The sequence below is a fragment of the Rhizobium esperanzae genome, from assembly GCF_002204185.1.
GTDB lineage: Bacteria > Pseudomonadota > Alphaproteobacteria > Rhizobiales > Rhizobiaceae > Rhizobium > Rhizobium esperanzae.
The window spans coordinates 1-57,157 of the sequence record NZ_MXPU01000015.1 but is presented as its reverse complement, the minus strand read 5'-3'; the positions used below and the strand labels follow the sequence as shown (position 1 = coordinate 57,157).

The window sequence follows — 57,157 nt, the reverse complement described above, 5'->3', positions numbered from 1 at the left end:
GACGACCGCGCCCAGATCGAGCGCATCGTCAACGAGCTGATCGGCACGATCTCGAATGTCCGGACCGCTGCCTGACCCAGCGAGAACAAACAATCAAAAGGCCGGTGCGTGAGCGCCGGCTTTTTTTATTGCGCACGTCGGTGGTGTCTATCTCACCTCAAACCATTTCACGAGGCGGTCGATCTTCTGTTTCATGCGACTGAGATGCTTGAAATCAAAGTAAACAAGCGTGGTTAAGCAGCTTTTAACGTTTCCAATTCATTATCCATGCAAAGCGTATCAGATTGGCAGCGACTGAGCCTGCCGACGCAACGGGATTTTGGAGTGAAATCCATGAAAAGAAGCTTGTCCGGCATTTTCGCCGCATTCTTGATAGCGACAAATGCCTATTCTGCGGATCTCGCCCCTGCCGAGCCCATTCCGGAGCAGCCGCCGGAGGTGACCGTCAGCGAAGCGACCGGCTGGTATCTGCGCGGCGATGTCGGTTATGCCTTCACAGACCTGCGCGGCGCGCGTTATTTCCAGGGCAGCAATGCCACGGAGGTCGATTTCGACGACGCCGATCTCGACGACGCATGGACGGTTGGCGGCGGTGTCGGTTACCAGATCAACAGCTATCTGCGCACCGATCTGACCTTCGACTATCTCACCCAGGCGGATTTCAAGGGCTCGACATCCGGGCAGTGCGGCTTCCCGCTGGTGGATTGCACCTCGCGCGACCGCTCTTCGCTGACCGCCTATACGCTGCTGGCCAACGCCTATGTCGATCTCGGCACCTACGGCTATGTGACGCCGTATGTCGGCGCCGGTATCGGCGGTTCCTACGTCAAATGGAAAAACCTGCGCAACGTCGCCTGCGCCGATGACGGCAGCTTCTGCGACGATGAGGTCACCCATGGCGGCAGGGGCAACTGGCGCTTCACCTATGCACTTATGGCCGGCGCCTCGATCGACGTGACCTGCAACATCAAGGCCGATGTCGGCTACCGTTATCTGCATATCGACGGCGGCAACATGTTCGGCTATGCCGAAAACGGCGGCCCGGGCCGCGACAGGGGCCTCAGCGCCCATGAAGCCCGCGTCGGCGCCCGCTACCTCTTCGGTGGCTGCGCCCAGCCGGTCGCCTACGAGCCGGCGCCGGAAATCCCGCTGCAGCAGCCGGTCTACAAGTAGGACCGGTCAACCATCGCGTCAGAAAGCCGCCCTCGTTCCTGGCGGCTTTTTCATTTTCGCCACCTTGCCTGCGTCAAAATATCTACAGCTTGCGACACTTCGATCTTGACTATGACGCTTCCGATCCATACACACGGCGGCGGGACACCCTTCCCCAACGAAGGGCTTTCTATCTGAGAGGATAGCATCATGGCGAAGACCGCAAAGCCGGACATCCGTCCGCACAATACCCATTTTTCTTCTGGCCCCTGCTCGAAGCGCCCCGGTTGGTCGCTCGAAGCTCTTTCCGACGCGGCCCTTGGTCGTTCGCATCGCGCGAAAGTCGGCAAGGCCAAGCTCAAGCAGGCCATCGATCTTACCCGTGAAATTCTCGAAGTGCCGGCGGACTACCGCATCGGCATCGTGCCGGCTTCCGACACCGGCGCCGTCGAAATGGCGCTCTGGTCGCTGCTCGGCGAACGCGGTGTCGACATGCTCGCCTGGGAAAGCTTCGGCGCCGGCTGGGTCACCGATGTGGTCAAGCAGCTGAAGCTCAAGGATGTGCGCAAGCTCGAAGCCGGTTACGGCGAGCTTCCCGATCTTTCCGCCGTCGATTTCGATCGTGACGTCGTCTTCACCTGGAACGGCACGACCTCGGGCGTGCGCGTGCCGAATGCCGATTTCATTCCTGCCGACCGCAAGGGTCTGACGATCTGCGACGCCACCTCGGCCGCTTTTGCGCAGGAACTCGATTTCGCCAAGCTCGACGTCGTCACCTTTTCCTGGCAGAAGGTGCTGGGCGGCGAGGGCGCCCATGGTGTCATCATTCTCTCGCCGCGGGCCGTCGAGCGTCTCACCACTTACACGCCGGCCTGGCCGTTGCCGAAGATCTTCCGCATGACCTCGGGCGGCAAGCTGACGGAAGGTATCTTCCAGGGCGAGACGATCAACACGCCGTCGATGCTCTGCGTCGAGGACTATATCGATGCGCTGCTCTGGGCCAAGGAGCTCGGCGGTCTCCAGACGCTGATCGCGCGTGCCGATGCCAATGCCAAGGTCATCCACGATTTCGTCGCGGCAAACGACTGGATCGCTAATCTCGCCGTCAAGGCGGAAACGGCCTCCAACACCTCCGTCTGCCTGAAGATCGTCGACAAGGACATCACGGCTCTCGATGGCGATGGCCAGGCGAATTTCGCCAAGGGCCTCGTCGGCCTTCTGGAAAAGGAAGGTGTCGCCTATGACATCGGCCATTACCGCGACGCGCCGTCGGGCCTGCGCATCTGGGCCGGCGCCACGATCGAGGCATCCGACATGCAGAAGCTGATGCCTTGGCTTTCCTGGGCTTTCGAAACGCAGAAGGCGCAGCTCGCTCAGGCGGCCGCTTGATGTGATCGCATCCGGCTCCGCCACGTCCGGCGGAGCCCAGCATTCCATTTTCATTCATCGCTGAACACTTTTGAAGGAGGCCTCAATGGCACCTCGCGTTCTCGTATCCGACGAATTGTCGGAAACCGCCGTCCAGATCTTCCGCGACCGCGGCGTCGAAGTCGATTTCGAACCGCAGCTCGGCAAGGACAAGGACCGTCTGCTCGAAGTCATCGGCAAGTATGATGGTCTGGCCATCCGCTCCGCCACTAAAGTGACGGAAAAGATCATCGAAGGGGCGAAGAACCTCAAGGTTGTCGGCCGCGCCGGCATCGGCGTCGACAATGTCGATATCCCGGCCGCCTCGCGCCGCGGCATCATCGTCATGAACACGCCTTTCGGCAATTCGATCACGACCGCCGAACACGCAATCGCCCTGATGCTCGCCGTCGCCCGCCAGCTTCCGGCTGCCGATGCCTCGACGCAGGCCGGCAAATGGGAGAAGTCGAAATTCATGGGTGTCGAGATCACCGGCAAGACGCTCGGCGTCATTGGCGCCGGCAATATCGGCTCGATCGTCTGCTCCCGCGCCATCGGCCTGAAGATGCACGTCGTCGCCTATGACCCGTTTCTTTCCAAGGAGCGCGCCGAGGAGATGGGCGTCACCAAGGTTGAGCTCGACGAGCTTTTCGCCCGCGCCGATTTCATCACGCTGCACGTACCGATGACCGACAAGACGCGCGGCATCCTCAATAAGGAAGCTCTGGCAAAGACGAAGCCCGGCGTGCGCATCATCAACTGCGCCCGCGGTGGCCTGGTCGATGAAGCGGCGCTTGCCGAAGCCATCAAGTCCGGCCATGTCGCCGGTGCTGCCTTCGACGTCTTCGAAGTCGAGCCCGCGAGGGAAAGCCCGCTCTTTGGCCTGCCGAACGTCGTCTGCACGCCGCATCTCGGCGCTTCGACGACCGAGGCGCAGGAAAACGTCGCGCTGCAGGTCGCCGAACAGATGTCGGATTACCTCGTCAAGGGCGCGGTCTCCAACGCCATCAACATGCCGTCGATCACCGCGGAAGAGGCGCCGATCCTGAAGCCGTTCATTCGTCTTGCCGACGTTCTCGGCGCCTTTGTCGGCCAGGTCACCGAAGAGCCGATCAAGGAAATCGAAATCCTCTATGACGGTGTGACCGCCAGCATGAACACGCGGGCACTGACGAGCGCGGTTCTTGCGGGCTTGATCCGGCCGCAGGTCGCCGACGTCAACATGGTTTCCGCGCCGATCATGATCAAGGAAAAGGGCATCGTGCTTTCCGAGGTCAAGCGCGACAAAACGGGCGTCTTCGACGGCTATATCAAGCTGACGGTCACGACCGAAAGCATGACGCGCTCCGTCGCCGGCACGGTGTTTTCGGATGGCAAGCCGCGCTTCATCCAGATCAAGGGCATCAATCTCGATGCCGATGTCGGTTCGCACATGATCTACATCACCAATACCGACGTCCCCGGCATGATCGGCTTCATCGGCATGACGCTCGGCACTGCCGGCGTCAACATCGCCAACTTCCAGCTCGGCCGCGATAAGCAGGGTGGCGACGCCATTGCGCTGCTCTACGTCGACGGCGAGGTGGATGACGGCGTGCTCACGCAGCTGACGGCGCACCAGGCGATCCGCCAGGCAAAGCTGCTGACCTTCAACATAGACTGAGATTTCCTCCTCCCAAGGAAACAGGGAAAACCCGGCGCCAAAAACGGCGCCGGGTTTTCTGCCTCAGCGATGGGTATATTTCAGTAAGGCAAGTGCTTGCGGCGGACGATCTTGCCGAAACGGGCTCTATCGTCCTGAGCCTTGGTGCGATGTAGGAAGGCCCGCCTGCTGTCGTCGAGACCCTGGAAGAATTCGTCCCAGGAAATCTCCCCTTGCGTTTCCGAGGAAAAATCGACGCGGACGGTTTCGCTGTCCGTCGCGTCCTTGATACGGGCGGGATGGCCGCCGCGCGCTTCGATCCAGTGTCTGATCCTGTTGTAATCCGCCGTCGTGCCGAACCTGGCCATGAAAACCCTCCGCAGCATTCGATTGCGACATTGAAGCCAGGAAACGCATGATCGAGAGAATAGTTCCTTAGGGGCGATAATTGTTCACTCAACGACTTCCGGTTGAGCCAGTCGGTGCTCAAGCATTCGTTATTTTGAGAACGGCGGCCGGCGCGGCATAATGCATGGGCTGGAAGGAGGATGCATATGAAACGCTATTCATTCTCGATAATCGGACTGGCGCTCATCACTGCTGTCATCGCCAATCCAAGTATCGCATTCGCCTGCAACAAGCTGATCGGCACCTGAGCCGCACCCCCGCTTCCAAGGCGTGGCTTCGGCCGCGCCTTGTTTTCTCACACGATTGCGAAACGAGCAGCTGCCCGCCGCCGCCCCTTGCGTCGTGATACAATCCCTTCTATATCGGTCCCTTATCCGAGAAGGGCGGCCGATCCCGCCCGAGATCAGCAATCCGCCGCAATTGCAGCGCAAGGGCGGATGATGAGCGCGCAGAATTTGGCACCACCGTTGAACACACTGGATTTTGACAAGAAGCCGGAAGAGACCCGCGTCGTCGTTGCCATGTCGGGCGGCGTCGATTCCTCCGTCGTGGCCGGCCTTCTCAAGCAGCAGGGTTACGACGTGCTCGGCATTACGCTGCAGCTTTACGATCATGGCGCCGCCGTTCATCGCGCCGGGTCCTGCTGCGCCGGCCAGGACATCGACGATGCGCGCCGCGTCTGCGAGACGCTTGGCATTCCGCATTATGTGCTCGATTACGAGAAGCGCTTTCGCGAGACGGTGATCAATCCCTTCGCCGAAAGCTATGTGGCCGGTGAAACGCCGATCCCCTGCGTCTCCTGCAACCAGACCGTCAAATTCGCCGATCTCCTGGCGACTGCCAAAGAGCTCGGCGCCGATGCGCTGGCGACCGGCCATTATATCCGTTCGCGGCCGAACCCTTCGGCCGAACATCCCAGCCGCCGCGCGCTGTTCCGTCCGGCCGATGCCGACCGCGACCAGAGCTATTTCCTGTTCGCCACGACGCAGGAGCAGATCGACTATCTCCGCTTTCCGCTCGGCGGTCTGCCGAAGGCCGAGACCCGCCGGCTTGCCGAAGAGATGGGCCTCGTCGTCGCCAAGAAGGCCGACAGCCAGGACATCTGCTTCGTGCCGCAGGGCAAATATTCCGACATCATCACCAAGCTGAAGCCGAATGCGGCGCTCGCCGGCGAGATCGTTCATCTCGACGGCCGCGTATTGGGAAGCCATGAAGGCATCCTGCATTTCACCATCGGCCAGCGCCGCGGCATCGGCATAGCCACCGGCGAACCGCTCTACGTCGTCTATCTCGACGCCCGCTCGCGCCGCGTCATTGTCGGGCCGAAGGAGGCTTTGGAAACCCACCGCGTCTATCTGCGCGATGTCAACTGGCTGGGTGACGAGACGCTTGCGGAAGCAGCATCCGGCGAAGGCTTTTCCTGTTACGCCAAGGTCCGCTCGACCAGGGCGCCGGCACCGGCCGTGCTGCATGTCGATGCCACCGGCACCTATGTCGACCTGACGGTCGGCGAGGCTGGGATCGCCCCTGGCCAGGCCTGCGCGCTTTATTCCGCACCCGGCGACGAAGCCCGCGTCTTCGGCGGCGGTTTCATCGAGCGCTCCGAGCGTGAACCCTCGGCCGAGGCCTCGCTCAAGGCCCTCTTGGCCAGCCCCGTCGCCGCCTGAAACCGATAGTCGAGGGCGGGCGGCCAAGCCCGGCGTTTTTCTCTATCATGCGCTTGACACAAAGCCGAAGCGCACCTTATAAGCCGCTCATCCCACGAGCCCGCAGCGCTTCGCGAGCAGGTATCGTTTGACCAGTGGCGGAGTAGCTCAGTAGGTCAGAGCAGAGGAATCATAATCCTTGTGTCGGGGGTTCAAATCCCTCCTCCGCTACCATCTCTTCATTGCAGAGTTTCGGATTCTGGCGGCCGATTTTGAGTCGGTCCGACGGCCGCGCTAGCGCGTCCCTCCGCCAAAAAGCCGCGGCGACAGGACGAAATAACCTCGGGATTTCCCTGACGCCGAGGTCAGCACTATCTGTAGAGCATAAAATGCAAGATGGGCATTTTCATCGCCCAAAGATGGGATCCAGCGGCGATAATAATTGCCCATAAGGCCAGCGAGAACATGACCGCGGCTAACCTGATTCCCATTGATTGCATCAGTTCCTCCATCCCAGCATAATCGTCCCTCCTCGGACGATCTATTACTAGCAGGGCGCAGGTCGATCAGCTATCGCAAGAAATCGCTACTGGATCGTCGCTGCAGCGCGCGCTCGATCCAAGTAGAGGGATCGACGCCGGCGTCTATTCCCTTGGGAATGAAGATTTATGCGCTGTTTTACGCTGGTGCCGCTTTGGGAACTCGGTATTTCTGCCTGATCAAGCTTTCGACAATCCGGCCGTCAGAGATATTTCAGGCAGCGTAATAATGCCAGGCTCACGATGGCGTCATCATGACGATAACCGGCATTGATTGCTTCAATGCAGGCCGACCACTCCGAGCAAGCTTTCGACGGCTTCGTGGTCCTTGGAGAGGTCCGCCGGCGTTCCCGCCCAGGCCAGCCGCCCTCGTTCGAGAATGACGACCTGATCGGCGAAATCGAGCGCGCTCTGGATGCGCTGCTCGACAAGAAGGATGGTCATGTCGCCTGACTTGGCGAGTCCGGCGAAGGCTGCCATCAGTTCCTCGCAGATAACGGGGGCGAGACCCTCGAGCGGTTCATCGAGCAGCAGGACCGACGGGCGGCCGAGAATGGTGCGGGCCGTTGAAAGCATCTGCTGTTCGCCGCCGGAGAGCTGGTTGCCGAGATTGCGGCGGCGCTCCTTCAGGCGCGGGAACAGCGCATAGGCTTCCTCCAGCGCCGTCTTCGGCCGCGCCTTCAAGCCGACGAAAAGGTTCTCTTCGACGGTCAGCGTCGGGAAGACGCAACGTGTCTGCGGCACATAGCCGAGACCCTTGTGCGCGCGTGTTGCGCTTGGTGCTGTTGTGACGTCCGCATCGCCAAGGGTGATGCGGCCCTCGTAGCGTCTGGTCTGGCCGGCGAGCGTTGCCAGCAGCGTCGTCTTGCCCATGCCGTTGCGACCGAGCACGGCAAGCCTTGCGCCTGCCGGCACTGCGAAGGAAATGCCTTCCAACACCCGCGTCGGCCCGTATCCGGCCGACAGATTTTCGACCTCAAGCGACAGGGCTGGCATTGGCATAACTCCCGAGATAGGCCTCGCGCACACGCGCATCCCTGGTGACATCTTCAGGCCGGCCGTCAAAGATTATCGCGCCGGCGGCCAACACGATGACACGTTTGGCAAAACGAAAAACAAGATCCATGTCGTGCTCGATCATCAGCACGGCGAGATCGGCGGGCAGATCAGCCAGCGCTTGCTCGATGCGGCCGGTATCGCTTTGCGGCACGCCGGCTGCCGGCTCGTCGAGCAGCAGCACCTTCGGTTTCAGCGCCAGCGCGACGGCAAGTTCGAGAAGCCGCTGCTGTCCATAGGCAATCTCGCTGACCTTGCGATGCATCAGCGGCGTCAGTCCGAGCTTTCCCAGGAGGTCGTCGATCTCGGCCATGACGTCGGGCATCGAGAGGAAATTTCCGAACATGTTCCAGGTCTTTCCGTCCCGCTGAAGAACAGCGAGCCCGACATGTTCGGCCGGCGTCATGTCCGGGAAAAGCCGCGTCACCTGAAAGGAGCGGACGAGGCCGCGTTTGACCCTGCCGATCGCATTGACCGCCGTCACCGTTTGCCCGCCGAGGCGGACCTCGCCGGAATCGGGGGAGAGATTGCCGGTGACGAGGTTGACGAAGGTAGTCTTGCCGGCGCCGTTCGGGCCAATCAGCGCAACACGGTCGCCGGGCGCCATCGCCAGCGAAACGTCGTTGGTGACGGCAAGGCCGCCGAAGGCTTTCCTGAGATTGGCGACTTCGAAGACGGGGTTCATGAGTGGTCGTTTCTGCGATGGGCAATGAAGGTTGCGGCTGTTCCGTAAAGGCCCTTGGGCGCGAAGAGCACGACGGCGATCAGCAGCGCGCCGACCATGGTCAGCCAGTGAAAGGGATTGGCGGCCGAGACATAGTCCTCGAAAAGCATGAAGATGATCGTGCCGGAGAGCGCCCCGAAGAGAGAGCCGGTGCCGCCGAGCACGAGCATGACGAGCGCTTCTGCCGACTGCGTGAAGGACAGGCTGTCCAGACCGACGACCTGCGTCGAGATCGCGTTCAAGGCGCCGCCGACTCCGGCAACCGCGCCCGAGATGGCGTACATCCTGATGAGTGCGCCCTTCGGCGAACCACCCATGGCGCGGATACGCAATGGGTCCTGCTTGATGGCGCGGCACAGCATGCCGAAGGGTGAACGCACCAGCAATCTCAGCAGCACGAAGACAACAAGCAGCAGCGCCATTCCGAAAAAGAAGGCGGTGCGGCCATAAAGATCGAATTCAAAGAAGCCGAGGACCGGGTCGGGCGCGATGCCGGAAAGTCCATCACTGCCTCCTGTCCATGAGGAGGTCTTGTTGGCGAATTCGTGGAAGAGGTGGATGAGGGCAATCGACAGCACGAGCTGCGGCAGGCCATGCGCGCGCAGAATGATCGCGCCGCTGAGCAGCCCGGAAGCTACGCCGCCGGCAATGCCGGCAAGCAGCATGAGCAGCGGATTATTGATGCCGTAATGCGCCGACAGGATGCCGGCGGCATAGGCGCCGGAGCCGAACAGGGCGGCATGGCCGAGCGTTGCAACGCCGCAATAACCGGTCACCAGATCGAGCGAGAGCACGAGCAGCGCGATGGTGATCATCCGCGTCAGAAGCGCGAGATTATCAGGGAAGGCGAAATAGCCGATGGCGGCAACGGCGATGATCACGATAAGGCCGGCGAGATCGCGGCTGACATAGCCGCGCCGATGCTGGAGACGTCCGTTTTCGTTGTTCAACACAAGCGCCATCTCACTTCGCCCTCCCGGCTAGGCCGCGCGGGAAGACGCAGATGATCGCGATCACGGCAAGATAGAAGAAGAATTCCCCGAACTCCGGCATCAGATAGCGGCCCGTCGTATCGATCGCGCCGAGCAGCAGGCAGGCGATCAGCGCGCCGGGGATGGAGCCGGCGCCGCCGACGGAGACGACGACCAGGAAGGTCACCATGTAGCGCAGCGCATAATAGGGCTCGACCGGCAGGAGTTCGGCACCGACCACGCCGCCGAACGCTGCAAGCCCGACGGCGATGGCAAAGCTCACCGCATAGATGATTTCGGTGCGCACGCCGAGTGCCGCCGCCATCGCCGCATCGTCCACCGCGGCGCGCAGCTTGACGCCGAAGCTGGTCCTTTCGATCGCAAACCAGAGCGCCAGCGCCACGGCGAGGCCGCACAGGATGGCGAAAAGCCGGTGAACGGGGATGGTGCGAAAGCCGAGATCGGCCGAACCCTGCAGCGCAGCGGCAAGCGGTATGGTCTTCAGCGTTGGTCCCATCAGGTAATTGGCGATGCCGATGATGCAGAAGGTGATGCCGATCGTCATCAGCACCTGGGTCAGTTCCGGCGCGCCATAGATCCGGCGGTAGAGGAAGCGCTCGAGCGGGATTGCGATGATGATCGTGGCGACCACGGCGACGATGATTGCCACCGCATAACCAAGGCCGAGGTCACGTGCGGCATAGGAGGCGATGTAGCCCCCGATCATCGCGAAAGCGCCGTGAGCGAGGTTGACGACGCGCATCAGCCCCATGGTGACGGAAAGGCCGATCGATATCACGAAGAGCACCATGCCATAGGCAAGCGCGTCGACGGCTATGCTGAAGACTGTCTGCATGGAAATACCTGCTTGCCTGCGACGGGCTGCGATGACCAAACCCGCCGCACGTTCTGACGCTCGATGTTACTTTGCCGCCGCAAGGCCCGGGTCGCCCTGCTTCTCGAACGTCTGGATCTCCTTGTTGAAGTAGGTCCCGTCATCGGCCTTGGCGACTTCGCGCAGATAGATGTTTTGGGTAATGTGCCGGCTTTCCGGATCGATCGAGACCGGGCCGCGCGGGCTCACCCACGCAAGGCCCTTGACCGCGTCGACCGCTTTCTCGGCATCCTGCTTGCCGCCCGTCGCCTCGATCATCTTGTAGATGACATACATGCCGTCATAGGCGCTGACTGCGGGGAAGGAGAGTTCGGCCTTGTTGCCGATCGCCTTGGTGGCCGCCTCGACGAAAGCCTTGTTCTCGGGAGAATCGTGCGACACGGCATAGTGGAAGGTCGTCTGGATGCCGAGCGCGGCGTCACCCAGCGCCGGCAGATCGGATTCTTGGGTCAGATCGCCAGGGGCGAAGAACTTGATGCCGGCGGCTTTCAAGCCATTCTCGTTATAAGCCTTGACGAAGCCAAGCGTCGTCGGACCCGACGGCAGGAAGGCGAAGACGCCCTCGGCTCCGGAATCCTTGATGCGCTGCATGATCGGGCTGAAGTCGTTGGTCGCAAGCGGCATGCGGATTGCCTCGACCACCTGACCGCCCGCCTTTTCGAAGCCGGCCTTGAAGGCATTCTCGGCGTCGATGCCGGGGCCGTAATCGCTGACGACCGAGATCACTTTCTTGACGCCTGCGTCTGAGGCGACCTTGGCGATCGGCGTCGAGGTCTGCCAAGTTGTAAACGAGGTGCGCACGACGAGCGGGCTCTTGGTGACGATCGCCGAGGTGGCAGCGTTCATGATGACCATCGGCACGTTGCCCTGCTTCAAGATCGGCGTCACGGCCATGGCGTCAGGGGTGAAATAGAAGCCGGCGAGATACTGGACCTTTTCCTTGACGATCAGTTCCTGCGCCAGCGCCTTGGATTGGGCCGGATCGGCCTGCGGCACGTCGCGGTAGACGATCTCGACCGTGTCGCTGCCGACCTTGCTGCCGTTGACAGCCATATAGGCGTCGATGCCGGCCTTGAAGTTCTTGCCCTGGAGCGCGAAGGGACCAGAGAATGGCCCGATGACGCCGACCTTGATCGTGTCGGCATAGGCGCTGGTGCTCACAACGATTGCCGCAGCGGCGGCCAGAAACAGCTTCCTCATTCTTCTCTCTCCCTTTTCGGCGTACTCCAGCGCCGTATTGAATTTCAGATTAGCTTGTCATGCGAAATGGTGATGTAAAATGAAATAAATCCCCAAACACATGATTTGCCGGTTATGGTTCTGCGTCGTCGTGACTCGCTCTGTTCACCGGCGTATGCGCAGCTTTTATCCCTCGATCTTCGCGTCAGAACGGCAATCCCACGTAGTTTTCTGCGAGCACCGTGGAGGCCGCACGGGAATGTGTGAGATAGTCGAGTTCGGCTTCCTGGATCTTTTGATCGAAATCGCTGGTATCGGGAAACCGGTGCATTATCGTCGTCATCCACCAGGAAAACCGCACCGCTTTCCATACGCGGGCGAGCGCCGTCTGCGAATAGGCGTCGATGCCGCTCTCGGAGCCTTCACGGTAATGCTCGAGGAGCCCGCAGAACAAGTAATGGACATCGCTTGCTGCAAGGTTCAGCCCTTTGGCACCGGTCGGAGGCACGATATGGGCGGCGTCGCCGACGAGGAAGAGCCGGCCGAAACGCATGGGCTCGGCGACGAAGGAGCGCAAGGGAGCGATCGATTTCTCGAAGGACGGCGCGGTCGTCAACGCGTCGGCGTGATGGGCCGGCAGGCGCCGTCTCAACTCGTCCCAGAAGCGATCGTCGCTCCAGTCTTCGATCTTCGCGTCGAGCGGGCATTGGATATAGTATCGGCTGCGCGTGGCCGAGCGCATCGAACAGAGCGCGAAGCCCCTCGGGTGGTTGGCGTAGATCAGTTCATGGCTGACCGGCGCCACGTCGGCAAGCAGGCCCAGCCAGCCGAAGGGATAGACCTTCTCGAAACTTCGGATCGCCCGTTCGGGAACGGCTCTGCGGCTTGTTCCATGAAAGCCGTCGCAGCCGGCGATGAAATCGCAATCGATGCGGCAGCCGATACCATCCTTCGTGTAGGTGACGAAGGGCGAACCACCCTCAATACCATGTGGGGCCACATCGGCAGCGTCATAGATCGAAAGGGCGCCGCAAGCTTCCCGCCGCTCCATGAGATCGCGCGTCACCTCGGTTTGTCCGTAGACGGTCACGCGCCTGCCGCCGGTCAATTCGTGAAGATCGATGCGATGGTCGCGGCCGTCGAAGGCCAGCGAGAAGCCGTCATGCGGCAAGCCTTCGGCATGCAATCTTGCCCCGGCTTTGGCCTCGTCCAACAGCCCGACAGTACCTTCCTCCAGCACGCCGGCGCGGACGCGGCCGAGGATATAGTCCTTGCTCACGCGGTCGAGGATGACGTTGTCGATCCCAGCTTCGGTCAGAAGCTGACCGAGCAGCAGGCCGGATGGTCCCGAACCGATGATGGCGACCTGGGTTCGCAAATGCTTCCTCCCTTGCATTTTTGCGTTTTGTCAGATTCTGCCGTGCCGCCATTGCCGCAACAATGGACAAACTGCCCCAAAGATTGCACTTATCGAACATTGGCACGGGAGGAAGCCGATGAGCAGGCATATACCGACCTACGAGCTCTATGGCGAAAATACCGGGCGATCTCCGGAATTCTGGTTGCATTGCGAAACAATCCGCTCCCGCAGCAGCCTGCATCAATGGGAAATTCGGCTTCACCGCCACGAGAGCTTCTTTCAGATATTATACATCGAAGCCGGCTCGGGCGATGCGATCTTCGGCAAGAAGAGCCACGCCATTCGTCCGCCGGCGGTCATCACGGTTCCCCCTGGGCTCGATCACGGCTTTCGCTTTTCACGTGATATCGACGGCCTCGTGATCACTATCTTGAGGTCCCATCTCAGCCACCCGCCCGGCGAGCGAAGCCATCTCGGCGAGTGGTTGGCGATGCCGCATCTGACGCCCCTCGATCCCGATAACGCCGAGGCTGCCTATGTCATGCAGACGCTGAGGCGGCTCGGCGACGAATTCGAAAACCGCCGCGGTGGCCGCAACGAGGTATTGGCTGCCTATGTCGGGCTGGCGTTGCGGCTGACGGCGCGGATTACGCATGAAGGACATACGCAGGAGCTTCCGTCAAATGAGAACGAGCGGCGGCTGGAGATGCTGGACGAACTCATTCAGCAGCATTTTCGATCCCACAAGCCCGCATCCTTCTATGCCAGGGAGCTCGGGGTTTCGCCGACGCATCTCACCCGGATCGTCCGGTCGATGACCGGCAGCACGCCGCATGAACTGATCGCCGGCAAACTTGTCGAGGAGGCGAAGCGCCAGCTGGTTTTTACGCTTGGCAGCGTTCAGGAAATCGGCTTTCGGCTAGGCTTCGCCGATCCCGCCTATTTTTCGCGCTTCTTCCTGAAATATACCGGCGAAACGCCGCGGGTCTGGCGGATGAACGAAAAAGCTCGGCTTGAACGGGCATAGGTTCCGGCATTCGGTCATCCGACATCGCGTGCGTCAGTCACAGATGTCTCACGCCGCCGGCCACGTCCAGTCCCGCACCTCCGGCATGTCCTCGCCGTATTCCCTGACATAGTCGTGATGCTCGGCGAGCTTGCCTTGGAACGCGGCAAGCGCGTCTTTTGCCTTCTCCTTCAGGCTCGGCACGCGCTCGATGGCTTCGATGGCGAGATGGTAGCGGTCGAGTTCGTTAAGGACGGTCATGTCGAAAGGCGTGGTCGTCGTGCCTTCCTCGATAAAGCCGCGGACGTGGATGTTCTCGTGGTTGGTGCGCTTATAGGTCAGGCGATGAATGAGATAGGGATAGCCGTGATAGGCGAAAATGACCGGCTTGTCGGCGGTGAAGATCGCGTCGAAGGCCTCGTCGGAAAGGCCATGCGGATGCTGGTCCCTGGATTGCAGTGCCAGGAGGTCGACGACATTGACGGTGCGGATCTTCAGCTCGGGAATGGCCGTGCGCAGAAGATCGACGGCGGCGAGCGTTTCCATCGTCGGGACATCGCCAGCGCAGGCCATGACGAGATCAGGCGATATCGTGTCCTCCTCGTTGCTTGCCCAGCGCCAGATGCCGATGCCGGCCTCGCAATGTTTCACCGCCTCGTCCATCGACAGCCATTGCGGCTCCGGCTGCTTGCCGGCGACGATGACATTGACGCGATCATAGGTGCGAAGGCAATGATCGCCGACCCAGGTGCAGGATCACGCCGGGATCGAGACAGCCCGGGCGTGTCGCCATCGGGATGCCGTCGAGGGTCGAAAAGCCCATGCTGCAATCGCGGCTGATGCCGTCTTCCATCGCACAAAGGCTGGCGCCGCTGCCGAGATGGGCGACCACAGCCTTTGCCGCATGCGGCGCCTTGCGCGCGAGTTCACTGGCGATGAACCTATAGGAAAGCCCGTGGAAGCCGTAACGCTTGATGCCCTCCTCATGCAGGGAACGGGGTATGGCCAGGCGGCGAACGAGATCGTCCTGCGTGGCGTGGAAGGCCGTGTCGAAGGAGGCTGTCTGAACAAGATGCGGCTTCAGGTGACGGAGCGCGCGGATGAAGCGCAGCGCTTGCGGTTGGTGCAGGGGCGCGAGCGGGATCAGCGCTTCGATCCCATCGGTGGCGGCGTCATCAAGCGCGACGGCGCTCGTGAAGCGCTCGCCGCCATGGACGACGCGGTGGCCGACAGCGACCGCGGCAGCCACGTCGAATTGATCGGCGAGACGCGCGAAGGTCTCGTCGATGACCCCGTGCAGATCGTCCGTCACCTCCGCCCTCAGCGGCATGTGGAATGTCTGCGATCCCCTGGTCAGGCGAAGCGAGAGCGGCTCGGCGCGGAGGTCGATGACGCCCTTTCCGAGGTGTCGTGCCTCGGCGCCATCGATCGAGAAGACACCGACCTTCACAGTCGATGAGCCGGCGTTGAAGGTCAGGAGGAGGTCGGTGGATGACATGTCTTCAGAGACTCCGCACGGTCGTCACGATGACCGAACTTAGCGCCGAAACTCCCGCTGGAAAGGCATGGCCGCCCGTGCGCAACATGCTGACGGTGCGGGGCGGCCGACAGGACGCCAAGGCTTGGGACAGTTTTGTTGAATTACGCTAGGGTCAGGCCGTCGACGCCAGATTGGCATTGCGCTCGCGGACGAAGATGCTTGCCTCGGCGGCGGACATCGCCTTGCCGAAAAGATAGCCCTGGCCTATGTCGCAGCCCAGCTGCAGCAGGAAGGAAAGCTGGCCATGCTCCTCGATACCTTCCGCAGTCGTCTTGATATTGAGGCTTCGACCGAGGCCAAGCATGGCGCGGACGATTTTTTCCTGGCGTTCGTCATCGCGATAGGTGGCGATGAAGCTTTTGTCGATCTTGATCTTGTCGAAGCGATAGCGGGCGAGCTGGGCAAGGCTCGAATAGCCCGTGCCGAAATCGTCGAGGGCGATCTGAATGCCGGCCGCATGCAGCTCTTCGAGAATGACGGCGGCGATAGCGGGATCCTGTATCAGCGCGTTTTCGGTGATCTCAACTTCCAGCCGTTGCGGCGGCAGCCGGCTCGCCGAAAGGACCTTGAGGATACGGGATGTCAGCAGCTTGTCTTCCATCTGCACCGGCGAAACGTTGAAGGACAACATCACCTGCTCCGGCCAGGTCAGCGCATCGCTGCAGGCCTGAGCGAGAAGATCCTCGAACAATGCGGTGATCATGCCGGTTTCCTCAGCGATGCCGATGAAAACAGGCGGCGGAATGTGAATGCTATCCGCACCCGTCCAGCGCGCGAGCGCCTCGAAACCGCAGAGCTGACCGGTCTTCAGATCGATCAGCGGCTGATAGAAAGGTTTGATCGCCTTGTTGGCGATTGCGGCGCGCAGCCGAGTTTCCAACGAGGCGCGTTCGGTCACCCTGTCCTGCATCGAGGCTTCGAAGGCGAAATAGTGGTTGGGTCCCCGTGATTTCGCCTCGTACATTGCAAGGTCGGCGCGGTGGGCGGCGTCTTCCAGCGGCTCGGCTCCTTCGGCCCAGCGATCGTAGCCAACGCTGGCGCCGACCTCGACGGCAAATCCATCAATATGGATGGGCCGGGTGACCGCCTGGATGAGTAGTCTGGCAAAACGCTCCTCGCGCTGCGCCGTCAGAGCGAAGGCGACGACGATGAATTCGTCGCCGCCGAAGCGGTAGACACAATCGGCATTGCCGAGGGCGCAAATGCGTCTGGCGACCTCGATCAGCAGGACATCGCCGCCCTTGTGACCGACGAGGTCGTTGACTTTCTTGAAGCCGTCAAGATCGACGGAGAAGATGGTGACGTTCTGGTCCCATTCCTCGACCTCGGCCTCGTCGTTTCTGGTCGGCCGCGGGAGGACCTTGCGCTCGAAGGCGTAGCGGTTCGGCAGCTTGGTCAGATGGTCGTGGGTCGCGGTCCAATCGGCTTTCGCCTGAGCGGCGTCGCGCACATCCATTTCCTTGCGCAGGTCGGCGATGCGCAGCACCGAATAGACGAAGCTCATGGCGCCGGCGATGCCAAGCCCCAGAACGAGCTTGTCGGCGCCGTAGTCGCCGAAGCCGGTCATGAATGAAACCAGGCCGTCGTCGAACCGCAACAGCGTAGCGAGGAGCCAGAGGGTAATCCCCAAACCGGCGATCGACATGCATTGCCTTCCGGCCCTGCTCTGGAAAAACACCGGCATTATGCCTTCTCCATCTCCACCCGCGTCGAGATATCACAAAAGTCTGAAATGTTCGTTGAAACCAGAAGGCGAATTTCCAGAAGGGGCAGCTTGTCGCAGCGCCCGTGGAGGCGCATCGCTTTGTCAGCGAAGGGGGAGCGGCGTTATAAAAGACACGGAAGAAGACGAAGGCGAGCGTGCTGCCGCATGCTCGCCCTTTCTCGTGCTTCAGGCGGTGACGATCAGCAGCGGAACGCTGACGATGAGACCGGCCAAAACCGTGAACGTGGCGAAGCGCATCAACCGCAGGCGCCGCGTCCGTTCTCCACTCCAATCATATGTCATTCTTCCATCTCCTTGGGACAAGGAAGTAGTCCCCGCAAGACCGGGTTCAACAGGGATGACGCGATTTGCTTGTGTAAGGCTGGATAAAATGAGGAATCGCTAATGCTGGAAGCGAAGAGCCCAGCGGCTTCCGTTGCTGGTCATGCGAAGGATGGCGAGTGGCTCGACGTCGCTCAGCCAGAAGGAGGAGGGTGGCGCCTGAAGCACATGCGCGACTGCAACCCGGATGACGGCCGCGTGGCTGATGGCGATCACGTGACCGCTTTGGGCGGACTGGGCATCCATCCAGCCAGCGACGCGCTTTCGCAGGTCGAGAAGACTCTCGCCGCCGTGCGGGGCCACCCCCGGCTCCGTCATCCAGGCCATGAGATTTTCCGGCTCTTCCGCCTCGATCGCCTCGATCGATTTGCCAGCCCAGCGGCCATGGTCGCAATCTCGAAGCGACGGATCAATCTGCGCTTTGAGACGGAGCGCCTCAGCCGTCTGGCGGGCGCGCAAGGCGGGGCTTGTGACAATACGATCGGCGTGGGGCACGGCGCCGATTCTGCCTGCTTCTTCCACTGCCTTTTTTTCCAGCGGTTCGTCGAGGGGAAACAGGGCTTTGCGGTTCGCCGCCGTCGCGCCGTTACAGATCCAGGTGAGGCGCGTATTCACGGCGTTCTGATCTCCGAGGATGGGGTGGGGACGAGGTTGCCGGCTTCGTGAAGTTTCGTTGACAGTCCCTTCGGCGTGCAGATATAACCGTGCTGTTGCGGGTTTGGAAGCCGGTGGAAATCCGGCGCGGTCGCGCCACTGTGACCAGTGTGTCGAAAGCTCTTCACGCTGGAAGTCAGACCCTGCCGCACAACACTCTTTCGACTGAACGCGTCATTCCGGAGGAATACATGTCTGACACCACTTTCGCGCCCGTTGCGGCGCCGGCCCCGATCCCGGTCGGCGAGATCCTTCCCTGGGCGATCTTCGGCGGTCTGCTGATGCTCATCGTTCTTTATTTCGTCGGCACCGAGGAAGGCGCGATGGCGCTGTTCAACGGCATGTATGTGCACGAATTCGTGCATGACGGCCGCCATCTCCTCGGCTTTCCCTGCCACTAGCGCATCGCGATCTTTCGGATTCGCTTCTCGCGCTTTAGGTCTTTGTTTTACGCATGTCGGTATCGCAAAAACCGCTGCATACTTTGCGCGACATGCTTAGGGGGAATACTGACATGGTTGGAAAGCTCCTGCTTCGCGGCATGCTCGCGGGCCTGATTGCTGGTATCCTCGTTTTCGCTTTTGCGCATATCTTCGGCGAGCCGCTGGTCGATGCGGCAATCGCTTTCGAGGAGGCGAGCGCCCAGGCGACGGGCGAAACTGCCGAACCTGAAATCGTCAGCCGGGCCACACAGGCCGGTCTCGGCCTTTTCACCGGCGTCATGGCCTACAGCATCGCCGTCGGCGGGCTTTTTTCGCTCGCCTTCGCCTTCGTCCACGGCCGCTTCAGCAGCCTTTCGCCGCGCGGCACCTCGGCCGTCATCGCCATTGCCGCTTTCGTGGCGGTCGTTCTGGTTCCCGGCATCAAATATCCGGCCAACCCGCCGGCGGTCGGCAATCCCGATACGATCGGCGTCAGGACCGAACTGTTCTTCCTGATGATCGTGGTTTCGCTCGCCTCGCTAGTTGCCGCGATCGCGCTGTCGCGCCGCCTTGGCGATCGCTTCGGTCTCTGGAACGGCGCGATCATTGCCGGCATAGCCTATCTCGTCTTCATCGGCTTCGTGCTTTATCTGCTGCCGCCGATCAACGAGGTGCCCGAGAATTTCTCGGCGATGGTGCTCTGGCGTTTCCGCACCACCTCGCTCGGTATGCACGCGATCCTATGGGCAACGCTCGGTCTTGTTTTCGGAGTGCTGGCAGAAAGGGGTCTTGCCGCCAGGAGTGGACTGCGGCCGGCGTTCCGGTGATGCGGCATATCGGCAGGTTTGCTTTTCTCGGTCTCGTCGCGAGCCTGTTGCCAATCTTTATCGGAAATGCCCTCGCCCATGGGGGCAGCTCTGGCGGCTCCCATGCCGGGCTCGATATTCCGGCAATTTCCCACGGCGAGATGGCGGTCATTTCGGAGTATCGCAGCAGCATCAGCACGCTGGCGTCACGGGCGGCCGATACGAACGAACCGTTCCGGCGTGTCCTGAACTACTCGGAAATCCAGTATTCCTATTGCCTCTGGGGACGGATACCGGGCAGTGTGACGGACGAAGAGAGCCCGTTCAACGAATGCGCCCATGCTTATCTCGCGGCGACCAAAGCCTTGCTGATGGCGATGCGTGAGATGCCGCGGGAGGCAACTGCGGCGGGCCAAATCATCTCGGCCATCGACGCCGAGATGGCGGGCCGCGGACTTGCCTTCATCACCTGTCAGTTCAGCGGCGAGGCGTTCAATACCGCCAATATAGTCAAGCCGAATTGGAGCAAGGTGCCGCTTCATCCTGCCAGCATGGTCTCACTGACGGGGTTGGCCGCTCTGTTCGGTCTTGCCGTTCTTGCACTACGCCGCTTCCTGCGGCCGAAGGCTCAGTCGTCGGAATAGCGCTGCTCACGCCACGGATCACCATGCATATGGTATCCGTTCTTTTCCCAGAAGCCGGCCTCGTCGGCGGCGATTAGCTCGATGCGGCGCAGCCACTTGGCGCTTTTCCAGAAATAGAGATGCGGCACGACGAGCCGCATCGGGCCTCCGTGCTCCGGTGTCAGCGGCAGGCCTTCCCATGATGTCGCGAGTATCGCATCATCGGCGGCGAAATCGGCAAGCGGCAGGTTGGTGGTGTAGCCGTCATAACTTGTCAGCATGACGTAGGCCGCTTGCGGTTTCGGCATGGCGCGATCGAGCAGATCCCGCGTCGAAACGCCTTTCCATTTGTTATCGTAGCGCGACCAGGTGGTGACGCAGTGGATGTCGCTGACCCTGGTGCTCTGCCCGATCGCCTGAAAATCGCCCCAGGTGAGGGTGAGTGTCGTTTCGACGAGGCCGCGCACTTCAAGCCGCCAACTCTCGGTTGAGATGACCGGCTGCTGGCCGAGATCGAGCACCGGCCAGTTCTTGACCAGGTGCTGGCCGGGCGGCAGGCGCTCGGCTTCGGGCCTAGTGATGCGACCGGTCAGGAACTTGCCCTCTGACGCCCAGCGGCGCTTGGAGCTGGTAAGCTTGCTGTCGACGGGCGTCTGGTCGTCGCTCATGAATGGGTCTCCTTGCAGCGCAACAATAGGACATCCGCCCCCGCCGAGTGTCAAGTTTCGGCGAGCCCTTGGAAATCTTCGCTTGCCTCATTAAACTGGGCCGGCGGGTATGCCTTGCTGGGGAGTGAAGGCAGAAAGGGAGGAGCCGGATCTGTCTTCGAGATATCGTGCGATAGCGGCGCTGCTGCTGGTGCCGCTCGTCATTTTCGCCTTCTTCACCTATGGGAGCGCGATTGCGACGCGCGCCTATATGCAGGAGGCTTCGGCCCAGGCGGGAACGGCGCTGCGCCTTGCCGTCTCAGCGCTCAGCGGTCACCTCAACCGCTATGAGGCGCTGCCGGCGCTGATCGCCGATCACGACGATATCAAGGAACTGGTCAGTGCGCCCGACGACATGGCGCTGCGTGATGCAGCCAATCTCTATCTCAAGGAGATCAACGGCCTTCTAAAATCCTCCGACATCTATGTGGTCAAGCCGGACGGGGAGACGATCGCGGCGAGCAATTACGATGGACCGGGGAGCTTCGTCGGCCAGAATTTCAATTACCGGCCCTATTTCCAGGAAGCGATCGAAGGCCGCCAAGCGCGGTTTTATGCTCTCGGCACCACATCGCTAAAGCGCGGCTACTATTTCTCTGCTCCGATCAGGGTCGGCGCGGATATTCGCGGTGTCATCGTCTTCAAAGTCGATATCGACATGATCGAATCCTCCTGGAGCGGTGGCGAATACAAGATCTTCGTCTCCGATCCCGAGGGCATCATCTTCATGTCCGGCAGCCCGGAATGGCTCTATGGCGCGATCCTGCCGCTGACAGCCGATCGTATTGCCCGGACCGAGGCGTCGCGGCGCTACGCCAATGCGAAGCTGACGGCGCTGCCGGTGACGCGCCATCGCTTCGAGCCGCATGATCTGATGACGCTGGCGAGCGATCGGGGCGCAAGCGAATATCTGGTGCTGTCGCATTACATGCCGGCCGAGGACTGGACGGTGAATGTGCTGATGGAAACGAGCTCCATCCGCGCCCAGGCGCGCACCGCGCTTGTCGCCGTCTTTCTCATCCTTTGCATCGCCGGCCTCGCTGTAGCGGTCATTCGCCAGCGGCGGGCGCGATTGGCCGAGCGCATGCAGATGCAGGCAGAAGCACGGGGCGAGCTCGAGCGGCGGGTGGAGGAGCGCACGGCCGATCTTGCCCGGGTCAACAGCCGCATCGAGGAGGAAATCGCCGAGCGGCGTGTGACGGAGCAGCAGCTTCGCCAGACCCAGGCCGATCTCATCCAGGCAGGTAAACTCGCCGGGCTCGGCCAGATGTCGGCTGCCCTCTCGCATGAATTCAACCAGCCGCTCGCCGCTGCCAAGACCTATACGGACAGCGCCGCCGTCCTGATCGACCGCGGCCGGACGGAGGAGGCGCGGGATAATATAAGGCGGATCGGCGGGCTGATCGACCGCATGGCCTCGATCAGCCGGCACCTGCGCAACTTTGCCCGCAAGCCGAACGAGAAGCTCGGGCCGGTTTCGCTCGATGAGGCGATGCGCGACACGCTGGAGATCATCGCCTGGCGGCTGAAGGCGGCGGACGCCGACCTCCGGCTCGATCTCGGAGCGCGGCCGCCGGTGGTGCGCGCCGGTTCGGTGCGGCTGCAGCAGGTGCTGGTGAATGTGATCTCCAATGCCGCCGATGCGGTGGAAGGGCTGGATGACAGGCGCATCGAGGTTTCGGCCTTCGAAGAGGCTGGCAAGGTGGTGCTGACGGTGCGTGACCATGGGCCTGGCGTGCCGGCGGCAATCGCCGAGCGTATCTTCGATCCCTTCTTCACGACCAAGGGTGTCGGCAAGGGGCTCGGCCTCGGGCTTTCGATCTCCTATAACATCGTCAAGGATTTCGGCGGCAGCCTGACGGCTGCCAATCATCCCGAAGGGGGCGCGGAGTTCCGCATCGTGCTGCAGTCGGCAGTAGGGATGCCGGAGGCGGCGGAATGAACGATGCGAAGATCCTGCTCGTCGACGACGAGGAAGAATTGCGCCGCTCGACGGCGCAGGCGCTGGAGCTCTCCGGCTTCAGCGTCGAGACTTTTTCGAACGGCGACCATGTGCTGGAGCTGATCGGTTACAGCTTTCCCGGCGTCGTCGTCAGCGATATCCGCATGCCCGGCATGGACGGCATGACCTTGATGCAGAAGATCCGTGAGATCGATCAGGAGGTGCCCGTTATCCTCGTCACCGGCCACGGCGACGTCCAGCTTGCGGTAAAGGCAATGCGTGAGGGCGCCTATGATTTCATCGAGAAGCCGTTCACGGCGGAGATGCTTGCCGGCGTCATTCGCCGGGCGATGGAGCGGCGCGGCCTCGTGCTCGAAAACCGGCTGCTGAAGGCGGTCGCCGGCAAACGCGACGATATCGAGGCGCGGCTGCCGGGGCGAACGCAGGTGATGGTGGATCTGCGCTATCGTATCCGCGCGATCGGCGCCAGCGATGCCGATACCCTCATCGTCGGCGAGACCGGGGCGGGCAAGGAGGTCGTGGCCCGCGCACTTCACGATATCAGCGCCCGGGCGAGCCGGCCGTTCATTGCGATCAATTGCGCCGCCCTGCCGGCAAATCTGATCGAGAGCGAGCTCTTCGGCCACGAGGCCGGGGCCTTTCCCGGCGCCGTCAGGCCGCGTTACGGCAAGTTCGAACATGGCCGCGGCGGCACCATCCTGCTCGACGAGATCGGCTCCATGCCCTTCGACCTGCAGGCGAAGTTCCTGCGGGTGCTGCAAGAGCGGGTGATCTCCAGGCTCGGATCGAACGAGGTCGTGCCGCTCGACGTGCGCTTCATCGCGACGAGCAAGGTCGATCTGGAGGCTGAAGTGGCCGCGGGCCGCTTCCGCGCCGATCTCCTCTACCGACTGAACGTCGCAACGCTGCATGTGCCGTCGCTATCGCAGCGGCGGGCGGACGTTCCGCTGCTCTTCCTGCAGCTGGTGCGGGAAGCGGCCGCCCGCTACGGCCGCGACGAGGTGGCCGTGCCGCCGGAGGTGATCTCCGACATCGCCCAACGCGACTGGCCCGGCAATGTGCGCGAGTTGAGGAATGCCGCCGATCGTCTGGTCCTTGGGCTCGATAATGGCGGACGGCAGGCCGAAGAGGCAACTGGGCTTGCGGAGCGGGTCGCCGAATTCGAGCGGGGGATTATCGCCAGCGCGCTGGTGGCGCATGGCGGCAGCCTCAGGCCGGTTTACGAATCCCTCGGCATCTCCCGCAAGACCCTTTACGAAAAGATGCAAAAATACGGCCTCGACAAGCGGATGCTGACTACCGAAAGCTGACTTTGGGTCTCTGGTGCATTCTCCGGGGCAATGGTGCTGTAGCCCTGGACCGTCGCGTGTTGGGTGGAAATCCACCCATCGCCTATGCCGTTTGTTTCCAAATCGACCCATGCTGCATTGCACTGCCGGAGATTCGTCTTGCGAAAGCGACGGTAATGATTGCGGCTCGATTTCTGCCGGCGGCAAATAGGTGATCGCCGGCGCGGAGGATGTGTCGGCGGGCTTGCTGTTTCATCAGGGAGGAAACGATGAAAATCCTGAAGGCCGTGCTCGGCCTGACCGCGGCTGCCGCGGTTTCTCTTCTAGCCGGTGTCGCTTCCGCGCAGACCTATCCTGAGCGCACCATCACCATGGTCGTCCCCTTTGCGGCGGGCGGCCCGACCGATACCGTCGCACGCCTGGTGGCTGAATCCATGTCGAAGGATCTCGGTCAGCAGATCGTGGTCGAAAATGTCGGCGGCGCCGGCGGCACGCTCGGCGCCGGCCGTGTGGCGAATGCCGATCCCGATGGCTACACGGTCCTGCTGCACCATATCGGCATGGCGACAAGCGCCACCCTCTATCGCAAGCTCGCCTATGACACGCTCGGCGCCTTCGAATATGTCGGCCTCGTCACCGAGGTGCCGATGACGATCGTCGCGCGCAAGGATTTCGAGCCGACCGATCTCAAGGGACTGATCGATTATGTCAAGGCCAACAAGGACAAGGTGACCGTCGCCAATGCCGGCATCGGTGCGGCTTCGCATCTCTGCGGCATGATGTTCATGAGCGCTATCCAGACGCCGCTCACGACCGTTCCTTATAAAGGAACTGGCCCGGCGATGACGGATCTGCTCGGCGGCCAGGTTGATATCATGTGCGACCAGACCACCAACACCACGAAGCAGATTAAGGGCGGCACGATCAAGGCCTATGCGGTGACCTCACCGAAGCGCCTCGACGTGCTGAAGGACGTACCGACGGCTGTCGAAGCCGGCCTGCCGGGCTTCGAAGTCGGTATCTGGCATGGCATCTACACGCCGAAGGGTACGCCGGCCGCGATCAACGAACGCCTGTCGAAGTCGCTGCAGCTGGCGCTGAAGGATCCGAATGTCGGCGCTCGCTTCGCCGAACTCGGCACAGCGCCGTCTTCCGATGCAGATGCGACGCCTGCTGCTTTGAAGGCCAAGCTCGAAAGCGAGATTGCCCGCTGGAAGCCGGTGATCGAGGCTGCCGGGGAATATGCGGACTAGTCGTGAGGGGGTGCCAGTAGCCCTCTCTCCCCGCTGGGAAGAGGTGGACGTCGCATGTGTAGGCTGCATCCGCCGCAATGTCGTGGCTGTCGAAAGACGGGAAGAGCGTGCCGCGAGTCTTCTTCTCCCCTGGGGGAGAAGGTGCCCGGCAGGGCGGATGAGGGCGCGCCACGGTACGACATCAACCATCTCCAACTCCGGGAGACACCATGAAATCCATCAGTTTCGATAGTACCAATGCGATCTGCGGCGCGCTGTTCGTCGCGACCGGCGCTTTCTTTGCCTATCAGTCGGTCGGGCTCGACCTGGGTACGGCATTGCGCATGGGTCCCGGCTATTTCCCGTTCATCCTTGCGTGCGCGCTGATACTTCTCGGCGCGATCATCTTCATTCAGGCGCTGCGTGTAGAGGGGGAGCCGGTCGATCCCTTCGCCTGGCGCGGCATGCTCTTCATTCTGCCGGCTCCCGTCTTCTTCGGATTGACGGTGCGCGGGCTTGGATTTGCGCCGGCGCTGTTCTTCACAGCCTTCATCGCCTGCTTTGCGTCGCGCAAGATGAACCTGGTGTTCGCGGTCATCCTGTCGCTGCTGCTGACGATCTTTTCGGTCGCGGTCTTCAGCTATGGGCTCGGACTGCCGTTCGAACGCTTCGGCCCCTGGGTCCGGTTCTAGGAGGCGACGATGGATCTTTTCAGCAATCTCGCGCTCGGCTTTGCCACGGCGGCAACGTTCGACAATCTTCTCTTCTGCCTGATCGGCGTGCTGCTCGGCACGCTGATCGGCGTGCTGCCCGGCATCGGCGCCACGGCGACGATCGCCATGCTCTTGCCGATCACCTTCCAGCTCGAGCCGGTCTCCTCACTCATCATGCTCGCCGGCATCTATTACGGTGCGCAATATGGCGGCTCGACAACGGCGATCCTCATCAACATGCCGGGCGAATCCTCCTCTGCCGTCACCGCGATCGACGGCTATCAGATGGCGCGCAAGGGCAGGGCGGGGGCGGCGCTGGCGATCGCGGCCCTCGGCTCCTTCTTCGCCGGTACGGTCTCGACCTTTCTCGTTGCGGTCTTCGCGCCGCCGCTGACCGACATCGCGCTGCAATTCGGATCGGCTGAATATTTCTCGCTGATGATCGTCGGCCTCGTTTCCTCGATCGCGCTGGCGCACGGCTCAGTCGTCAAGGCGCTAGCGATGGTGGCGCTCGGGCTGCTGCTCGGCCTCGTCGGCACCGACATCTATACCGGCACGCCGCGTTTCACGCTCGGCATCCGCGAATATGCCGACGGGCTGAATTTCGTGGCGCTCGCCGTCGGCGTCTTCGGCGTCGCTGAAATCCTGCGCAATCTCGAGGGAGAGTCGACACGCACGGTGCTGATGGCCAAGGTATCGGGTCTCTTGCCTTCGCGCCAGGAATTCAAGGAGATGATCGCGCCCATCATCCGCGGCACCGCGATCGGTTCGGCGCTTGGCATCCTGCCCGGTGGCGGGGCGATCCTCGCTTCCTTCGCCTCCTATACGGTGGAAAAGCGCTTGTCGAAGACGCCGAAGGAATTCGGCCAAGGCGCGGTCGCCGGCGTCGCAGGGCCGGAATCGGCCAATAATGCCGGAGCGCAGACCTCGTTCATTCCGCTGCTGACGCTCGGTATTCCGGCCAATCCGGTGATGGCGCTGATGATCGGTGCGATGATCATCCAGGGCATCGTGCCGGGCCCGAACGTCGCCACCGAGCAGCCGGCGCTGTTCTGGGGCATCATCGCCTCGATGTGGATCGGCAATCTGATGCTCGTCATCCTCAACCTGCCGCTGATCGGACTCTGGGTGAAGCTGTTGACGGTGCCTTATTACGTGCTCTTCCCCATCATCATGGCCTTCTGCTCGATCGGGGTCTACAGCGTCAATTCCAACGTCTACGACCTCTATGCCGTCGCCTTCTTCGGTCTCATCGGGTACGTGCTGGCCAAGCTCCGCTGCGAGCCGGCGCCGCTGCTGCTCGGCTTCGTGCTCGGGCCGTTGCTGGAAGAGAATCTCAGACGCGCCATGATCCTGTCGCGCGGTGACCCCAGCACCTTCATCACGCGGCCGATCAGCGCCACGCTTCTGGCAATCGCGGTCGCCGTACTGATCGTGGTCTTCCTGCCGAGCGTCAGGAGGAAGCGCGAGGAGGTGTTCGTCGAAGAAGCTTGAGGGTTGAACTCGCGAGTTGTTTGATGGACAACGAATGATCTGACGCGGGCGCCGTTCGGGCGCCCGTTTCACATGGAGGGATATCCAGGCCCATGAGCATTCCTGCCCGGATCAAGGACGATCTGCTGTTCCTCACCGCCTTGCGCCGCGATCTGCACGCCCATCCGGAACTCGGTTTCGAGGAGGAGCGCACCGCCGGTATCGCCGCAAAGCTTCTCGAGGAGGCCGGCATCGCCGTGCATCGCGGGCTTGCCGGCACCGGCGTGGTCGGCACGCTGCAGGTCGGCAATGGCACGCGCAGGATCGGGCTGAGGGCTGATATGGATGCGCTCGCGATGCCTGAAATGGCGGGGCGGCCCTATAAATCGACAGTGCCGGGAAAGATGCATGCCTGCGGCCATGATGGCCATACGGCAATGTTGATCGGCGCCGCGCGGCACCTGGCGGCGACGCGGAATTTTTCCGGCACCGTGCATTTCATCTTCCAGCCGGCCGAAGAGGGCCGCGGCGGCGCGAAGCGCATGGTCGAGGAAGGGCTCTTCCGGCTTTTCCCCTGCGATTCCGTTTATGGCCTGCACAATATGCCGGGGCTTGCTGTCGACGAGATTGCCGTGGTCGAGGGGCCACAGCTCGCCTCCTCCGACAGCTGGCGCATCACCTTTCGCGGCGTCGGCACGCACGGCGCCAAGCCGCACCTCGGCCGTGATCCGATCACGGCAGCCGGTACTTTCCTGTCATCGCTGCAAACGATCGTTGGCCGCGTTGTCGACCCGCTGCAACCGGCGGTCGTCAGCGCCTGCTTCCTGCAGGCGGGCGATGCCAAGGCGTTGAACGTCATTCCCGATATCGTCGAGATCGGCGGCACGGCACGGGCCTATTCGCCTGGGGTGCGCGACCAGCTGGAAACCGAAATCGGTCGATTGGCGAGTGGGACGGCTGCGATGCACGGCGTATCAGCCGACTATCGTTTTGAGCGGCGGATACCGCCTGTCGTCAATGATGCGGATGCGGCATCACGGGCGCTGGCCGCCGCCGGCGCCGTCTTTGGTGAAAAAGTACGGAGGAGTTTTCCGCCATCGACGGCCGGAGATGACTTTGCCTTCTTGGCTGAGAATGCGCCGGGTTGTTATGTCTGGCTGGGCAACGGGCCGGCGGTTGATGGGGCGCTGCATCACAACACGGCTTATGATTTCAACGATGAGGCGCTTGGATACGGGGCGGCTTACTGGGTAGCGTTGGTGGAGGGGGAGTTGAAGGTTTAAGCGGTGTCCATCGCTCCGTTTTCGAGCATCACCGGAATAGGTCCATCAACCGATTGATAGACAGCCGCGAGTTGCACCGCTCGAAAAACGACCATACCCAGCGCGGCTGCGAAGAAAGCCCGGAACCGGCGCGAGGCAGCTCCTCCCAGCATCTAACATGTCAATGTCAACGCCCCGAAAAGCAGAGCCAGATTCATCACAATACGCATTCCACACCAATTTTTACGGTCCTCGAACCGGCGTATCGTCGGTTTGCTCCGCCTTCGGCGCGTCATTTAGTTTTGTACAAAGCTCGAAATTTGCCCGGACGCGAACACGACATTCGATGATTCAGTTGGCGAGGCCGCAAGTTTTCCGGGAGAGATTCCTAATCTGCGCCGATAAACTCAACCTGCGGTGCAGATCACCCATTTGGGTGATGGAACCAAATCGCTTAGCCGTGGTTCGGCGGGCTTTCACGGTTTCAAAGCATAAGGGAAATCCTTTGAACGAGCTGCATCACGAATTCCAGCTGCGAAGAGATTTTTTGCCGAGAGCCGACGAGGACGAGTGGCCTGGAGCTGAGCCCGCGGCATTGCCGGTGGACAGTCCACCGGACCTCCAAAAACCGCTGCCGCCCCGCCCGTTGGTGGTTGATCTTGACGGCACCCTGGTGCGATCGGACCTGCTGATCGAGACGATCTTCTCTGAGCTTAGCCGCCGGCCCCATTCGATCGTCGATTTCATCAGGTCGCTGTTCGCCGGAAAAGCGTGTCTGAAGCACCGCCTTTCTCAACCAGCGGATTTCGATCCGGCTATCCTTCCTTATGACGCGGAAGTGCTGAACGTCATCAAGGCCGCACGGGAGGAGGGGCGTTCGGTTTATCTCGCTTCTGCAACCCACGAACGCCTGGTTTGCGCGATTGCCGACCACCTCGGCCTCTTCACCGGCTGGTTTGCAACGAACGAGACGATGAACTGTGTCGCCGAGGTGAAGGCGGCAGAGCTCGTCGCCGCCTTCGGAGAGGGTGGTTTCGACTATATCGGCAATGACCCGGCCGACTTGCCAGTCTGGCGCCACGCCGCAAAATCTTATGCGATAAGGACATCGGCGGCAGTTGCGCGAGAGCTTTCGCGCCAATGCGACAACGTCGAGCATCTTAGCCACGACAGACCGACATGGCGGATTTGGACGCGCTCGTTGCGAGTGCATCAATACGTCAAGAACGGGTTGGTCTTTATCCCGTTACTGACAAATCAACTCTTTGACCTCCATAGCCTTGCGAATGCCGGCCTGGCTTTGGTGGCTTTTTCGCTTTGTGCCTCGGGCGTTTATCTCCTGAACGACCTGGTCGATCTGCAGGACGACCGCCGCCATAAAACCAAATGCCGCAGACCCCTTGCCTGTGGCGAGATCCCGCTGTCGCACGCTCTGCTGGCAATCCCGATCCTGCTTTTTCTGTCGTTTACGGTGGCCGCCGTGGTGTCACCCGTCTTCGTGCTCGTACTCGCGGGATATTTCGCCCTGACCACCGCCTACTCATTCTTCCTCAAGCGGAAGATGATCCTGGACGTGGTGGCTCTCGCCTCTCTTTACACCACGCGGGTGATCGGCGGCGCTGCCGCCGTCTCGGTGTGGCCATCGCCCTGGCTGCTTGCCTTCATGATGAGCTGGTTCCTCTCGCTCGCTTTGGTGAAGCGATACACCGAGCTCATTTCACGCCGCGCCGCGCACCTGCCGGATTCCAAGAGCCGCGACTACAGGAAGGCGGATATCGGTATGGTGGGCGCCCTGGCGGCCGGAGCGGGAATGAACGCGCTGACGTTATTTGCCCTCTATGCCGCAAGCGACAGTGCCCAAGACATCTACACCCGGCCAGCGATGCTGTGGTTGGCCGGACCAATTCTTGCCTGCTGGATTGCCCGCATCCTTATGCTCGCCCACCGGGGGCAGATGCATGACGATCCAGTGGTCTTCGCGATCAAGGACAAGGTCAGCATCGTCACGCTCGGCGTCGCCGGCGTACTTGTCATTGCCGCAATGTGAGGTGGCCGAATGGGTCGTCAGTCCTCAGAGCGAAGCACTTCGGCGGGCCTCGCAACCCGCTACCTCGCCTTCGCCATGCTCTCCACCGCCGCCAACTTCGCAGTCCAGGCTGCTGTCATGCAGCTGGCGCCATCGCCGAGCCTCGTGCCATCGATGCTCGCAGGGACCGCTGCCGGCTTCGGCTTGAAATACGTCCTCGACAAAAGATGGATCTTCTTCGACGGCTACACGTCATATGGCGACGAGATGCTCAAGGTGGCGCTTTACGGCCTGTTCAGTATCCTGACGACGCTCATATTCTGGGGGTTCGAAATTGCTTTTTGGACGGTCTGGAAGACGGAGCTCGCAAAATACACCGGCGGAGCGCTCGGATTGGCGATCGGCTACATCTCCAAATACGCAATGGACCGGAAATTCGTCTTCAAACCAGAGGAGGCGTAACAAACTCATGGAAGGCTGGGGACGGTATCCGCGCCATGAGAGCCAGGCAATCGACTGCCAGCTGCCGCAAGCGCTTGCAGGCATCGTGGCCGATCGCGTGGGATTGATCGGGCGCGGAAATGGGCGCTCATATGGTGACGCGGCGATCGGCGAACACTCTACCTTGATGTGCCGTGGTTTGAGCCGGATGCGGAGCTTCGATCCCACCAATGCGACGCTGACCGTGGAAGGGGGCGTAATGCTCTCGGACATTCTGCGCTCGTTTGTCCCGAGAGGCTATTTTCCGCCTGTGGTACCGGGCACCAAATTCGTCACGGTCGGCGGCATGATCGCCTCTGACGTGCACGGCAAGAACCATCATCGCGACGGCGGGTTCGGGGATCATGTCAGCGAGCTCAAGCTGGCAGTCGCCGGCGGAGAGATCCTCACCTGTAGCCGCAGGCGCAATCCCGAGCTTTTCTTCGCGACGGTCGGTGGCATGGGCATGACCGGGATCATCGCGGAAGCGACCTTCCGCTTGAAACCGATCGAATCCGGCTGGATCGCGCAAAAGACGATCGTCACGGAAAACCTTGGCGAGGCGTTGAAGGCGCTGCAGCAGACCGAGGATGTCACTTATTCGGTCGCCTGGATCGATTGCCTTTCGCAAGGCGCTTCCCTTGGACGCTCGCTGATTTTCGCCGGCGAACACGCGACGCTGGACCAGGTCGGCGGCATGCCGGATGCCGATCGTTTTGCAGAGAAAAACGCGGGGAGGTTTTCACTGCCATTCGATCTGCCGCAATGGGTGCTCAGCAAAAGAGGCGTTGCAGCCTTCAACGAGCTTTATTTCAGAGCGGGAGCGCGAAAGGCGGCCAAGACGTCGCTGGTCCACTGGGATAAATACTTCTTTCCACTGGACGGTATCCTTGAATGGAACCGGCTTTATGGCAGGCGGGGCTTCCTGCAGCATCAGTGTGTGGTTCCAGCCGAGGACGCGCTTCCAGTCCTGAGCGGCATTCTCGAGCGCTTTGCGCGCTCGGGAAAAGGCTCCTTTCTTGCCGTTCTGAAGAAGCTGGGGGGCGGAAGCGGGCTGCTGTCCTTTCCCGCGCCGGGCTACACGCTCGCACTCGACCTTCCCGTCACGCAGGAGGTGTTCCGGCTGCTCGACGAAATCGACGAGCTGGTTGTCAAGGCAGGGGGGCGGCTCTATCTCGCCAAGGATGCACGACAGTCACGTCACACATTCGAAGCCGGTTACCCCCGGTTGGCTGCCTTCAAAGAGCTACGCAAAGTAACGGGCGCCGATCGTCACTTTAGTTCCCGCTTGGCAAAGAGGCTCGGCATATGACGGGGATCGGCAACACACTGCTCCTGATAGGCGGGACGTCGGATATTGGTCGCGCTACGGCGCTGATCTATGCCGAGGCGGGATGGAACGTACTTCTCACCGGACGAAAGCGCTCCGCCGTACAACGCGAAGCCGACGACATCAGCGCGCGGACCGGCGCTGAGGTCCTGGTTCACGAACTCGATATCCTCGCTACAAGCCGCTTCGAAGATTTCCTGGGCGTCGTTTCGCCTCTGCCTGACACGGTGGTCTGTGTCGTTGGCGAACTGGGCGAGCAGTCTCGCGCCGAACGGGAACTCGAGCACGCCACTATGATCATGCGGACAAACTTCGAAGGACCAGCTTTGCTTCTCGGTCTGCTGGCGGAACGTTTTGCGGCGAGAGGATCAGGTACCATCGTCGGCATAAGCTCCGTCGCCGGCGATCGTGGACGCGCGTCCAACTATGTCTATGGCGCCGCCAAAGCCGGGCTGACTGCATTCTTGTCCGGCTTGAGGAATAGGCTGTCGGGGTCCGGGGTGCGCGTGCTCACCGTGAAGCCCGGTTTCGTTCGGACACGCATGACGCATGGGATGAAACTCCCGCCGCTTCTCACCGCCGAACCTCGGGAGGTCGCGCAAAAGATCTTTACTGTCGCCGAGGACAGCAGAGGCGGGGACGTCGTCTACGTCAGACGAATATGGCGACCGCTGATGACGGTGATCCGGTCAATCCCGGAGCCGATCTTCAAGAGGTTGCGGCTATGACGGAACCGGGCAATCACGCCGCCTATGCGACCATCGGAACGGGAGCAGGTGCCAGCAAGCGACCGGCGGCGAGGATACGGCGGTTGCTGTCGGCAGAAGGCGCGATCATTCTAACGGCATTGGCCTGTGCGGCCATGCTTGCCTTGCCCGGAAGGACCATCAACGCCGCCTTTATCAATGACGTGCTGGTCTTTATCGACGGTGCGCACCGCATCACGTTCGGTCAGGTGCCGAACCGCGATTTCCACACGGCGCTCGGGCCACTCGTCTTTTATCTCCCGGCGGCTGGATACCACCTGACGGGGAATTTCGGCGCTGCCATACCGGTCGGAATGGCTATCGTTATCGTCGCCTTCATCCCGGCGATGATCCGCATCCTCGTGTCCCGCCTCAGCCCGTCATTGGCGGCCGCGCTCGGCATATTCCTCATTCTCATCCTCGCGGCGCCGATCAATCTCGGCAGTTCCATCTGGTATCCTTCCTTCGCGATGTTTTATAACCGCATCGGTTGGGTCGCGCTCGGCCTGCTGCTGGTGATGTATCTGACGCCGCAGCCCGCGCGCGGGCGAAGCGATGCCGCCGATGCCCTTGCCGCCGTCTTTCTTCTGCTCGTCTCGTTCTATACCAAGGCGACCTACGGGCTCGCCGGAACCGCCTTTCTCGTCGTCATGCTCTTGGATCGGCAGCAGCGCCGCTGGGCCGTGACCGCCCTGCTGCTGACGGGGCTGGCCATGATCGCCATCGAGTTCTTCTGGCGCGGAACCGCTCAGCATATAGAGGATCTGCGGGCGGCGGCGCGTGTCAGCGGCGGCCATGATGTCGCCAGCATCCTGAAGAACCTGCGTGAGAACCTTTCCGACCTCGTCGTGTTCGCGACCTTCGCCTTGATCGCCATCTGGCAAACCCGCAGCTTCCGAGATCTTCTCTTCTCCGGGTTCTGCACAGGCGCCGGCCTGGCGATCATCAATCAGAACGCCCACAGCTGGGGCATTATCACGCTCTACTGCGGCGCAGCCGCTCTGGTGCAGAAAGCCGCCTGTTTTCAGAAAGGCGCTGAAAGGAGAAGGGCGGTTGGCTTGGCTCTTCCTGCCGGCGCTCTTTCGCTGCTCGCGACCTTGTTCCTGTTGCCGCCGATCGTACACCACGCTGCAGCCCTCATTCTGCATACAGCGCTTGCGGCTGAGAAAGCCGGGCAATCTCTCGGGCTGCCGCGTTTTGACGATGTTCGCGAGATTGATCCGCCCGGCGGTGAACCGGACTTCATAAGGCGCTATCTCGACGACATCGTCACCGGGGGAGCGCTGCTGCAGGCGTTGCCCGTACCGCCGGAGCGCGTTTTTGTGCTTGATTTCGTCAATCCGTTTTCAGCCGGCCTCGGAATTCGCCCGCCTGCCGGTGACACCGCCTGGTTTCACTGGAACCGTAATATCAACGAGAGAGCCTACATCCCACCGGAAGTGCTCTTTGCGGATGTAAAGATCGTCATGGTGCCTAAAACAGGAATCAACAGCCTGCCGCTTCAGGCGCTGTACGGTCCGTTTCTTTCGGCCCGGTTCGTGATCGTTCAGAAGACATCGGAGTGGACGGTCTACCAGTGGCGCCAGGCGAAGGCGCAAAGCGAGGTGCAGTGATTGAGACGGAAAGGTCGATGCAAGCGGGAAACGACGCATCGCGCCCGGCTTCACGGTTGAATTGGTCGCAGGCTGTCATCTTTGGCATGGGCTTCATTCTCGCTTGCCTTCTCGCTCTGCCTGGCCGAACGGCGACGACCAAATACGTCAACGACCTCTTCGTTTTCCTTGATGGTGCTCACCGCATCGCACGTGGCCAGGTGCCGAATGTCGACTTCCATTCGCCGCTCGGGCCGCTGACATTTTACATTCCCGCTGCTGGCTATGGCTTGTCGGGCAATATGGGCGGTGCGATGCCGGCCGGAATGGCGATAGTGGTTCTCCTACTCGCGGTTATTGCCGCGGAAATCGTGGGCAGCCGGATGCATAAGGCGTTCGGACTGCCGCTTGCGATCTTCCTGCTCCTGATAGCTGCGGCTCCCGCAAATCCGGGCGAGCGGATAGGGGAGCTGACCTTTGCCATGTTCTACAACCGGATTGGGTGGGCGTCGCTTGGCTTACTGCTGGTGATGTATCTGCCTCGGTTGCCGGCCGCCGGGAACAGCAAGGCAGTCGACGCCGCATGCGCCAGTCTCCTTGTGTTGCTGATGCTCTACACCAAGATCACCTATGGCGTCGTAGGGCTTGCCTTCCTGTTGTTCATGCTTTTCGATCGTCGCCAGATCGGTTGGGTGACGTTGGCGCTCGGCATGATCGCCTTCAGCATCATCACGATTGAAATCATCTGGCGCGGCGGGTTCAACTACCTTGCTGACCTTCGCCTTTCAGCAAAAAACAGCGGCGGCGTTCTGACGTTGACCGCCCTCGGTCACTTCGTACGGAACAATCTCGCCGACCTTCTTGTCTATCTGACGGTCGCGCTCATCGTTCTCGACCTGACGCCGAGTTATCGGCATCTGCTCTTCGTTGCCTTCTGCGGCACAACCGGAATCCTCTTGATCGGGCAGAATTTCCAGACCGTCGGTATTCTGACACTGGGCGCAAGCGCCGCCATTATCACGGAAAGCCTCTTTCGCGCCAAGCTGCTCTCCCGATACGGGAAGGCGCGGTTCGCTCTGCCGCTACTCCTAGGGTTCCTGTTGTTGCCCTCCGCCGTCGGCAACACTGCATCGCTCGCAATTCATGCCTATTACGCTGCCGGCGGCCGAGGCAAACCGATCCCGCTGCCGGCGTTTTCCGAGATCAGGCTCGTTGAGATGTGGAGCGCCGGCCAATACGAATATTTCGAGGGATACAACAGGACATTGGCTGACGCTTCGGTCGCCCTGTCGCAACTGATGTCTGCTGACGAGCGCGTCGCGGTTCTCGATTTCGTCAATCCCTTCTCCGCCGGCCTGGGGCTGACGCCGCCGGTGGGCGACAGCGTGTGGTATCATTGGGGGCGAACTCTTGGACCGGATGATCATCCGGCCGCGGAAGCGACGTTCGCCGACGTTGATCTTGTCCTCGATCCGAAATGGCCGATCGAGATCTGGACGGGCAACGGGCTGCGCGACCTTTATGCCCACTATATCGCCCGCCACTATGTGCTGGTGCGGGAGACCGCCGATTGGCGCATTTATCGCAGAAAGGCTTCCTGAGCCGGTGCGGTCCGTTGTTTCAGCTCCGCGGTGATCAGGCCGATGAGCATGAGCACGAGCGCCCAGGCGTAAATGGATCCTGCCGTCAGCTGGCTCAGGCGGGAAGCCCCGAAGTAACCGAGTATGACGGGACGGGCGTTACCAGTGCTGCTGCCGTCAGCCATGCCCATGCGGCAGCCCGGCCGGCGCCACCGTCGCGCCTTACGACAGCTTCCTGATGGTGCTGTAAATGATGTTGCGGTTGCATTTCCATGCAAGTCTGGCTCGACGACTTGGCACAGGGTTGGCGGGGCTCTCGTGGCTTCGCCTTTGATCTATGCGTCCCGGCCTAGAGAATCTCCAGTACAGGACTTTCCAGCACCTTCCCCGTCGCCACATCCGCAATCCCCCGGTCCGTCTGGTGCGGACCGGCATTGCAGGCCAGCGTTGCACCGAAGCAGGCCTTGAAGACGCGGTAGGGCGGTTTCCAGTCGACGATTTTGTCCATAGCCTTGCGGATATCGGAAAAGGCCGAAGCCGTGTCTTTCAGCGATGTGTCGGTGACCAAGCCGGAGAGCGGCAGCGGCAGGATCGCCTGGATTGCGCCGTCCTTGGCGACTGCCATGCCGCCGCCGGCGGTTATGACGGCGTTGGCGGCGAGCGCCATGTCGCGCACATTACTGCCGAAGACGGTGAGGTTGTGGCTATCGTGCGAGACGGTGGTGCAGAAGGCGCCGCGCCATTCGCCCCAGCCGGTGAGAAAACCGATGCGCGGGGTGCCCCCGGCCTTTCCGTGGCGGTGGGCGACGGCGATCATGGCGCTGCCGGCCGGCGGCACGACGAAGCCGTCTCGGATCTCGGTTTCGGCTTCGCCCCATTGCGTGAAGCGCGGACGGTCGATGGTGGCGACGCGGACGCGCGCGCCCTTCGCAGGGACGCGGAAATCATTCTCCGACAGCGGCGGTAGCTTGATGGAGTTGATGAGCGGCGCCGTATCGAGCGATTGAATGGCCGCCTCCATGCTGCCGTTGCGGGCGACGATGCGGCCGTCTGATATGACGAGGCGTGCCCGCAATTCCGTGAGATCCTCGAAGAGAACGAGATCGGCGCGGCGGCCGGAGGCGACAAGGCCGAGATCGGAACGCTTCAGCCGCTCAGCGGCGTTGAAGGTCGCGGCGCGCAGTGCCCATTCCGCTTTCATGCCGTAGCGCACCAGGCGGCGGGCGACCTCATCGAGGCCGCCGCTTTGGTAGAGTTCATCGGGAAAGACGTCGTCGGTGCAGAGCGTAACGGTGGAGGGTAGGTGGCCGAGACCGTTCAGCACCTCGACGAATTCCCGCAAGAGATGATCGTGAGAGCCGCGCAGCTCGATCGTCAGGCCGGCGGAAAGCTTGGCGGCGAGATCGGCGCCGGAGGTGAGTTCGTGGTCCGAGGTGACGCCCGCTGCCATGAAGGCGTTGAGGTCCGCGCCGGTGAGGCCGCGGGCATGACCACAGACGAGCTTGCCGGAGGCAAGGCCTGAGTTGACGATGGCGCTCATGCGCGGATCGCCGTCGATGACGCCGCGCATGTTCATGACTTCGGCAACGCCGCCGACGGCAGGCGAACGCAGCATTTCGGCGATGACGGCGGCATCGAAATCAGCGCCGGCAAGTTCCAGGCCCGGCGCCGATGGCACACAGGAGGGAGCAAGCAGGATCATGCGCAGAGGCAGGGTGCGCGCCGCCTCGATCGCCCAGCGTACGCCGTCGAGGCCGTGGACGTTGCCGAATTCATGCGGATCCCAGACGACCGTCGTGACGCCGTGCGGCAGCACGGCGCTTGCATATTCCGCCGGCGTCACCATCGAGCTTTCGACATGCATGTGCATGTCGATCAGGCCCGGCGTCAGGATGCCGCCGGTCGCATCGACAATTTCGACCGCGTCCGTGCGGCTCGCCGGGGCATGGATGCTGGCGATGAGCGCGCCGACGAGGCCGATGTCGGCTTCTCGGATCAAACCCGTCACCGCATCGAGCAGCCGGCCGCCGGTGAGGAGCATATCGAATGGGGCATCGCCGCGGGCGGCGGCAACGGCCCGGGCGCGCAATTCAGGATCGTTGAGATCGAAAGGTTCTTGACGAGCGATGGCGTTCATCTGCGGGCCTCATTGATCAGGGCGGCGAGAATGATGGTACGCGCCTTCCCGACGTCGATATCGGCGGCGAATTGGGCGTTGAAGGTCGCATGCGTGGCGCGGACCTCGACGACGGTGCGGCCACGGGTGAGCGCGCCCTGCAGTTCGACGTCGATGCGCGCGGGGCGGAAGGTGACGATATCGGGGGCGACGAAGGCCACGGCGGCCGAGGGATCGTAGATCGCCATGCCGGGACGGCCGCGGCTGGTGCCGATGCTGATATAACCGGCGAACATGTCGGCGATCAGTTCGGCATTATTGCCGCCGGCATTGCGCACCGGCTCGGCATCTTCGGGCCGCGCCAGCACCTTGCGGCAGAGGTCTAGATCGATCATGCGCAGCGGCAGGTCATGGGCGATGACGATTGCCAGCGCCTCGGGATCGGCGAGTGCGTTGAACTCGGCAGAGGCCGTGTGGTTGCCTGATGTGACGCCGCCGCCCATCCAGACGAGGTCGGTGATGCGGGCGGCAAGATCGGGGCGGGCGAGCGCTACGGCGGCGATATTGGTGAGTGGGCCAAGCGCCAGGATGCGGTGGGGTCCGTCGCCTTCGAGCCAGCGGCAGAGCGCAGTGAAGGCATCGCTCTCAGCAAGGGCAGGAGCTTTCGGCAGGCTCTTGCCTGACGTCGGGATGCCGGTTTCGCCGAGGATCGCCTGGGCGGTTTCGAGCTTGCCGAGAACAGGTGCTGCACGACCGGTATGGACGGGGAACGCCCAGCCGAAGGCGCTGACGGCGCCGGCGGCGTTCGCCAGCACCTGCGGCAGCGGCGCATTACCGAAGACCAGCGAGACGCCCTCGATTGCATATTCCGACTGCGCCACCACCAGAATGGCGGCGATGTCGTCGAAGCCCATGTCCGTATCGATCCACACACCCATGATGTCACCCGAAGCGCTTGAGGTTGGCCGCGCCGGCGACCGGCAGATCGAAGGCGAGCGCACTGCCGATCTCGTGCGACGGCAGGCTCGCGTCGATTTCAGCCTTGATAGGCCCAAGCGGCGTTTGGAGGAGGTATTCGCGTGTATTGCCTGCGAAAGACGTGCCGTGCACCGTACCCTGGAACGGACCGGAGCCGAGAGTCACCGTACGCGGGCGCCAGGCCAGGCCGGCTGCAGCTTGCGGCGGCGGATCGGAGAGTGCTGCCGGGCCGTGCGGCGTCACGAGTTTTCCGTCCTTCAGGGCGAAGACATTCTCGAAGCCGACGAAATCGGCGACGAAGGCGGAGGCGGGATTGTTATAGATCTCCTCAGGCGTGCCGATCTGTTCGATGCCGCCGTTCAGCATCACGACGATGCGGTCGGCGAGCGCCAAGGCCTCGACCTGGTCGTGGGTGACGAAGATCATGGTGATACCGGTCTCTTTTTGCACGCGCTGCAATTCCGCGCGCATTTCGAGACGAAGCCGGGCATCGAGATTGGAGAGCGGTTCGTCGAGCAACAGCACCTTCGGCTCCATCACCATGGAGCGCGCCAGTGCGACGCGCTGCTGCTGACCGCCGGAGAGTTCGGCGGGCTTTCGGCCAGCGAAGCTGGTCAGGCCGACGGATTTCAGGCCGGCGCCGACGCGGGCATCGAGGTCCGCGCCCGAAATGCCCTTGAGGCGAAGGCCGAAGGCGACGTTTTCGTAGACCGTCAGATGCGGGAAAAGCGCGTAGGACTGGAAGACGAGGCCGACGGCGCGTTTGTTGGCGGAGACGCGGGTTATATCGGCGCCGTCGAGACCGATGCGGCCGGAAGCCGGCTTCAGCAGGCCGGCAATGGCGCGCATCGTTGTCGTCTTGCCGCAGCCGGAGGGGCCGAGAAGAGCGACCAGCTCGCCCTTGGCGATCGCAAGGTCGAGATCCCTCACGGCGACCGTATCACCATAGCGAAGCGTCAGCTTGTCGAGTTGGAGATAGGCATCAAACATAGCGCGAGAATCCCAGGAAGCGTTCGGCGAGGAAGACGATGCCGATCGAGAGGAAAGCGAGAAGGGCGGAGAGCGCCGCGATGGAAGGATCGTAGGTGGTTTCCATATAACCCAGCATATCGATCGGCAGGGTTCGGACACCCGGGCCGGAAAGGAAGAGCGAGACTGGCACCTGATTGAAACTGGTGACGAAGCCGAGGATGAAGGCGGCCAGGATGCCGCCGCGGATATTCGGCATCACCACGCGGAAAAAGGCGCCGAGCCTGGAGGAGCCGAGCAGGACGGCCGCCTCCTCAATATCCGAGCGCAGATTGTCGAGGCTCGCCGAAACGACGCGCACCGCATAAGGCAGCACGAGGGCCGCATGGGCGAAGAAGAGCGCGAGCGTGATGTTGAAGCCAAAGGGTACGACGAGATAACGCAGCAATGCCAGGCCGACGATGATGCCGGGAACGATGATCGGCAGCGAGACGATGGTGCGGACGGTCTCTGCTGCGGGCAGCGGGTAACGCGACAGGGCATAGGCAGCCGGGATGCCGAGGATGAGGGCTGCGAGCGTTCCGAAGACGGCAAGGAACATCGACATGGCGAAACTGTCGCGGAAGCTTTCGATGGTGAAGACCTTCATCACCCAGCGCAGCGACAGGCCCTGCGGCGGAAAGGCCAGCGTGTCGCCCGAGGAAAGCGAGGCGGCGATGATGATCAGGAACGGACCGATCAGGAAGACGAGCAGCAGGAAGAGCACGACAGGCGAAAAGAGACGAATGCTCATCTGCGGCTCCTCGCGGTCGCTAGCCGTTTCAGCAGGATATTGGCGGCAAAGCTCATGACGATCAAAATGAAGGCGATGACGCTTGCCGAGACGAAATCATTGGCGACGGAAACCTGCTGGTACATCAGCGTTTCGAGCATCAGCACCTTGGAACCGCCAAGTACGGCGGGTGTGATATAAGCCGTCAATGAGCCGGTGAAGACGAGGGTACCGCCGACGACGAGCCCTTCACGCGTCAGCGGCAGGATGACCTTCCAGAAGACCTGGAACCAGTTGGCGCCAAGCACACGGGCGGCGGGGATCGCATCCTTCGGCATGTTTTCGAGGGCGCTAATCAGCGACAGGATCATCAGCGGCAGGAAGAGCTGCAGCAGGCCGATGAAGACGGCGGTTTCGGTGAAGAGCAGGCGCAGCGGCTCGGCGCTGAAACCGAGACCCGTTATTGCCTGGTTGACGATGCCGGTGCGGCCGAGAATGACGATCCACGCATAGGTGCGCGCCACCGGCGAGATCATCAGCGGCAGGGTGACCAAGCCGACCATGCGGCCTTTGCCGTTCGCCGGCAGGTTGACGATGGCAAAGGCTGCGGCATAGCCGATGACGGCCGAGACGGCGGTGACCTCGATGGCGAGCCGGAAGGAGCGCAGGAAAACGGTGCGGTTCAGCGTCTCGGAAAGGAAGCCTGTATAGGCCGACAGCGTCCAGGCGCCGCCGGCACGAAAACCCTCCGACAGCAGGATTGCGACGGGCAGCAGGAAGACCACTGTCGCAAAGACGGCTGCCGGCAGGGCAAGCGCCAGGGCTTCCGCGCGGTTCTGGAACATGACGTGCCTTTCCGGGAGAGGAGATGGCCCCGGCGAGCGGCCGGGGCGGGTTCATGCGGGCTCTACTGGCCGACCTTCTCGTTCCAGGTCTTCAGCCAACCGGCGCGGTTGTCGAGGGCGATGGCGGAAGGGATCAGCTTGAGGCTCTTGGCCGTTTCCTCGCCATAGGTGAGGTTGCCGGCGGCAGCTTCGGAAAGCTTGACCTCGCTATTGGCGGGGCTATCGATCAGCTTTTCGGCGAGCTTGGTCTGGATCTCGGTCGAAAGCCAGAAATCCATGAACTGCATGGCGAGATCCTGGTTTTTCGAACCCTTGGTCAACACCAGCACGTTCATGCCGCCGGTCTGTCCCTCCTTCGGCGTTGCCCAGGCGACGGGAAGGTCGAGCTTGGTGAAGCCGGCCCAAGAGAAACGGCCGATGGGGGCTGCCCAGATTTCCTCCTGCTGCATGAGCTGCACGAGCTGCGAGGACTTTTCGTAAAAGGTGACGATGTCGTCCTTCTTCTCGCCCAGCGCCGCGATCGGGCCTTGCAGATCAGGCGTATCTTTGCCGAGCGACAGGCCCAGCATATAGAGCGCCGGCGGGCCCTGATTGGTGGTGACATTCGGGAAGGCGACATGGCCGACATATTCCGGCTTCAGAAGATCGGCCCAGGACTCGATCTTCATCTTGTCGGAACGATAGGCGATCGACGTGGCATAGAACGTATAGCCGACGCTCATGCCGTCGCCGTTGGGATCCTTGGCGACGTCGTAAAGCTTGTCGAAATTGGCAAGTTTCGTCGTATCGATCTTGTCGGTCAGGCCGGCGCGCGATGCCGCAAGCGCGTCCGCCATCGAAACGGCGGCGAGATCGACCACGGGATTGGCCTTGTTCGCCTCCATCTTGGCCAGCCGCTCGACACTGTTGCCGGTCTCGACCACCACCTTGCAGCCGCATTGGGCTTCGAACGGATCATAGACCAGCGTCTTGAAGTCGTCCTGCGCGAAGGCATAGACGGAAATGGTCAGCGTCCGTTCGGCTGCGGAGGCGGCAAACGGCCACAGTGCGGCGAGCGCCGCCGACGCCATGAGAGCTTTCTTCATCTTACATGTTCTCCATCTCTGAGGTTTTTGGTGCCGGGCTCGCAGGCCCGGACGATTGGCGGACAATCAGCTGCATCGCGACGCGTTCGATGTCCGCGGTAACGAGCACGCCTTCCCGGGCGCGGTTTTTTCTGATGGTATCGGCCAGCGCCGACACGGCAATCCCGGCAATTCTATCCATGTCCATCCTGACCGTCGTCAGCGACGGTGTGACAACAGGCGACCAGATGAGGTCGTCGAAGCCGGTGACGCTGGCATCGCCGGGAACGCTGATGCCGGCCTGCTGCAGCTCGGTCAGCGCGCGCAATGCCTGCAGATCGGAAAGAGCCGCGAAAGCGGTAAAACCCTCCCGCACCTTTTCGGCAAGGCCGAGCGGACAGCCGCTGCCGCCATCCTGCTCCACCTTCCCGATCCACAGCGTTTCGGCATGCATGCCCGCGTGCATACCGGCGCGAATCCCTTCGGCGCGGTCGTTCTGAACGCTGGATTCCTGGTTGTTGCCGATGATGAGGATGCGCTGGTGGCCGAGGTCCGCGAGATGGAGAGCGATTTCGCGGCCGCCCTGCCAATGGTCGGCGGAAACGGTGTTGCCTGGCGTCGAGGGGGTGTCGATGAGAGCGACTGGGCAGGCGGCGGACGAAATGCGGGTGGCGCGGCGGGGAATAATGACCATGCCGTCGACGCCGCGTTCGACGAGACGATTGATCGCCTCGGTCTGGGCGGCAGCATCGCCGCGGGAGTCGGCGATCAGCACGCCGTAACCGGCGGCGGAGGCGGCAAATTCGATCGCCTGTGCGATCTTCGGGAACAGAGGGTTGGCGATATCGGGCAAAACCAGGCCGAGCACGCCGCTGCGGCCGGTCCTGAGCGCGCGGCCGGCCTGGCTCGGGACATAGCCCAGTTCAGCGGCGTGTTCGCGGATCCGTTCGACCAGCTGCCCCGAGACCCGGCCTTTACCGGAAAGCGCATTCGAGACCGTGGCAATGGAGACGCCGAGCGAGGTCGCTATCCTGCTGAGGTTCGGTCCGGAGCGCGATGAAGCCATGGTCAGGAATATTCTGATTAATCGTTTAATCAGTCCTATAGCAGCCGTTTCTGCTTGTCGAATCTAAATTCGTCTGGTGCGCGATTATTCCGGGATTTGTCCGGCATGAAAAAAACCCCGCGAGGCGATCGCGGGGTTTTGTATTTCCAGGAAGGCGAAATGCCGATCAGCTCTTGGCCCTTGCCGGCGCCGGCGTCACCGCTGCTGTGGTCTTGCCGCCGGGCGCGTAGCCGCCCCCGACCGCAATGTTCAGCGAGACGTAGTCCTTGGCCATCTGCTGGACGGCCTGGGCAAGGCTTGCCTGGGCAAGCGAGACCTGGCGCTGCGCATCGAGAACGTCGAGCAGCGAGGAGGCGCCGTCCTTGTAGGACGCGGTCGACAGTTCGAGGGTTTCCTGCGTGGTCTTCACCTGAGCCTGTAGGGCCGCGACCGTGCGGGCGTCGCGGCGGACAGCGGCGAGTGCGTTCTCGACCTGTTCGACAGCGGTCAGCACAGTCGACTTCCAGTTGAGATAGGCGGTTGCGGCAGTGGACTGCGCCGACTTGACGTTGGCGCGCAGACGGCCACCATCGAAGATCGGCAGGTTGAGGGTCGGGCCGAAGGACCAGGGGGTCAGGTCGCCATGGATGCCGCGCTGGTTGATGTAGGACGGCGAGATCGAGCCGCTGAGCGAAATGCTCGGATAGAGCTGCGCCTCGGCAACACCGATATTGGCCGTTGCGGCGGCGAGATCACGCTCGGCGACGCGAATGTCGGGACGGTTACGGATCAGGTCCGCTGGGATGCCCGAGTTGATGCCGCCACGGAAGACCGGCTGACCGCGACCCTTCAGCAGCTCGTCGACGAGGGCCGAGGCCGGCAGGCCAAGCAGCGTGGCGATGTGATGGGCTGATATACGGATGTTGGTTTCGAGGCCGGGAATTTCGGCGAGCGTCGACTGTACGAGGCCTTCGGCCTGCACGACGTCCAGGCGCGAGGCGGCGCCGGCTTCAAGCTGGAACTTGGTCAGTTCGTAGGTTTCCTGACGGGACTTCAGGTTGGCCTTCGAAAGCGCCAGGCGCTGCTGATAATAGCGAACATCGATATAGCTCGAGACGAGATCCTGCACGAGGGTCAGCTTGGCGACGTCAGCGGATGCGTATGCGGAATCAAGCGAGGCGAGAGCACTTTCGGTGCTGCGCTTGTAGAGGCCGAAGAGATCAAGCAGCCAGGTCAGCTGGACTTCGCCGGCACTGGTGTTGCGGGTGTCGAACTGCGAGCGCAGTTCGCCCTTCTGACCGCTGACCGTGTGCGAAGCGCCGACGTTCAGGTTCGGCAGGGCGCCTGCGCCGGCGGTGGTGACGTTTGCAGAGGCCGCATTGATGCGCTCGATCGCCTGCTGGACGGTCAGGTTCTGCTCGAGGCCCGCATGGACATAGCCATTCAGTTTGGGGTCGTTGAAGGCGGTCCACCAGGCTGCGGTAGCAACGTCACCTACACTTTTCGTGCCGCCTTCTCCGAATTTGGCGGGCAGCGGCATTTCAGGAGGAGCATGATCCGGGCCAACAACGCAGCCCGACAGTAATAACAATAATGCCGGTGTGGCAAAACGAAGAGATACCATTCATTTCATCCTGTACTCGAGCAAGTCAATTCTTGTCCGAAGCTTCATGCTTCACTATCGCAGCCGCGCCTCGTCCTACCACAAACACACACACCGAAGCAGTCGGGCGCAATGTAGCAATCGAAACAGCATTATCACAGTGCATTTATATCACACTCCTGCCGCATTTTTGTCGCGTGTGGCAAAGATGCGTCGAATGACGACGTAGAAGGACGGCACGAAGAAAATTCCGAGCATCGTTGCCGATAGCATGCCGCCGAGAACGCCGAGGCCGATGGCGTTCTGGGCTGCCGAGCCCGCGCCCGTAGCGATCGCCAGCGGCACGACGCCGAGAATGAAGGCAAGCGATGTCATGATGATCGGCCGCAGGCGCAGCCGCGCCGCCTCCAGTGTCGCTTCGAAAAGCCCCTTGCCGCTTTCCATGCGATCCTTGGCGAATTCGACGATCAGGATCGCGTTCTTTGCCGCCAGGCCGATCGTGGTGAGCAAGCCGACCTTGAAATAGACATCGTTGGCCTGGCCGAAGAGTGTTGCCGCCGCCAGAGCGCCGAGGACGCCGACCGGCACTGCCATGATTACCGAGAAGGGGATCGACCAGCTCTCGTAAAGCGCTGCCAAGCAGAGGAAGACGACGAGAACCGAGATTGCATAGAGCATCGGCGCCTGTGAGCCGGAAAGGCGCTCCTGATAGGAAATGCCCTGCCAGGCGACCGTGTAACCGCCGCCGAGTTGCTCGGTCAGCGCTTCCATTTCGTTCATGGCATCGCCGGAGGACACGCCGGGCGCGGCAGCACCATCGAGCGGAATCGCGCTGACGGCGTTGAAGCGGGCAAGCGAAGGTGCGCCCTTAACCCATTCGGTTTTGGTAAAGGCGGAGAAGGGCACCATCTCGCCGGCCGTGTTGCGGGCATACCAGTGATTAAGATCGTCCGGCTGCATGCGGAAGGGCGCGTCGCCCTGGACATAGACCGGCTTGATCTCGCCGTTCAGCGTGAAGTCGTTGACGTCGCGGCCGGTGAAGATGATCGACAGCATCGAATTGACAGAGGCGATGTCGACGCCCATGGCGCCGATCTTTTCCTGATCGAGCACGATGCGCATTTGCGGCTCGACTTCCTTGTTGCTGCTGCGTAGCGCCACGATCTTGCCCGAGCTGTTGCCCATCTGGATCAGGCGCTTGGAAGCCGCCGTCAGCGCGTCGTTGCCGTGGCCGCCGGTATCGACGAGATACATGGAAAAGCCGCTCGAAACGCCGAGGCCCTGAATCGCCGGCGGCAGGAGCGCGAAAACCTGTGCCTCGCGCATCGCAAAGAAGCTGCGAAGCGCCCGGTTGACAACCGACTGGGCGCTCAGATTTGGATCAGTGCGCAGCGAAAAATCCTTGAGCTTGGTGAAAACGATGGCGCTGTTCTGGCCGGAGCCGCTGAAGCCGAAGCCGAGTGCGCCGAAGACGGATTCGACGGCATCCTTCTCATTCTCGCGATAATAGTTTTCCACCTTCTCGACGACGGCCTGCGTCTGCTGCGTCGTCGAGCCTGGCGGTGTCGTGACGATGGTCAGCAGCACGCCCTGATCTTCCTGCGGCAGGAAGGAACTCGGCAGCCTCGTGAAGAGATAGGCGCAGCCGGCGCCGACGAGAAGGAAGACCAGCATGACGCGGATCGGCCGCTTCAGGAGATAGCCGATAGTCCTGACATAGCCGTTGGTCGAGCGCGTGAAGTTGCGGTTGAACCAGTCGCCGACACGGTGTTTCCTGTGCTCGCTGACCGGCTTCAGCATGGTGGCGCAGAGCGCCGGCGTCAGCACGATGGCGACGAGCGCCGACAACAGCATGGCAGAGACGATGGTGATCGAGAACTGGCGATAGATGATGCCGGTCGAACCGCCGAAGAAGGCCATCGGAATGAAGACGGCGGTCAGCACGAGCGCAATGCCGACGATGGCGCCGGTGATCTCGCCCATCGATTTTTCCGTCGCTTCGAGCGGCGAAAGCTTCTCTTCGGACATGATGCGTTCGACGTTTTCGACGACAACGATCGCATCGTCGACGAGAAGGCCGATGGCCAAAACCATGGCGAACATCGTCAAGGTATTGATCGAATAGCCGGTGGCCGCCAGCACCCCGAAGGTGCCGAGCAATACCACGGGAACCGCGATGGTCGGAATGAGCGTGGCGCGCAGATTCTGCAGGAAGACAAGCAGCACCACGAAGACGAGCACGATCGCCTCGATCAGCGTATGCACGACCTTCTCGATCGACAATTCCACAAAGGGTGTCGTGTCATAGGGATAGGTGATCTTCACGCCTTCCGGCAGAGTGCGGCCGATGACATCGAGGGCGGACCGCACGCGGGCGGCGGTATCGATGGCGTTGGCGCCGATCGCGAGGTTGACGGCAAATCCGCTCGAAGGCTGGCCGTTGTAGCGTGAACTGCCGCCGTAGCTTTCCTGGCCGATCTCTATGCGCGAGACATCACTCAGGCGCACGGTCGCGCCGTCCTTTTCGACCTTCAGGATGATGTGCTCGAAGTCGGCGACGGTGGTCAGCTGGCTTTGCGCGGTGATGGTGACGTTGAGTTGCTGACCTGGAATCGTCGGCTGGGCGCCGAGCGAGCCGACGGAGACCTGGGTGTTCTGCGCCTGGATCGCTGCCGTGACGTCGCTTGGCGTCAGCTGATATTTCAAGAGTTTGAAGGGATCGAGCCAGATACGCATGGCGTATCCGGAACCGAAGACGTTGATGCTGCCGACGCCTTCCAGGCGCTGGATCTGGTCCTCGATGGAGGTCGACATGATGTTGCCGAGATCGACCGAATTGCGCTTGCCGTCGGTTGAAACGAGCGAGCCGACGAGAAGGATGCTCGAGGTCGAGCGCGTCACACTGATGCCGGCATCGATGACGTCGCCGGGGAGCTGCGATTGAACCAGCTGCAGCTTGTTCTGCACCTGCACCTGAGCGATGTCGGGATCGATGCTGGTGCCGAAGGTGAGCTGAATGCTGGCCGAACCGGTCGACGAGGTCGAGGTCATGTAGGTGAGGTCGTCGAGGCCGGTCATGCCGTCCTCGATGATCGTCGTCACTGATTTCTCGACAGTCTCGGCGCTGGCGCCGCGATAGGTGGCGTTGATGCGGACCGTCGTCGGGGCGATGTCGGGATATTGCGAAATCGACAGGGTGAAGATCGCCAGAAGGCCGGCGAGCATGATGGTGATCGCAATGACCCAGGCGAAAATCGGACGTCGGATGAAAAACTTGGCCATCGGTTGTTCCTATGCGGCTGAGACGGTGACGATGCGGGCTCGCAGCGATTACTTCGCTGCGGGCTTCCCAGCGTCACCGGCCGCGGGCTGCTCGGCAGCCACGACCACGCCATTGTCGTTGATCTTCATCGGAACCGGCTTTACCGGCATGCCCGCCGCGACCGACTGCAGACCGGTGACGATCAGCTGATCGCCGTCGTTGATGCCTTCGGTCACCAGCCAGGAATTGTTGGAGGGCGAGCTGTTCTCGAAGGCGCGGGTTTCGACCTTGCCGTCGGCGGAAACGAATTGCGCCGTCAGTCGGCCGTTGGCGTCACGGCTCGTCGCCAGCTGCGGCAGCGCATAACCGGTTTCGGCGCCGAGTTCGACGGTTGCGCGGACATACATGCCGGGCAGGACGATACGGTCGGGATTGGGAAAGAGCACACGGATGATGAAGGTGCCCGTGGTCTCGCTGACCACCTGCTTCGACATGTCGAGCTTGCCCTGCTGATTATATTCCTTGCCGTCTTCCAGGATCAGGTGAAAGGCGACGTTCTCCGCGCCCTTGATGTCGCCGGCGGCCATCGCATCGCGCAGCCTCAGGAGGTTGGTGCTCGATTCCGTCAGAGAGATATAGATCGGATCGAGCTGGCGGATCGTCGTCAGCGCTGACGTCTGGTTGGCCGAGACGACATTGCCGATATTGTAGGCGGTCTGGTCGATGACACCGTCGAAGGGCGCGACGATCTTCGTGTGGTCAAGGTCGATCTGTGCCGCGGAAAGGGCAGCCTTTGCCGATTCGACCTCGGCCTTCGCCTGAAGAAGCGTCGTCCTGGCTGTCTCGTATTCGATCTGGGTGGCGCCGCTGCCGACGAGGCGCTGGTAGCGTTCGAGATTGCTTTCAGCGCTCGGCACGCTCGCCTCGGCCTTGGAGATGGCCGCCTTGGCCTGCTCGACGGCGGCGATATAGGGTGCATCCTCGATCTGATAAAGAAGGTCGCCCTTCTTGATCTCGCCGCCTTCCTTGAAGGCGATCTCGCGGATGATGCCGCTCACCTGCGGCCGGATGTCGGCCGTCTGAAAGGCTTCGGCGCGGCCAGGAAGGATCGTCGTGATCGGGAAACTTGCCTTCGTCAGGGCGATCACGCCAACGGGGGTCGCCTGCTGCGCGGCGCCCGCGCCGGCATTGCCCGCGGGCTTGCCGGCGTTGTCGCTGCAGGCGCCAAGCAATGCGCCGGCCAGCAGGGCCGAGGAGATGAGGACGGCACGCCGAATCATTCTGAATTCCCTCATGCGGTGGCAATCGCCGTTCGATCCACGGGCCCGGCCGGGCCGAGCGCAGGCTTATATAAGCGTCAGGACGAGCTTGGCCTCAAATGCCATAATCCCGAGTCTAACAAAAGCTTTACGAAGTGACGTAAGTCAGCAACCGTCACTTAGCAAGCGCTATTTTGCAGTGCGGCATCGACGAAGCCGACGATTTCCTCGGCACGATGCACCAGCGTCTCCTTGTCGTCGCGGATGATGAGGACAGGGTGCAGCACGCAGGCGAGCACATCGGCGACGGTCTGTGCCGCACGCTCGGGATCGCGGCAATGATAACGTCCTTCCACCATGCCTTTGCGGATGATCTCGCCGATTTTCTCCTCGATACGGGCGCGATAGCGATTGCCGGCTTCGAGTTTGGCGTCGATGGTCGAGAGCACCATTTCGAAGATGTAAGGGCTTTTCTGGATATCCTGCAGATGGCCCTCCAGCAGGCGCAGGACGAAGCGGAGCAATTGCTCTTTCGCGGGCATGGCCTGGTCGACAGGGACGAAACGCTCGGCGGCATTGTCGAGATGTCGCCCGGCGATGGCATCGACCAGCGCCACCTTTGAACGGAAATGCTTGAAGACGTTGGCGGGTGACATGTGCAGCGCGCCTGATATATCGGCAATCGACACCGCGGCGAAGCCGCGTTCGCGAAACAGCATCTCCGCCATGGAGAGGATGTCCTGTCGCGTTTCCTCGGCCTTGCGTCTCGGCCTTCTTACCATCCGTCCCCCGCCGGGCCGCGCCCGGTATCCCTTTTTGCCGATGCTAGCGCTATTCAGCGAAAACTGCCAAGCCGATGCAAGGCCCGGCGGCTTTCGCACGTCGCCTGTTCAAGGGAAATAGGGGGCGAGGTTGCTGCGGACACGGGCAAGTGGCGTCTCGCCGCTATTGTCTGGAACAAAGCGCTCGCCGGTTATTGCCTCGTAGGCCCTGATATAGACGGCCGAGGTTTGCTCGATCAGTTCGGTGGGGATTTCTGGAATCTCGTCCTTATAAGGATCGCAGCGCTCCGCCACCCACGCACGGACGAAGTCCTTGTCGAAACTATCCGGGCGCTTGCCAGCGGCAAAACTTGCCGGATAGGTTTCGGCAAGCCAGTAGCGGCTGCTGTCCGGCGTGTGAATCTCGTCGGCGAGAATGATGTTGCCGTCGCCATCGGTACCGAATTCATATTTGGTATCGACGAGGATCAGGCCTTGCTTCGCGGCCATTTCCTGGCCGCGGGCAAAGAGCGCGAGCGCATATTTCGACAAGGTTTCCCACTGCCGGCTGGTCAGAAGGCCTCGCGTGACGATTTCGGCAGGCGTCAGCGGTTCGTCATGGCCTCCGTCGAATTCCTTGCTGGTCGGCGTGATGACCGGTTCCGGCAGGATCTGATTGTCGCGCATGCCGTCCGGCAGACGTATGCCGTACATCTCCCGCTCACCCTTCTTATAGAGGGTCAGGATCGAGGTGCCGGTGGTGCCGGCGAGATAACCGCGCACGACGATTTCGACCGGCAGGATGTCGAGCCGCTTGCCGATGACCACATTCGGATCGGGATAGTCGAGCACGTGGTTCGGGCAAATGTCCTTCGTCGCCTCGAACCAGTAACGCGCGGTCTGCGTCAGAACCTGGCCCTTATAGGGAATACAAGTGAGGATGCGGTCGAAAGCGCTCAGCCGATCTGTGCTGATAATGATTCGGCGTCCGTCGGGAAGGTCGTAATTCTCGCGCACCTTGCCGCGATAGTAGTTCGGCAGTTCCGGGAAATGGGCTTCGGAGAGGATTCGCACGGCGCTCGACTGTCCTTGTATTTGGCTGATGGCTTCCTGCTCTAGTTTCATTACCGGCGAAGTCAAGCCGAGCCGAAGTATCGCATTACAGCCAGAACAGAGCCAGAAGAAACAGAGCGAGGCCGTAAGTTACGACGGCAAGCGGCCAGCCGGCCCGCAGGAAGTCGCTGAAGCGGTAGCCGCCGATGCCCATCGCCAACGTGTTGTTGTGATGGCCGAAGGGCGTCAGAAAATCGAGCGAGGCGCCGATGGCGACCGCGATCAGATAGGCGTCCGGTGCGTGCCGCCCGATCCTTGCAAATTCGAGTGCGATCGGGGCGAGCACGATTGCGACCGTCGCGTTGTTGACGAAAGGCGTCAGCGCCATCGCGAGGAAGAGGATGAGGGCGATGCCGGAAAGCGGATGGTTAACCGCCACGATGAAGCTCAGCCAGCCGGCAATCGCTTCGGCCGCCCCGGTGCTGGCCACCGCTTGTCCGATAGGAATCATCGCCGCGAGCATGATGATGATCGGCCAGTTGAGGTCGGCCATCGCCTGGCGGATGTTGAGATGATTGAGCAAAGCGAGGACGAGGACGACACCCGCAAAAGCGACCTCGGGATGCAGGCCCGCCGCCGATGCCGCGACGCCGCAGGCAAATAATACGAAAGGCCGCCACGAGAGGAGGGCCGGTTCGGCTGAAGCTGTCGGAGCAAGCGGCAGACACTCGCTTTCCTCCAGCGCTTCGGCGATTGCCGTACGCGGCCCTTCCAGCGTCAATATATCACCAATCGACAGTTGCAGATCGAGAAAGCGGCCTTCGATGCGCGGTGTGCGCATGGAAAGAGCAGTGACTGCGATGCCGCGATGGTGGAAGACTTCGAGTGAGCTGACGCGTGAACCCACCAGTGTGCTTTCGGGCATGACGACGGTTTCCACCCGGGTGAAATCTGGCGGCCGACCAGTCAGATGGGCATCGGCCACCAGGGCCTGTGTGGCGGCAAGGCCGGCAAAGAGGTCTTCGGCGCCTTCGGCAAGCAGCACGTCGCCCGCGCTGATCATTGACTGGTCGAGCGGCCCAAACACAAAATTGCCGTCACGGATCAGCGCGTGCGGTTTGATGCCGAAGCGGGTCGGACACTCGGAAAGCCGTGTGCCGATCAGCGGCGAAGCATTGGGAATGCGACGTTCGACGACAATGCGACGCGAGCCCTGGGCGAGCGTTGCCGGCACTGCGTCAGGTTCCGGAAACAAGTATCGGACCCGAAAGGCGATGAGCAGGATGCCGGCGATTGCGACTGGCAGCCCGACATAGCTGAAATCGAAGAAATGAAAACCCGCGCCGGACGTCCTGGCAAGCGCGTCGCTGACGAGCAGGTTGGCGGGCGTGCCGATCAGCGAGACGAGCCCGCCGAGCAAGGCGGCAAACGAGATGGGCATGACGAGCTGACGGCGGGGGATTGAGAGCGCGACGCCAAGCCGCAGCGCCACCGGCAGGGTGATCGCAAAGGCGCCGATATTGTTCATGAAGATGGAAAGAAAGCCGGCAAGCGAGGAAGCGCCTGATATGACCTTGAAGTTCGATGGTCTTGCGGCTGCGACACGCGCCGCGAGGTTGTCGAAGAGCTTGGCGCGTGCCAACACCTGGACGATCAGCAGGATTTCGATGACGGTGATAACGACGGGGCTGGCGAAGCCCGCGAAGATTTGATCGACCGGATAAAGTCCGAGCGCATAGCCGGCGAGCAGGCCGGCAATCGCAGTCACCTCGATGCGTATGCGCTCGAGCGAGAAGAGAACGAGCATCGCCACCAGAAGGATCAGCAGGGATGCTTGCTCGAACGACATGGGCGGATCCGGTGTTTCATTGACGGCGGCATGTCGCGGTACCGGAACTGCTGCAGATTTCCGGATGACAGGCCCTGGGCGGACTGTAGTCGTTCCTCATCTGCTGTACAGAGGCGCCAGCCCGCAAAGATTGAACAATCTCATGTCTTCGCTCGGGCCGAAACCTGCCAGCGGCCCTCGGCATTCCGCTCCAGCACGGGCGTTGCGAAGACACCGCGGATGCGCGCGACCCATTGCGGCCCGGCGGCTGCGAGGCTGTCGCGCCAGCGCTCCGATTGCAACATGGCCGCGCCGATAACGACGGGTTCGATGCCGCAGGCCGTCAACAGCTCAAGGCCCGAGACGATCGAGGCGCCGCTGGAAATGACGTCGTCGATCAGGGCGACGCGCCGTCCGGTCAGCAGCGGCAGCATGCGCGGATCGATATAGAGGCGCTTGTCCTGTGTCGGCGTGGTGATCGAAGACAGAGGAACGGAGAGTTCGTCGCGGTACCAGAACTTTCGCGAGGTGCCGAGAGGGACGTAGCGGCCGTGGCCGAGCTTCTGGGCAACGGCGGCGGCAAGCGTCAAGCCGAGCGTCGGCAGACCGGCGATGACATCGACGCCCATGGGTCTGATCTTTTCGGCGAGACCGTCGGCCAACGCGCCGAGGACGGCGAAGCTCGCCTGGTTGACGATCAGCGAAGCGAGGGCGTGATCGCCATCTGCCAACACGCGTATCGGCAGGCGAAGCTGGCGGCCGTCCTCCAGCGTGGCGACATAGAAAGTGGTGAATTCCCGATCCTCGGGAAAGGTGCCGGGCGGATGGATCTCCTGCCAGAAGTCATGCGGCGCCATCTCCGACACATCGGTCAACGTCTCGCCCTTTCCATGCCGGCTCTTCGGCGCAACCCCTGCAATTCTCCCTCGGTCAGCGCACGCACGGCGCCTTTTGGGAGTTCGCCGAGTTCGAGCCCGCCGATTGCGACCCGCACAAGGCGCAAGCATTCGGCCCCGAGCGCCTCCAGCATACGACGGATCTGGCGATTGCGGCCTTCATCGAGCTCGACCTCGATCCATGAGTTCCTGTCACCCTGGCGCAGGCGTCGTGTGGCGGTGGCGGTCAGCAACTCGCCGTCATGACGGATGCCGGATGTCATGGCGGCAATTTCCTCGTCGTCCATGAGGCGGTCGATCTGGACATGATAGGTTTTGGTCACATGGGTGAGCGGATCGAGCAGGGTCTGGGCGAATTCGGTGTCGTTGGTGAAAAGCAGCAGGCCTTCGCTCGCCTTGTCGAGCCGTCCGACCGGAGAGAGGTGCGGGACGTCGAAATTCTTGAGGCAATCATAGACCGTCGGCCTGCCCTCGGGATCCTGGCGGGTCGTGACGAGCCCGCGCGGCTTGTTGAGCATCAGATAGATTTTCGCCTCGGCGGCAATGACAAGTCCATCGACACTGATCCTCGCCGTCGACAGATCGACCCATGCAGAGGCATCGCTGACGGTACGGCCGTCGACGGCGACGCGGCTTTCGGCAATCAGCCGTTCGGCCTGGGTACGGGAGCAATAGCCGAGTTTGGAAAGGGCGCGCGGAAGGGTGACCCGCTTGCCTGCAGTGTCGGCGGCAGGCTTTAACCGCTCGCGCGTCTTATGCGATGGGCGCCGGTCTCTCATCTGCCATCCCTGTCCAGTCTCGATGCCGCTTCTTGGCACGAACGGTACAACGATGCCAGCATGACAACCAAACCAGGGAGCGATAGGGGTGCAAAACGACGTCAGCGCTTCGGATAAAGCGCCGTCTGCGCGAAAAACCGGTCGGTCGCGCCGCCTTAGCGGCAGGCCATGAAGCCGGCGAGTTCCTTGCGGCTGACGACGATGCCAGCAGCGGCCTTCGCCGGGTCGGGATGGGTATAGGACAGGCTTGGCATTTCCGGCAGCTCGAGTGCCTGACGCATATTCATGATGCCGACCGCGTAACGGCCGTTAACGCCATCGACGCTGACTTCAATGATGCAATTGGCCCTCTTGTTTTCCATGTTGTCCTCCCTTTCGTTTTTATGGTCCCTTGCTGACATTAAAAATTGGTTTTTATAAGACCTAAGCATTTACGCACCCTACCGAAAAACGGATCGGCGGGTGCGTAAAAATATGATTTTTTAGCGGATGCAGGGGGATTAGCGCCACCAATGGCGAGGCTGCGGCTGTGAATTGCCGGATAGCAGGTAGCCAATGAGGAAGCCGACTGCCCCGGCAAGCACCAGTGCGGTGGTGGTTGCGGCCGCATGCTCGCGGGCGGCGCCGGCGGCGGCTGCCCCTTCGGCCCGGATTTGGGCGACGGCGTTTTTTGCGCGGGGCAGGGCTTCGTCGTATGCCTTGCCGGCGCGGCCGCGCACTTCGTAATAGGCCTCGGCGCCCTGGGCGGAAATCATCTTCTGCAGACGAGAGACTTCCTGCTGGAGCGCAGCGATGTCCTTGCTGACAGATGCTCTGATATCATCGGTGTTGGCAGCCATGTGGGTCTCCTTCCTTCAATGGGAAAGACAACACCTCAAACGGTGATAGGTTCCGAAATTGCAGCTGCTGATTTGTGACGGAAATTTAAAGCTCGCCGGCCAGCGGCGGGTTAATCCTCGATTAACCATAAATTGGCTCAAACCGCTGTTTTCACGCAATCTTTCGCCGATTAGAAGCGGCAATTCGGGATTTTTTTACCGGCTGATAAAGAAATCTCCGGAAATTTGTCGCGAAAACGCCGCCTGTGGATAAGGAACGTGAAGAAAGTAGCAGCCGAATCAACCTGTTACAAAAATGTCAAAAAACTTTGGCTTGGTGTGTTGACTTAGAAAAGGGGTTAGCTCTATAAGCCCACTCACTGAACGAGGGCGGCGGCGCTGCTGGCGACGAAGTCTTTCGTTCTGAAGAAACTCAAGCGGATTGGCGATTGCTGGTTTGTTGCTTCGGGCTTAGGTTTGGAGCGGGTTTTGGTGACGGCTGATGGTCGTCGGTTCTTTGACAATTGAAGATGAGAAGAAAGAGAAACGTGGGCGGCGGAGCTTGCGGGATCGGCAGCGATGCTGGTTCTTTGAAAGAGACTTTGGCGGTCACGTTTATCAAGAGAAGTTACACTGGTT

The 57,157-nt window shown here is 61.7% G+C and carries 50 protein-coding genes, 1 tRNA gene and 3 pseudogenes (1 of these 54 cut by a window edge); 22 read left to right on the top strand and 32 right to left on the bottom strand.

Annotated elements, in window-relative coordinates:
* The 4 genes from glmM to serA form a co-directional block, all read left to right on the top strand.
* On the top strand, positions 1-75 hold the final stretch of the coding sequence (glmM, locus tag B5E41_RS21370; protein ID WP_011426682.1) for a phosphoglucosamine mutase. Its footprint begins 1,278 nt before the window's first position; the window shows 75 of its 1,353 coding nt (coding positions 1,279-1,353); its start codon lies beyond the left edge, outside the window; it ends in the stop codon at positions 73-75.
* Positions 76-333: 258 nt separating this feature from the next.
* The gene (locus B5E41_RS21365) at positions 334-1,173 is read left to right on the top strand and encodes an outer membrane protein (protein WP_064804764.1); all 840 of its coding nucleotides are present in this window, start codon (positions 334-336) and stop codon (positions 1,171-1,173) included.
* 189 nt (positions 1,174-1,362) lie between these two features.
* Positions 1,363-2,541, top strand: coding sequence for a phosphoserine transaminase (locus B5E41_RS21360; protein WP_088395951.1), 1,179 nt, complete (start codon positions 1,363-1,365; stop codon positions 2,539-2,541).
* Positions 2,542-2,626: 85 nt separating this feature from the next.
* Positions 2,627-4,222: a phosphoglycerate dehydrogenase gene (serA, locus tag B5E41_RS21355; RefSeq protein ID WP_088395950.1), complete on the top strand. Its 1,596-nt coding sequence runs from the start codon at positions 2,627-2,629 to the stop codon at positions 4,220-4,222.
* A gap of 80 nt (positions 4,223-4,302) precedes the next feature.
* Here serA and B5E41_RS21350 read toward each other — a convergent pair whose 3' ends face one another.
* Positions 4,303-4,569, bottom strand: coding sequence for a hypothetical protein (locus B5E41_RS21350; protein WP_088395949.1), 267 nt, complete (start codon positions 4,567-4,569; stop codon positions 4,303-4,305).
* A 507-nt stretch (positions 4,570-5,076) separates the two neighbouring features.
* Between B5E41_RS21350 and mnmA the strand changes: the two genes are divergently transcribed.
* Both mnmA and B5E41_RS21340 read left to right on the top strand, forming a co-directional pair.
* Positions 5,077-6,276, top strand: a complete 1,200-nt coding sequence (mnmA, locus tag B5E41_RS21345) for a tRNA 2-thiouridine(34) synthase MnmA (RefSeq protein WP_088396027.1) — start codon at positions 5,077-5,079, stop codon at positions 6,274-6,276.
* Positions 6,277-6,412: 136 nt separating this feature from the next.
* A tRNA-Met gene (locus tag B5E41_RS21340) sits at positions 6,413-6,489 on the top strand.
* A 584-nt stretch (positions 6,490-7,073) separates the two neighbouring features.
* On the opposite strand, the gene B5E41_RS21335 is transcribed toward B5E41_RS21340, so the two are convergent.
* The 6 genes from B5E41_RS21335 to pobA all read right to left on the bottom strand — a co-directional run bounded on the left by B5E41_RS21335 (position 7,074) and on the right by pobA (position 12,997).
* Complete coding sequence (locus B5E41_RS21335; RefSeq protein WP_088395948.1) at positions 7,074-7,790, bottom strand: ABC transporter ATP-binding protein; 717 nt, start codon at positions 7,788-7,790, stop codon at positions 7,074-7,076.
* Positions 7,771-8,535, bottom strand: coding sequence for an ABC transporter ATP-binding protein (locus B5E41_RS21330; protein WP_088395947.1), 765 nt, complete (start codon positions 8,533-8,535; stop codon positions 7,771-7,773). Before B5E41_RS21330 ends, B5E41_RS21335 begins: the two co-directional genes overlap by 20 nt.
* Positions 8,532-9,536 carry a branched-chain amino acid ABC transporter permease gene (locus B5E41_RS21325; RefSeq protein WP_088395946.1) on the bottom strand — a complete coding sequence of 335 codons (1,005 nt, stop codon included), beginning with the start codon at positions 9,534-9,536 and terminating at the stop codon, positions 8,532-8,534. The genes B5E41_RS21330 and B5E41_RS21325 overlap by 4 nt, the downstream gene beginning before the upstream one ends.
* Position 9,537: 1 nt before the next feature.
* On the bottom strand, positions 9,538-10,401 hold the full coding sequence (locus B5E41_RS21320; RefSeq protein ID WP_088395945.1) for a branched-chain amino acid ABC transporter permease: 864 nt from the start codon (positions 10,399-10,401) through the stop codon (positions 9,538-9,540).
* A 66-nt stretch (positions 10,402-10,467) separates the two neighbouring features.
* The gene (locus tag B5E41_RS21315) at positions 10,468-11,640 is read right to left on the bottom strand and encodes an ABC transporter substrate-binding protein (RefSeq protein ID WP_088395944.1); all 1,173 of its coding nucleotides are present in this window, start codon (positions 11,638-11,640) and stop codon (positions 10,468-10,470) included.
* A 184-nt stretch (positions 11,641-11,824) separates the two neighbouring features.
* Positions 11,825-12,997: a 4-hydroxybenzoate 3-monooxygenase gene (gene pobA, locus B5E41_RS21310; RefSeq protein WP_088395943.1), complete on the bottom strand. Its 1,173-nt coding sequence runs from the start codon at positions 12,995-12,997 to the stop codon at positions 11,825-11,827.
* 118 nt (positions 12,998-13,115) lie between these two features.
* Between pobA and B5E41_RS21305 the strand changes: the two genes are divergently transcribed.
* Entirely contained in the window at positions 13,116-14,006 is an 891-nt protein-coding gene (locus tag B5E41_RS21305; protein WP_088395942.1) for a helix-turn-helix domain-containing protein, read from the top strand.
* 48 nt (positions 14,007-14,054) lie between these two features.
* Here B5E41_RS21305 and B5E41_RS21300 read toward each other — a convergent pair.
* The 4 genes and pseudogenes from B5E41_RS21300 to B5E41_RS21285 all read right to left on the bottom strand — a co-directional run.
* A pseudogene (locus tag B5E41_RS21300) lies at positions 14,055-14,732 on the bottom strand (phosphoketolase family protein); the annotation flags it as partial.
* Positions 14,731-15,483: pseudogene (locus tag B5E41_RS21295) on the bottom strand (acetate/propionate family kinase); the annotation flags it as partial. The pseudogenes B5E41_RS21300 and B5E41_RS21295, both read right to left, overlap by 2 nt.
* A gap of 154 nt (positions 15,484-15,637) precedes the next feature.
* A complete protein-coding gene (locus B5E41_RS21290; protein WP_088395941.1) occupies positions 15,638-17,209 on the bottom strand; it encodes a putative bifunctional diguanylate cyclase/phosphodiesterase in 1,572 nt (523 codons plus the stop codon).
* A 423-nt stretch (positions 17,210-17,632) separates the two neighbouring features.
* Positions 17,633-18,187 carry a histidine phosphatase family protein gene (locus B5E41_RS21285; protein WP_088395940.1) on the bottom strand — a complete coding sequence of 185 codons (555 nt, stop codon included), beginning with the start codon at positions 18,185-18,187 and terminating at the stop codon, positions 17,633-17,635.
* 230 nt (positions 18,188-18,417) lie between these two features.
* On the opposite strand from B5E41_RS21285, the gene B5E41_RS21280 reads away from it, so the two are divergent.
* The 3 genes from B5E41_RS21280 to B5E41_RS21270 all read left to right on the top strand — a co-directional run bounded on the left by B5E41_RS21280 (position 18,418) and on the right by B5E41_RS21270 (position 20,098).
* Positions 18,418-18,627, top strand: coding sequence for a CbtB domain-containing protein (locus B5E41_RS21280; protein WP_011426664.1), 210 nt, complete (start codon positions 18,418-18,420; stop codon positions 18,625-18,627).
* 113 nt (positions 18,628-18,740) lie between these two features.
* Positions 18,741-19,475, top strand: a complete 735-nt coding sequence (locus tag B5E41_RS21275) for a CbtA family protein (RefSeq protein ID WP_088395939.1) — start codon at positions 18,741-18,743, stop codon at positions 19,473-19,475.
* Positions 19,475-20,098 (top strand): hypothetical protein, encoded by a 624-nt coding sequence (locus B5E41_RS21270; RefSeq protein WP_176439454.1) that lies wholly within the window; start codon positions 19,475-19,477, stop codon positions 20,096-20,098. Before B5E41_RS21275 ends, B5E41_RS21270 begins: the two co-directional genes overlap by 1 nt.
* Here the strand turns inward: B5E41_RS21270 and B5E41_RS21265 are convergent.
* Positions 20,083-20,745, bottom strand: a complete 663-nt coding sequence (locus tag B5E41_RS21265) for a sulfite oxidase-like oxidoreductase (protein WP_088395937.1) — start codon at positions 20,743-20,745, stop codon at positions 20,083-20,085. The two genes, B5E41_RS21270 and B5E41_RS21265, sit on opposite strands and share 16 nt — an antisense overlap.
* A gap of 109 nt (positions 20,746-20,854) precedes the next feature.
* Here B5E41_RS21265 and B5E41_RS21260 point away from each other — a divergent pair, with 109 nt between their 5' ends.
* From B5E41_RS21260 to B5E41_RS21235, 6 genes are all read left to right on the top strand, one after another.
* Complete coding sequence (locus B5E41_RS21260; protein ID WP_280950633.1) at positions 20,855-22,726, top strand: sensor histidine kinase; 1,872 nt, start codon at positions 20,855-20,857, stop codon at positions 22,724-22,726.
* Entirely contained in the window at positions 22,723-24,057 is a 1,335-nt protein-coding gene (locus tag B5E41_RS21255; RefSeq protein ID WP_088395936.1) for a sigma-54-dependent transcriptional regulator, read from the top strand. Before B5E41_RS21260 ends, B5E41_RS21255 begins: the two co-directional genes overlap by 4 nt.
* Before the next feature lie 248 nt (positions 24,058-24,305).
* Positions 24,306-25,289 carry a tripartite tricarboxylate transporter substrate-binding protein gene (locus B5E41_RS21250; protein ID WP_011426658.1) on the top strand — a complete coding sequence of 328 codons (984 nt, stop codon included), beginning with the start codon at positions 24,306-24,308 and terminating at the stop codon, positions 25,287-25,289.
* A gap of 209 nt (positions 25,290-25,498) precedes the next feature.
* Positions 25,499-25,960: a tripartite tricarboxylate transporter TctB family protein gene (locus B5E41_RS21245; protein ID WP_064811248.1), complete on the top strand. Its 462-nt coding sequence runs from the start codon at positions 25,499-25,501 to the stop codon at positions 25,958-25,960.
* 9 nt (positions 25,961-25,969) lie between these two features.
* Positions 25,970-27,475: a tripartite tricarboxylate transporter permease gene (locus B5E41_RS21240; protein ID WP_088395935.1), complete on the top strand. Its 1,506-nt coding sequence runs from the start codon at positions 25,970-25,972 to the stop codon at positions 27,473-27,475.
* A 92-nt stretch (positions 27,476-27,567) separates the two neighbouring features.
* On the top strand, positions 27,568-28,737 hold the full coding sequence (locus tag B5E41_RS21235; protein ID WP_088395934.1) for a M20 aminoacylase family protein: 1,170 nt from the start codon (positions 27,568-27,570) through the stop codon (positions 28,735-28,737).
* 23 nt (positions 28,738-28,760) lie between these two features.
* On the opposite strand, the pseudogene B5E41_RS32330 reads toward B5E41_RS21235, so the two are convergent.
* Positions 28,761-28,856: pseudogene (locus tag B5E41_RS32330) on the bottom strand (SLC13 family permease); the annotation flags it as partial.
* Positions 28,857-29,317: 461 nt separating this feature from the next.
* Here B5E41_RS32330 and B5E41_RS21230 point away from each other — a divergent pair.
* The 6 genes from B5E41_RS21230 to B5E41_RS21205 are packed head-to-tail and all read left to right on the top strand — an operon-like array spanning position 29,318 to position 36,491.
* Entirely contained in the window at positions 29,318-30,763 is a 1,446-nt protein-coding gene (locus B5E41_RS21230; RefSeq protein ID WP_425350135.1) for a UbiA family prenyltransferase, read from the top strand.
* A gap of 9 nt (positions 30,764-30,772) precedes the next feature.
* Positions 30,773-31,204, top strand: coding sequence for a GtrA family protein (locus tag B5E41_RS21225; protein WP_088395932.1), 432 nt, complete (start codon positions 30,773-30,775; stop codon positions 31,202-31,204).
* A 7-nt stretch (positions 31,205-31,211) separates the two neighbouring features.
* Complete coding sequence (locus B5E41_RS21220) at positions 31,212-32,534, top strand: FAD-binding protein (RefSeq protein WP_088395931.1); 1,323 nt, start codon at positions 31,212-31,214, stop codon at positions 32,532-32,534.
* On the top strand, positions 32,531-33,280 hold the full coding sequence (locus tag B5E41_RS21215; RefSeq protein WP_088395930.1) for an SDR family oxidoreductase: 750 nt from the start codon (positions 32,531-32,533) through the stop codon (positions 33,278-33,280). The genes B5E41_RS21220 and B5E41_RS21215 overlap by 4 nt, the downstream gene beginning before the upstream one ends.
* Positions 33,277-34,911: a hypothetical protein gene (locus B5E41_RS21210; RefSeq protein WP_088395929.1), complete on the top strand. Its 1,635-nt coding sequence runs from the start codon at positions 33,277-33,279 to the stop codon at positions 34,909-34,911. Before B5E41_RS21215 ends, B5E41_RS21210 begins: the two co-directional genes overlap by 4 nt.
* 17 nt (positions 34,912-34,928) lie before the next feature.
* The gene (locus B5E41_RS21205) at positions 34,929-36,491 is read left to right on the top strand and encodes a hypothetical protein (protein WP_088395928.1); all 1,563 of its coding nucleotides are present in this window, start codon (positions 34,929-34,931) and stop codon (positions 36,489-36,491) included.
* Here the strand turns inward: B5E41_RS21205 and B5E41_RS21200 are convergent.
* The 19 genes from B5E41_RS21200 to B5E41_RS31830 form a co-directional block, all read right to left on the bottom strand.
* Complete coding sequence (locus B5E41_RS21200; RefSeq protein WP_088395927.1) at positions 36,470-36,661, bottom strand: hypothetical protein; 192 nt, start codon at positions 36,659-36,661, stop codon at positions 36,470-36,472. The genes B5E41_RS21205 and B5E41_RS21200 overlap by 22 nt on opposite strands.
* 158 nt (positions 36,662-36,819) lie before the next feature.
* A complete protein-coding gene (locus tag B5E41_RS21195) occupies positions 36,820-38,607 on the bottom strand; it encodes an adenine deaminase (protein WP_088395926.1) in 1,788 nt (595 codons plus the stop codon).
* On the bottom strand, positions 38,604-39,524 hold the full coding sequence (locus B5E41_RS21190) for a nucleoside hydrolase (protein ID WP_088395925.1): 921 nt from the start codon (positions 39,522-39,524) through the stop codon (positions 38,604-38,606). The genes B5E41_RS21195 and B5E41_RS21190 overlap by 4 nt, the downstream gene beginning before the upstream one ends.
* Positions 39,525-39,528: 4 nt before the next feature.
* Positions 39,529-40,554 carry an ABC transporter ATP-binding protein gene (locus B5E41_RS21185; protein WP_088395924.1) on the bottom strand — a complete coding sequence of 342 codons (1,026 nt, stop codon included), beginning with the start codon at positions 40,552-40,554 and terminating at the stop codon, positions 39,529-39,531.
* On the bottom strand, positions 40,547-41,326 hold the full coding sequence (locus B5E41_RS21180; protein ID WP_088395923.1) for an ABC transporter permease: 780 nt from the start codon (positions 41,324-41,326) through the stop codon (positions 40,547-40,549). The genes B5E41_RS21185 and B5E41_RS21180 overlap by 8 nt, the downstream gene beginning before the upstream one ends.
* Complete coding sequence (locus B5E41_RS21175; RefSeq protein WP_064811235.1) at positions 41,323-42,150, bottom strand: ABC transporter permease; 828 nt, start codon at positions 42,148-42,150, stop codon at positions 41,323-41,325. Before B5E41_RS21175 ends, B5E41_RS21180 begins: the two co-directional genes overlap by 4 nt.
* 62 nt (positions 42,151-42,212) lie before the next feature.
* A complete protein-coding gene (locus tag B5E41_RS21170) occupies positions 42,213-43,235 on the bottom strand; it encodes an ABC transporter substrate-binding protein (protein ID WP_088395922.1) in 1,023 nt (340 codons plus the stop codon).
* 1 nt (position 43,236) lies between these two features.
* Positions 43,237-44,280: a LacI family DNA-binding transcriptional regulator gene (locus tag B5E41_RS21165; RefSeq protein ID WP_088395921.1), complete on the bottom strand. Its 1,044-nt coding sequence runs from the start codon at positions 44,278-44,280 to the stop codon at positions 43,237-43,239.
* 166 nt (positions 44,281-44,446) lie between these two features.
* Positions 44,447-45,883 carry an efflux transporter outer membrane subunit gene (locus B5E41_RS21160; protein WP_088395920.1) on the bottom strand — a complete coding sequence of 479 codons (1,437 nt, stop codon included), beginning with the start codon at positions 45,881-45,883 and terminating at the stop codon, positions 44,447-44,449.
* Between the two features lie 150 nt (positions 45,884-46,033).
* Positions 46,034-49,144: an efflux RND transporter permease subunit gene (locus tag B5E41_RS21155; protein ID WP_064804690.1), complete on the bottom strand. Its 3,111-nt coding sequence runs from the start codon at positions 49,142-49,144 to the stop codon at positions 46,034-46,036.
* A 48-nt stretch (positions 49,145-49,192) separates the two neighbouring features.
* The gene (locus B5E41_RS21150; RefSeq protein ID WP_088395919.1) at positions 49,193-50,404 is read right to left on the bottom strand and encodes an efflux RND transporter periplasmic adaptor subunit; all 1,212 of its coding nucleotides are present in this window, start codon (positions 50,402-50,404) and stop codon (positions 49,193-49,195) included.
* Between the two features lie 158 nt (positions 50,405-50,562).
* Positions 50,563-51,165 carry a TetR/AcrR family transcriptional regulator gene (locus B5E41_RS21145; RefSeq protein WP_088395918.1) on the bottom strand — a complete coding sequence of 201 codons (603 nt, stop codon included), beginning with the start codon at positions 51,163-51,165 and terminating at the stop codon, positions 50,563-50,565.
* Between the two features lie 108 nt (positions 51,166-51,273).
* Positions 51,274-52,218, bottom strand: a complete 945-nt coding sequence (locus B5E41_RS21140) for a phosphoribosylaminoimidazolesuccinocarboxamide synthase (protein ID WP_064804684.1) — start codon at positions 52,216-52,218, stop codon at positions 51,274-51,276.
* An 85-nt stretch (positions 52,219-52,303) separates the two neighbouring features.
* Positions 52,304-54,046, bottom strand: a complete 1,743-nt coding sequence (locus B5E41_RS21135; RefSeq protein WP_088395917.1) for an SLC13 family permease — start codon at positions 54,044-54,046, stop codon at positions 52,304-52,306.
* Positions 54,047-54,186: 140 nt separating this feature from the next.
* Positions 54,187-54,882 (bottom strand): phosphoribosyltransferase, encoded by a 696-nt coding sequence (locus tag B5E41_RS21130; protein WP_088396025.1) that lies wholly within the window; start codon positions 54,880-54,882, stop codon positions 54,187-54,189.
* 14 nt (positions 54,883-54,896) lie between these two features.
* Entirely contained in the window at positions 54,897-55,700 is an 804-nt protein-coding gene (locus B5E41_RS21125) for a pseudouridine synthase (protein WP_088395916.1), read from the bottom strand.
* Positions 55,701-55,855: 155 nt separating this feature from the next.
* On the bottom strand, positions 55,856-56,062 hold the full coding sequence (locus B5E41_RS21120) for a hypothetical protein (RefSeq protein WP_064804680.1): 207 nt from the start codon (positions 56,060-56,062) through the stop codon (positions 55,856-55,858).
* 138 nt (positions 56,063-56,200) lie between these two features.
* Positions 56,201-56,539 (bottom strand): hypothetical protein, encoded by a 339-nt coding sequence (locus B5E41_RS21115; RefSeq protein WP_011426630.1) that lies wholly within the window; start codon positions 56,537-56,539, stop codon positions 56,201-56,203.
* Positions 56,540-56,895: 356 nt separating this feature from the next.
* The coding region (locus B5E41_RS31830) for a hypothetical protein (RefSeq protein ID WP_176439453.1) at positions 56,896-57,157 on the bottom strand (262 nt) is incomplete at its 5' end.

Excerpts from the sequence above, each read along its gene's own strand:
- B5E41_RS21365 (WP_064804764.1), top strand. The coding sequence starts at position 334 with ATGAAAAGAAGCTTGTCCGGCATTTTCGCCGCATTCTTGATAGCGACA.
- B5E41_RS21360 (WP_088395951.1), top strand. The coding sequence starts at position 1,363 with ATGGCGAAGACCGCAAAGCCGGACATCCGTCCGCACAATACCCATTTT.
- serA (WP_088395950.1), top strand. The coding sequence starts at position 2,627 with ATGGCACCTCGCGTTCTCGTATCCGACGAATTGTCGGAAACCGCCGTC.
- B5E41_RS21350 (WP_088395949.1), bottom strand. The coding sequence starts at position 4,569 with ATGGCCAGGTTCGGCACGACGGCGGATTACAACAGGATCAGACACTGG.
- B5E41_RS21335 (WP_088395948.1), bottom strand. The coding sequence starts at position 7,790 with ATGCCAGCCCTGTCGCTTGAGGTCGAAAATCTGTCGGCCGGATACGGG.
- B5E41_RS21330 (WP_088395947.1), bottom strand. The coding sequence starts at position 8,535 with ATGAACCCCGTCTTCGAAGTCGCCAATCTCAGGAAAGCCTTCGGCGGC.
- B5E41_RS21325 (WP_088395946.1), bottom strand. The coding sequence starts at position 9,536 with ATGGCGCTTGTGTTGAACAACGAAAACGGACGTCTCCAGCATCGGCGC.
- B5E41_RS21320 (WP_088395945.1), bottom strand. The coding sequence starts at position 10,401 with ATGCAGACAGTCTTCAGCATAGCCGTCGACGCGCTTGCCTATGGCATG.
- B5E41_RS21315 (WP_088395944.1), bottom strand. The coding sequence starts at position 11,640 with ATGAGGAAGCTGTTTCTGGCCGCCGCTGCGGCAATCGTTGTGAGCACC.
- B5E41_RS21305 (WP_088395942.1), top strand. The coding sequence starts at position 13,116 with ATGAGCAGGCATATACCGACCTACGAGCTCTATGGCGAAAATACCGGG.
- B5E41_RS21290 (WP_088395941.1), bottom strand. The coding sequence starts at position 17,209 with ATGCCGGTGTTTTTCCAGAGCAGGGCCGGAAGGCAATGCATGTCGATC.
- B5E41_RS21280 (WP_011426664.1), top strand. The coding sequence starts at position 18,418 with ATGTCTGACACCACTTTCGCGCCCGTTGCGGCGCCGGCCCCGATCCCG.
- B5E41_RS21275 (WP_088395939.1), top strand. The coding sequence starts at position 18,741 with ATGGTTGGAAAGCTCCTGCTTCGCGGCATGCTCGCGGGCCTGATTGCT.
- B5E41_RS21270 (WP_176439454.1), top strand. The coding sequence starts at position 19,475 with ATGCGGCATATCGGCAGGTTTGCTTTTCTCGGTCTCGTCGCGAGCCTG.
- B5E41_RS21265 (WP_088395937.1), bottom strand. The coding sequence starts at position 20,745 with ATGAGCGACGACCAGACGCCCGTCGACAGCAAGCTTACCAGCTCCAAG.
- B5E41_RS21260 (WP_280950633.1), top strand. The coding sequence starts at position 20,855 with ATGCCTTGCTGGGGAGTGAAGGCAGAAAGGGAGGAGCCGGATCTGTCT.
- B5E41_RS21255 (WP_088395936.1), top strand. The coding sequence starts at position 22,723 with ATGAACGATGCGAAGATCCTGCTCGTCGACGACGAGGAAGAATTGCGC.
- B5E41_RS21250 (WP_011426658.1), top strand. The coding sequence starts at position 24,306 with ATGAAAATCCTGAAGGCCGTGCTCGGCCTGACCGCGGCTGCCGCGGTT.
- B5E41_RS21245 (WP_064811248.1), top strand. The coding sequence starts at position 25,499 with ATGAAATCCATCAGTTTCGATAGTACCAATGCGATCTGCGGCGCGCTG.
- B5E41_RS21240 (WP_088395935.1), top strand. The coding sequence starts at position 25,970 with ATGGATCTTTTCAGCAATCTCGCGCTCGGCTTTGCCACGGCGGCAACG.
- B5E41_RS21235 (WP_088395934.1), top strand. The coding sequence starts at position 27,568 with ATGAGCATTCCTGCCCGGATCAAGGACGATCTGCTGTTCCTCACCGCC.
- B5E41_RS21225 (WP_088395932.1), top strand. The coding sequence starts at position 30,773 with ATGGGTCGTCAGTCCTCAGAGCGAAGCACTTCGGCGGGCCTCGCAACC.
- B5E41_RS21220 (WP_088395931.1), top strand. The coding sequence starts at position 31,212 with ATGGAAGGCTGGGGACGGTATCCGCGCCATGAGAGCCAGGCAATCGAC.
- B5E41_RS21215 (WP_088395930.1), top strand. The coding sequence starts at position 32,531 with ATGACGGGGATCGGCAACACACTGCTCCTGATAGGCGGGACGTCGGAT.
- B5E41_RS21210 (WP_088395929.1), top strand. The coding sequence starts at position 33,277 with ATGACGGAACCGGGCAATCACGCCGCCTATGCGACCATCGGAACGGGA.
- B5E41_RS21205 (WP_088395928.1), top strand. The coding sequence starts at position 34,929 with ATGCAAGCGGGAAACGACGCATCGCGCCCGGCTTCACGGTTGAATTGG.
- B5E41_RS21200 (WP_088395927.1), bottom strand. The coding sequence starts at position 36,661 with ATGGGCATGGCTGACGGCAGCAGCACTGGTAACGCCCGTCCCGTCATA.
- B5E41_RS21195 (WP_088395926.1), bottom strand. The coding sequence starts at position 38,607 with ATGAACGCCATCGCTCGTCAAGAACCTTTCGATCTCAACGATCCTGAA.
- B5E41_RS21190 (WP_088395925.1), bottom strand. The coding sequence starts at position 39,524 with ATGGGTGTGTGGATCGATACGGACATGGGCTTCGACGACATCGCCGCC.
- B5E41_RS21185 (WP_088395924.1), bottom strand. The coding sequence starts at position 40,554 with ATGTTTGATGCCTATCTCCAACTCGACAAGCTGACGCTTCGCTATGGT.
- B5E41_RS21180 (WP_088395923.1), bottom strand. The coding sequence starts at position 41,326 with ATGAGCATTCGTCTCTTTTCGCCTGTCGTGCTCTTCCTGCTGCTCGTC.
- B5E41_RS21175 (WP_064811235.1), bottom strand. The coding sequence starts at position 42,150 with ATGTTCCAGAACCGCGCGGAAGCCCTGGCGCTTGCCCTGCCGGCAGCC.
- B5E41_RS21170 (WP_088395922.1), bottom strand. The coding sequence starts at position 43,235 with ATGAAGAAAGCTCTCATGGCGTCGGCGGCGCTCGCCGCACTGTGGCCG.
- B5E41_RS21165 (WP_088395921.1), bottom strand. The coding sequence starts at position 44,280 with ATGGCTTCATCGCGCTCCGGACCGAACCTCAGCAGGATAGCGACCTCG.
- B5E41_RS21160 (WP_088395920.1), bottom strand. The coding sequence starts at position 45,883 with ATGGTATCTCTTCGTTTTGCCACACCGGCATTATTGTTATTACTGTCG.
- B5E41_RS21155 (WP_064804690.1), bottom strand. The coding sequence starts at position 49,144 with ATGGCCAAGTTTTTCATCCGACGTCCGATTTTCGCCTGGGTCATTGCG.
- B5E41_RS21150 (WP_088395919.1), bottom strand. The coding sequence starts at position 50,404 with ATGATTCGGCGTGCCGTCCTCATCTCCTCGGCCCTGCTGGCCGGCGCA.
- B5E41_RS21145 (WP_088395918.1), bottom strand. The coding sequence starts at position 51,165 with ATGGTAAGAAGGCCGAGACGCAAGGCCGAGGAAACGCGACAGGACATC.
- B5E41_RS21135 (WP_088395917.1), bottom strand. The coding sequence starts at position 54,046 with ATGTCGTTCGAGCAAGCATCCCTGCTGATCCTTCTGGTGGCGATGCTC.
- B5E41_RS21130 (WP_088396025.1), bottom strand. The coding sequence starts at position 54,882 with ATGGCGCCGCATGACTTCTGGCAGGAGATCCATCCGCCCGGCACCTTT.
- B5E41_RS21125 (WP_088395916.1), bottom strand. The coding sequence starts at position 55,700 with ATGAGAGACCGGCGCCCATCGCATAAGACGCGCGAGCGGTTAAAGCCT.
- B5E41_RS21120 (WP_064804680.1), bottom strand. The coding sequence starts at position 56,062 with ATGGAAAACAAGAGGGCCAATTGCATCATTGAAGTCAGCGTCGATGGC.
- B5E41_RS21115 (WP_011426630.1), bottom strand. The coding sequence starts at position 56,539 with ATGGCTGCCAACACCGATGATATCAGAGCATCTGTCAGCAAGGACATC.